Annotated in this window: 57 protein-coding genes and 2 pseudogenes (1 of these 59 only partly in view); 38 read left to right on the plus strand and 21 right to left on the minus strand. The window is 47.0% G+C overall.

Annotated features, from left to right (window positions below):
• On the plus strand, positions 1-155 hold the 3' end of the coding sequence (locus BAZ21_RS19425) for an S-ribosylhomocysteine lyase (protein ID WP_068504228.1). The gene continues 307 nt to the left of window position 1, outside the view; the window shows 155 of its 462 coding nt (coding positions 308-462); the start codon falls outside the window, past its left edge; the stop codon is at positions 153-155.
• A gap of 5 nt (positions 156-160) precedes the next feature.
• The gene (locus BAZ21_RS19430; protein WP_068504229.1) at positions 161-373 is read left to right on the plus strand and encodes a hypothetical protein; all 213 of its coding nucleotides are present in this window, start codon (positions 161-163) and stop codon (positions 371-373) included.
• A gap of 19 nt (positions 374-392) precedes the next feature.
• On the opposite strand, the gene BAZ21_RS19435 is transcribed toward BAZ21_RS19430, so the two are convergent.
• The gene (locus BAZ21_RS19435) at positions 393-1,586 is read right to left on the minus strand and encodes an ROK family protein (protein ID WP_068504231.1); all 1,194 of its coding nucleotides are present in this window, start codon (positions 1,584-1,586) and stop codon (positions 393-395) included.
• A 134-nt stretch (positions 1,587-1,720) separates the two neighbouring features.
• On the opposite strand from BAZ21_RS19435, the gene BAZ21_RS19440 reads away from it, so the two are divergent.
• Entirely contained in the window at positions 1,721-2,065 is a 345-nt protein-coding gene (locus tag BAZ21_RS19440; protein WP_256021945.1) for an alpha/beta fold hydrolase, read from the plus strand.
• A gap of 335 nt (positions 2,066-2,400) precedes the next feature.
• Here BAZ21_RS19440 and BAZ21_RS19445 read toward each other — a convergent pair whose 3' ends face one another.
• The 4 genes from BAZ21_RS19445 to BAZ21_RS19460 all read right to left on the minus strand — a co-directional run bounded on the left by BAZ21_RS19445 (position 2,401) and on the right by BAZ21_RS19460 (position 7,807).
• Positions 2,401-3,255, minus strand: a complete 855-nt coding sequence (locus tag BAZ21_RS19445) for an SDR family oxidoreductase (RefSeq protein ID WP_068504233.1) — start codon at positions 3,253-3,255, stop codon at positions 2,401-2,403.
• Entirely contained in the window at positions 3,252-4,346 is a 1,095-nt protein-coding gene (gene uxuA / locus BAZ21_RS19450; protein ID WP_068504235.1) for a mannonate dehydratase, read from the minus strand. The genes BAZ21_RS19445 and uxuA overlap by 4 nt, the downstream gene beginning before the upstream one ends.
• A 100-nt stretch (positions 4,347-4,446) precedes the next feature.
• A complete protein-coding gene (locus BAZ21_RS19455; protein ID WP_068504237.1) occupies positions 4,447-5,124 on the minus strand; it encodes a GntR family transcriptional regulator in 678 nt (225 codons plus the stop codon).
• Between the two features lie 253 nt (positions 5,125-5,377).
• Positions 5,378-7,807, minus strand: a complete 2,430-nt coding sequence (locus BAZ21_RS19460) for a UvrD-helicase domain-containing protein (RefSeq protein WP_068504242.1) — start codon at positions 7,805-7,807, stop codon at positions 5,378-5,380.
• 266 nt (positions 7,808-8,073) lie between these two features.
• Between BAZ21_RS19460 and BAZ21_RS19465 the strand changes: the two genes are divergently transcribed.
• Together BAZ21_RS19465 and BAZ21_RS19470 are read left to right on the plus strand one after the other, a co-directional pair.
• Entirely contained in the window at positions 8,074-8,913 is an 840-nt protein-coding gene (locus tag BAZ21_RS19465; protein ID WP_068504244.1) for a zinc ribbon domain-containing protein, read from the plus strand.
• Between the two features lie 65 nt (positions 8,914-8,978).
• Entirely contained in the window at positions 8,979-9,767 is a 789-nt protein-coding gene (locus BAZ21_RS19470; RefSeq protein WP_068504246.1) for a TrmB family transcriptional regulator, read from the plus strand.
• An 8-nt stretch (positions 9,768-9,775) separates the two neighbouring features.
• Here BAZ21_RS19470 and BAZ21_RS19475 read toward each other — a convergent pair whose 3' ends face one another.
• A complete protein-coding gene (locus tag BAZ21_RS19475; RefSeq protein WP_068504248.1) occupies positions 9,776-10,408 on the minus strand; it encodes an NUDIX hydrolase in 633 nt (210 codons plus the stop codon).
• 174 nt (positions 10,409-10,582) lie between these two features.
• Between BAZ21_RS19475 and BAZ21_RS19480 the strand changes: the two genes are divergently transcribed.
• Together BAZ21_RS19480 and BAZ21_RS19485 are read left to right on the plus strand one after the other, a co-directional pair.
• Positions 10,583-10,876, plus strand: coding sequence for a hypothetical protein (locus BAZ21_RS19480; RefSeq protein ID WP_068504250.1), 294 nt, complete (start codon positions 10,583-10,585; stop codon positions 10,874-10,876).
• Positions 10,877-10,947: 71 nt separating this feature from the next.
• Positions 10,948-11,649: a histidine phosphatase family protein gene (locus BAZ21_RS19485; RefSeq protein WP_068504252.1), complete on the plus strand. Its 702-nt coding sequence runs from the start codon at positions 10,948-10,950 to the stop codon at positions 11,647-11,649.
• Between the two features lie 113 nt (positions 11,650-11,762).
• On the opposite strand, the gene mscL is transcribed toward BAZ21_RS19485, so the two are convergent.
• A complete protein-coding gene (gene mscL / locus BAZ21_RS19490) occupies positions 11,763-12,260 on the minus strand; it encodes a large conductance mechanosensitive channel protein MscL (RefSeq protein ID WP_068504253.1) in 498 nt (165 codons plus the stop codon).
• Positions 12,261-12,410: 150 nt separating this feature from the next.
• Here mscL and BAZ21_RS19495 point away from each other — a divergent pair, with 150 nt between their 5' ends.
• Positions 12,411-12,854, plus strand: coding sequence for a carboxymuconolactone decarboxylase family protein (locus tag BAZ21_RS19495; RefSeq protein ID WP_068504344.1), 444 nt, complete (start codon positions 12,411-12,413; stop codon positions 12,852-12,854).
• A 19-nt stretch (positions 12,855-12,873) separates the two neighbouring features.
• Positions 12,874-13,827 carry a sigma-70 family RNA polymerase sigma factor gene (locus BAZ21_RS19500; protein WP_068504255.1) on the plus strand — a complete coding sequence of 318 codons (954 nt, stop codon included), beginning with the start codon at positions 12,874-12,876 and terminating at the stop codon, positions 13,825-13,827.
• Positions 13,828-13,960: 133 nt separating this feature from the next.
• Here the strand turns inward: BAZ21_RS19500 and BAZ21_RS19505 are convergent, their stop codons facing one another.
• The 4 genes from BAZ21_RS19505 to BAZ21_RS19520 form a co-directional block, all read right to left on the minus strand.
• Complete coding sequence (locus BAZ21_RS19505) at positions 13,961-14,299, minus strand: DUF4870 domain-containing protein (RefSeq protein WP_068504257.1); 339 nt, start codon at positions 14,297-14,299, stop codon at positions 13,961-13,963.
• 477 nt (positions 14,300-14,776) lie between these two features.
• Positions 14,777-15,058, minus strand: coding sequence for a hypothetical protein (locus BAZ21_RS19510; RefSeq protein WP_007428349.1), 282 nt, complete (start codon positions 15,056-15,058; stop codon positions 14,777-14,779).
• 29 nt (positions 15,059-15,087) lie between these two features.
• Entirely contained in the window at positions 15,088-16,239 is a 1,152-nt protein-coding gene (locus BAZ21_RS19515; RefSeq protein WP_068504259.1) for an MGDG synthase family glycosyltransferase, read from the minus strand.
• Positions 16,240-16,282: 43 nt separating this feature from the next.
• Positions 16,283-17,320, minus strand: a complete 1,038-nt coding sequence (locus BAZ21_RS19520) for a serine hydrolase domain-containing protein (RefSeq protein ID WP_068504261.1) — start codon at positions 17,318-17,320, stop codon at positions 16,283-16,285.
• A gap of 363 nt (positions 17,321-17,683) precedes the next feature.
• On the opposite strand from BAZ21_RS19520, the gene BAZ21_RS19525 reads away from it, so the two are divergent.
• Both BAZ21_RS19525 and map read left to right on the plus strand, forming a co-directional pair.
• Positions 17,684-17,872 carry a hypothetical protein gene (locus BAZ21_RS19525; protein WP_007428354.1) on the plus strand — a complete coding sequence of 63 codons (189 nt, stop codon included), beginning with the start codon at positions 17,684-17,686 and terminating at the stop codon, positions 17,870-17,872.
• A 138-nt stretch (positions 17,873-18,010) separates the two neighbouring features.
• Positions 18,011-18,760: a type I methionyl aminopeptidase gene (gene map, locus BAZ21_RS19530; RefSeq protein WP_068504263.1), complete on the plus strand. Its 750-nt coding sequence runs from the start codon at positions 18,011-18,013 to the stop codon at positions 18,758-18,760.
• Positions 18,761-18,828: 68 nt separating this feature from the next.
• On the opposite strand, the gene BAZ21_RS19535 is transcribed toward map, so the two are convergent.
• Positions 18,829-20,136, minus strand: coding sequence for a hypothetical protein (locus BAZ21_RS19535; RefSeq protein WP_068504265.1), 1,308 nt, complete (start codon positions 20,134-20,136; stop codon positions 18,829-18,831).
• Positions 20,137-20,281: 145 nt separating this feature from the next.
• On the opposite strand from BAZ21_RS19535, the gene BAZ21_RS19540 reads away from it, so the two are divergent.
• Complete coding sequence (locus BAZ21_RS19540) at positions 20,282-20,827, plus strand: GNAT family N-acetyltransferase (RefSeq protein ID WP_068504267.1); 546 nt, start codon at positions 20,282-20,284, stop codon at positions 20,825-20,827.
• Here the strand turns inward: BAZ21_RS19540 and BAZ21_RS19545 are convergent.
• Positions 20,784-22,043, minus strand: coding sequence for a DUF438 domain-containing protein (locus BAZ21_RS19545; protein WP_068504269.1), 1,260 nt, complete (start codon positions 22,041-22,043; stop codon positions 20,784-20,786). The two genes, BAZ21_RS19540 and BAZ21_RS19545, sit on opposite strands and share 44 nt — an antisense overlap.
• Before the next feature lie 14 nt (positions 22,044-22,057).
• Positions 22,058-22,285, minus strand: a complete 228-nt coding sequence (locus BAZ21_RS19550) for a DUF1858 domain-containing protein (RefSeq protein ID WP_068504271.1) — start codon at positions 22,283-22,285, stop codon at positions 22,058-22,060.
• Positions 22,286-22,521: 236 nt separating this feature from the next.
• Between BAZ21_RS19550 and BAZ21_RS19555 the strand changes: the two genes are divergently transcribed.
• The 5 genes from BAZ21_RS19555 to BAZ21_RS19575 are packed head-to-tail and all read left to right on the plus strand — an operon-like array spanning position 22,522 to position 26,897.
• On the plus strand, positions 22,522-23,241 hold the full coding sequence (locus BAZ21_RS19555; protein ID WP_068504273.1) for a hypothetical protein: 720 nt from the start codon (positions 22,522-22,524) through the stop codon (positions 23,239-23,241).
• Between the two features lie 39 nt (positions 23,242-23,280).
• The gene (locus BAZ21_RS19560; protein ID WP_068504276.1) at positions 23,281-23,682 is read left to right on the plus strand and encodes a GntR family transcriptional regulator; all 402 of its coding nucleotides are present in this window, start codon (positions 23,281-23,283) and stop codon (positions 23,680-23,682) included.
• A 53-nt stretch (positions 23,683-23,735) separates the two neighbouring features.
• On the plus strand, positions 23,736-24,677 hold the full coding sequence (locus tag BAZ21_RS19565; RefSeq protein ID WP_084011760.1) for an ATP-binding cassette domain-containing protein: 942 nt from the start codon (positions 23,736-23,738) through the stop codon (positions 24,675-24,677).
• The gene (locus tag BAZ21_RS19570) at positions 24,674-25,576 is read left to right on the plus strand and encodes an ABC transporter ATP-binding protein (RefSeq protein WP_068504278.1); all 903 of its coding nucleotides are present in this window, start codon (positions 24,674-24,676) and stop codon (positions 25,574-25,576) included. Before BAZ21_RS19565 ends, BAZ21_RS19570 begins: the two co-directional genes overlap by 4 nt.
• Positions 25,569-26,897, plus strand: a complete 1,329-nt coding sequence (locus BAZ21_RS19575) for an ABC transporter permease (RefSeq protein WP_068504281.1) — start codon at positions 25,569-25,571, stop codon at positions 26,895-26,897. The genes BAZ21_RS19570 and BAZ21_RS19575 overlap by 8 nt, the downstream gene beginning before the upstream one ends.
• Positions 26,898-27,196: 299 nt before the next feature.
• Here BAZ21_RS19575 and BAZ21_RS19580 read toward each other — a convergent pair whose 3' ends face one another.
• Entirely contained in the window at positions 27,197-27,613 is a 417-nt protein-coding gene (locus BAZ21_RS19580; RefSeq protein WP_068504283.1) for a MerR family transcriptional regulator, read from the minus strand.
• Positions 27,614-28,005: 392 nt separating this feature from the next.
• Between BAZ21_RS19580 and BAZ21_RS19585 the strand changes: the two genes are divergently transcribed.
• The 5 genes from BAZ21_RS19585 (at position 28,006) to iolI (ending at position 33,863) form a co-directional block, all read left to right on the plus strand.
• Positions 28,006-29,046, plus strand: a complete 1,041-nt coding sequence (locus BAZ21_RS19585) for an NAD(P)-dependent alcohol dehydrogenase (protein ID WP_068504285.1) — start codon at positions 28,006-28,008, stop codon at positions 29,044-29,046.
• 483 nt (positions 29,047-29,529) lie between these two features.
• Positions 29,530-30,465, plus strand: a complete 936-nt coding sequence (gene iolE, locus BAZ21_RS19590) for a myo-inosose-2 dehydratase (RefSeq protein ID WP_068504287.1) — start codon at positions 29,530-29,532, stop codon at positions 30,463-30,465.
• The gene (locus BAZ21_RS19595; RefSeq protein ID WP_068504289.1) at positions 30,446-31,879 is read left to right on the plus strand and encodes a sugar porter family MFS transporter; all 1,434 of its coding nucleotides are present in this window, start codon (positions 30,446-30,448) and stop codon (positions 31,877-31,879) included. The genes iolE and BAZ21_RS19595 overlap by 20 nt, the downstream gene beginning before the upstream one ends.
• Positions 31,880-31,932: 53 nt before the next feature.
• Complete coding sequence (locus BAZ21_RS19600) at positions 31,933-32,946, plus strand: Gfo/Idh/MocA family protein (RefSeq protein ID WP_068504294.1); 1,014 nt, start codon at positions 31,933-31,935, stop codon at positions 32,944-32,946.
• 71 nt (positions 32,947-33,017) lie between these two features.
• A complete protein-coding gene (gene iolI / locus BAZ21_RS19605) occupies positions 33,018-33,863 on the plus strand; it encodes a 2-keto-myo-inositol isomerase (RefSeq protein ID WP_068504296.1) in 846 nt (281 codons plus the stop codon).
• A gap of 196 nt (positions 33,864-34,059) precedes the next feature.
• Here iolI and BAZ21_RS19610 read toward each other — a convergent pair whose 3' ends face one another.
• Positions 34,060-34,449 carry a tautomerase family protein gene (locus tag BAZ21_RS19610; RefSeq protein WP_068504298.1) on the minus strand — a complete coding sequence of 130 codons (390 nt, stop codon included), beginning with the start codon at positions 34,447-34,449 and terminating at the stop codon, positions 34,060-34,062.
• Positions 34,450-34,477: 28 nt separating this feature from the next.
• Positions 34,478-35,227, minus strand: coding sequence for a DeoR/GlpR family DNA-binding transcription regulator (locus tag BAZ21_RS19615; protein ID WP_068504301.1), 750 nt, complete (start codon positions 35,225-35,227; stop codon positions 34,478-34,480).
• 139 nt (positions 35,228-35,366) lie between these two features.
• Between BAZ21_RS19615 and BAZ21_RS19620 the strand changes: the two genes are divergently transcribed.
• The 7 genes from BAZ21_RS19620 to fba all read left to right on the plus strand — a co-directional run bounded on the left by BAZ21_RS19620 (position 35,367) and on the right by fba (position 43,547).
• Positions 35,367-36,281: an AEC family transporter gene (locus BAZ21_RS19620; protein WP_068504303.1), complete on the plus strand. Its 915-nt coding sequence runs from the start codon at positions 35,367-35,369 to the stop codon at positions 36,279-36,281.
• Positions 36,282-36,479: 198 nt separating this feature from the next.
• Entirely contained in the window at positions 36,480-37,946 is a 1,467-nt protein-coding gene (gene iolA / locus BAZ21_RS19625; RefSeq protein WP_176718180.1) for a methylmalonate-semialdehyde dehydrogenase, read from the plus strand.
• Between the two features lie 21 nt (positions 37,947-37,967).
• Positions 37,968-38,783 carry a 5-deoxy-glucuronate isomerase gene (iolB, locus tag BAZ21_RS19630; protein ID WP_068504346.1) on the plus strand — a complete coding sequence of 272 codons (816 nt, stop codon included), beginning with the start codon at positions 37,968-37,970 and terminating at the stop codon, positions 38,781-38,783.
• Between the two features lie 19 nt (positions 38,784-38,802).
• Positions 38,803-39,792, plus strand: coding sequence for a 5-dehydro-2-deoxygluconokinase (gene iolC, locus BAZ21_RS19635; protein WP_068504307.1), 990 nt, complete (start codon positions 38,803-38,805; stop codon positions 39,790-39,792).
• Positions 39,793-39,829: 37 nt separating this feature from the next.
• Complete coding sequence (iolD, locus tag BAZ21_RS19640) at positions 39,830-41,743, plus strand: 3D-(3,5/4)-trihydroxycyclohexane-1,2-dione acylhydrolase (decyclizing) (RefSeq protein WP_068504309.1); 1,914 nt, start codon at positions 39,830-39,832, stop codon at positions 41,741-41,743.
• 34 nt (positions 41,744-41,777) lie between these two features.
• Positions 41,778-42,644, plus strand: coding sequence for a sugar phosphate isomerase/epimerase family protein (locus tag BAZ21_RS19645; RefSeq protein ID WP_068504311.1), 867 nt, complete (start codon positions 41,778-41,780; stop codon positions 42,642-42,644).
• Positions 42,645-42,674: 30 nt separating this feature from the next.
• Positions 42,675-43,547: a class II fructose-1,6-bisphosphate aldolase gene (gene fba / locus BAZ21_RS19650; protein ID WP_068504314.1), complete on the plus strand. Its 873-nt coding sequence runs from the start codon at positions 42,675-42,677 to the stop codon at positions 43,545-43,547.
• A gap of 73 nt (positions 43,548-43,620) precedes the next feature.
• On the opposite strand, the gene BAZ21_RS19655 is transcribed toward fba, so the two are convergent.
• Entirely contained in the window at positions 43,621-44,373 is a 753-nt protein-coding gene (locus BAZ21_RS19655) for a DeoR/GlpR family DNA-binding transcription regulator (protein WP_068504316.1), read from the minus strand.
• A 120-nt stretch (positions 44,374-44,493) separates the two neighbouring features.
• Between BAZ21_RS19655 and BAZ21_RS19660 the strand changes: the two genes are divergently transcribed.
• Together BAZ21_RS19660 and BAZ21_RS29820 are read left to right on the plus strand one after the other, a co-directional pair.
• Positions 44,494-44,751, plus strand: a complete 258-nt coding sequence (locus tag BAZ21_RS19660) for a hypothetical protein (protein WP_176718178.1) — start codon at positions 44,494-44,496, stop codon at positions 44,749-44,751.
• Positions 44,752-44,765: 14 nt separating this feature from the next.
• Positions 44,766-44,923: pseudogene (locus BAZ21_RS29820) on the plus strand (thioredoxin); the annotation flags it as partial.
• 65 nt (positions 44,924-44,988) lie between these two features.
• Here BAZ21_RS29820 and BAZ21_RS19665 read toward each other — a convergent pair.
• Positions 44,989-45,402, minus strand: coding sequence for a MerR family transcriptional regulator (locus BAZ21_RS19665; RefSeq protein WP_068504318.1), 414 nt, complete (start codon positions 45,400-45,402; stop codon positions 44,989-44,991).
• 151 nt (positions 45,403-45,553) lie between these two features.
• On the opposite strand from BAZ21_RS19665, the gene BAZ21_RS19670 reads away from it, so the two are divergent.
• Positions 45,554-46,534, plus strand: a complete 981-nt coding sequence (locus BAZ21_RS19670) for an aldo/keto reductase (protein ID WP_068504320.1) — start codon at positions 45,554-45,556, stop codon at positions 46,532-46,534.
• Between the two features lie 87 nt (positions 46,535-46,621).
• Positions 46,622-47,473, plus strand: coding sequence for an aldo/keto reductase (locus BAZ21_RS19675; RefSeq protein ID WP_068504322.1), 852 nt, complete (start codon positions 46,622-46,624; stop codon positions 47,471-47,473).
• 129 nt (positions 47,474-47,602) lie between these two features.
• Here BAZ21_RS19675 and BAZ21_RS19680 read toward each other — a convergent pair whose 3' ends face one another.
• A complete protein-coding gene (locus tag BAZ21_RS19680; RefSeq protein WP_068504324.1) occupies positions 47,603-47,998 on the minus strand; it encodes a cupin domain-containing protein in 396 nt (131 codons plus the stop codon).
• Between the two features lie 20 nt (positions 47,999-48,018).
• Positions 48,019-48,339 carry a carboxymuconolactone decarboxylase family protein gene (locus BAZ21_RS19685; protein ID WP_068504326.1) on the minus strand — a complete coding sequence of 107 codons (321 nt, stop codon included), beginning with the start codon at positions 48,337-48,339 and terminating at the stop codon, positions 48,019-48,021.
• A gap of 186 nt (positions 48,340-48,525) precedes the next feature.
• On the opposite strand from BAZ21_RS19685, the gene BAZ21_RS19690 reads away from it, so the two are divergent.
• From BAZ21_RS19690 to BAZ21_RS19705, 5 genes and pseudogenes are all read left to right on the plus strand, one after another.
• Complete coding sequence (locus tag BAZ21_RS19690) at positions 48,526-49,731, plus strand: MFS transporter (RefSeq protein ID WP_068504328.1); 1,206 nt, start codon at positions 48,526-48,528, stop codon at positions 49,729-49,731.
• The gene (locus BAZ21_RS28080; RefSeq protein ID WP_256021976.1) at positions 49,728-49,859 is read left to right on the plus strand and encodes a hypothetical protein; all 132 of its coding nucleotides are present in this window, start codon (positions 49,728-49,730) and stop codon (positions 49,857-49,859) included. The genes BAZ21_RS19690 and BAZ21_RS28080 overlap by 4 nt, the downstream gene beginning before the upstream one ends.
• A 44-nt stretch (positions 49,860-49,903) precedes the next feature.
• Entirely contained in the window at positions 49,904-50,308 is a 405-nt protein-coding gene (locus BAZ21_RS19695; RefSeq protein ID WP_068504330.1) for a MerR family transcriptional regulator, read from the plus strand.
• A gap of 361 nt (positions 50,309-50,669) precedes the next feature.
• Positions 50,670-50,879: a hypothetical protein gene (locus tag BAZ21_RS19700; protein ID WP_068504332.1), complete on the plus strand. Its 210-nt coding sequence runs from the start codon at positions 50,670-50,672 to the stop codon at positions 50,877-50,879.
• A 217-nt stretch (positions 50,880-51,096) separates the two neighbouring features.
• Positions 51,097-51,646: pseudogene (locus BAZ21_RS19705) on the plus strand (NTTRR-F1 domain); the annotation flags it as partial.

Here is a 51,646-nt window from a genome sequence, read left to right on the forward strand (position 1 = left end):
CCTTGGAAAGAATTCTGGAAACGACTGAGGTTCCAGCTGTTACTGCTTTGGAATGCGGAAATTACAAGGATCATTCTCTTTTTTCCGCGCAGGAATATGTGAAGATTGTATTGGAGGCTGGCATTAGCCGCGATCCTTTTGAAAGAGTGTTTTAAAATCTATGATTTTGATTGATCTATCTAATCAGACAGCGGTAGTAACAGGCGGCAAATTAGGTAGCAATCCCAAATACCTGAAATTCGAGTTGATCGACGATAAAACAGGGCCGCGTGTCATTCAAGATATGGGCTTGGAAAGCTGTGAGTTGAACAAACCAAGGAGCAGTTTGCCGGTGGCAACTGCTCAATTTTTTCAAACGGACAGGATCGTTTAATTATGGTGCTAAATATTTACTATTTTTTTGTAAGCTCGGTAGATGATTTTTCAAAATTATGAGACAAGTTTAATACAGGCACATCAAGAAAATATTGAATAGCCAATGCGCATGCTCCGAGAATGGTGGATTTCTCTCCAATAGAGGAAATGAGCAGGTTTTTATAATGGCTTGTTTTTGAAGTCAGCTTCTGTTTAATTTTGTCAATGGAGTCTGGATAAATACGCAAAAGCTCGCTATCTACAAGGATCGTCTCAGGATTAAAAATATTTATTATGTTGTTAATCCCGATAGAGAGATAATTAATAAATTGTTCCATCGTTCCCAGAACCTCTTCATCCTCACTATTAATCCAGTTACGAACCTGCTCATAAGTAACATGAGGCAGCTTCTTTTGCTTTGCCAAAGTGGACAGCACAGAGGCCTCCGAAGCGTACTTTTCCCAGCAACCTTTATTGCCGCATTCACAAGGTCTGCCATCCGGCGCAACGATCATGTGGCCTATCTCACCGGCAAATCCATCATGGCCACGATAAAATTTGTTGTTTATGATCATTCCAAGTCCTATGCCTGAATAGAGTGTGAGGGAAAGAAGACTGTCTGTTTCCTGATGCCAAAATACACTTTCAGCAAAAGAGCTTAGGTTTGCATTGTTTTCGATATGAATCTGAACACCCACGGCCTTTTCCAAATCGGTTTTTAACGATACGCTGCTCCAGCCCAAACGAGGAATATAATGAATTTCTTCATTCGAGGAGACCAGGCCGTGGACTGCAATAACGATACCTACAATTCCGTATCGGTTATCGGAGTATTTTGTAATATACTCCGCAATTTGCTGGGTCAGAAGAGATAGAATTTCATTATAACTGTTAGATTCAACATGTATTGTCGCAGATGACAGCGAATTGCCTAACAGATCGGTTACAAGAAAAGAAATATGCCCTGCATCCAGATCAATCCCCAATGTATATCCAGCCTTTGCGTTAATCGAGAGCATAATCGGTCTCCGTCCGACCGAATTATGTTCTAGCTGTTTTTCCACAACAAGTTCTTCTTCTAACAAATCGGAAACCTGTACGGATATAGTAGCACGTGTTAAGGCTGTCAGTTTTGAAAGGTCTGCTCTTGAGATCATTCCTTCCTTTACAATTTCTCTTATGATAAGTGATCGGTTAATTTTCTTTATGTAAGAAGCATCGCCTGTAATCATCTAAAGCCTCCAATTTGTAAACGATATACATATTCTATTTCTCAGTATAACATTTAAAGCATTTAAAAACTTGTCCTATGAAATATAAGATTGACATGGGAGAAATAACTTGATAATGTGATCTTATCATTAATTTGTTTAATAAACTAATTAATTTTTATCCGTTTGAAGAGGACGCTTATCGGGCGCTCATTCTGGAGGAAGTCCAGCGAGCCTACGATCCAGGCAGTGTCGGACGACAAATTGCTGCGATCGCTGTCTCCGGTGACCGTCGTCCGCGGCTGGCGACCATAAAAGTACCAGCACTTGTCATTCATGGGGTGGACGATCCCCTGTTCGTCCCGGCGTGTGGCGAGGACACGGCTTCTGCCATCCCGGGCGCCGAGCTAATGTTGGTTGACGGCATGGGACACGACTTGCCGCACCAACTGTACAAAGTAATCGCTGATGGCATAGAGCGAACGGCTCGTCGCAATTGACACGCGCTTCCTGAATAGCAACCAGCCGGAGTCCTGTGGTGCCCAATGGGGCTGAGTAGGCCCAGGGGCGCAGCGCCGATCAATTTGCAACCTTGGCGCATACGACCCGGGTGGAAGCGGCGGTGCTCTTGGAACGGTTGTTAAAGCAGCTCCATATCATCAATTAACGGGGCTTCCTAACAGAATGCAATTGGTACATTTATATCCATCTACATTGCCCCTAATGACAGCTACGCTGGATTACCCCAATCTGGATAGAAAAGGGGAAAGATGTTATTGACACAATAATGCCCTTGCCACTTCATATGGAAGGACAAGGGCTGAAAATGAAGGGCTTATACCCCTGAATAGGCCATGAATCCACCATCTACCGGAACGACCGTACCGGTAACGAAACCGGAGGCGGTTTCATCGGCCAGCCACAGCAGTGTGCCAAGCAGGTCTTCAGGCTCGCCAAACCGACGCATCGGGGTATGGGCAATAATCTTGGCCGAGCGCTCGGTAAGCGAGCCGTCCGCGTTGGTGAGCAGTTGCCGGTTCTGCTCTGTCAGGAAAAATCCGGGGGCAATGGCATTCACCCGAATGCCGGATTCGGCCAGATGTACGGCCAGCCACTGGGTGAAGTTGTTGATGGCGGCTTTGGCAGCGCTGTAGGCGGGAACCTTGGTCATCGGACTGGGAGCGCTCATGGAGGATATGTTAAGGACCACGGCGCCAGGTCGCCCGATCATGCCTTTGGTAAAAACCTGTGTCGGGATTAAAGTCCCGATAAAATTTAAATCAAGCACATTGCGGAAACCGGGCACACTGAGATCGAAAAAGGTAGTGATTCCAGACTGGTCCAGATCTTCAGGATGAAACGTCTCTAGACTCGTATTAGCGCTGGGATGGTTGCCGCCTGCTCCATTGATTAGAATATCGCACGGACCGAGCAGGCGCCGGACCGTTTCCTCGGCCTGCTTCATGCTTTCGGCATCGGTCACGTCGCAGGCAACCGCGATGGATTCTCCGCCGCTCTCACGGATTTCCTTTGCTGTCAAATCGCCCTTTTCAGCAGTACGGTTCAAAATGGCGACCCTGACACCCTGGCGGGCAAGCTCCTTGGCCATGACGCTGCACAGCACGCCGGAGCCGCCGGTTACCACAGCTGTTTTTCCGGACAAGGCCGGATGCAGGGGAAGAGTAGTCAATTTACATCCCTCTTTTCGTTGGAAGATAAGCCCGCATTTCGCTCATACGCGTCCCACAAGCCCCATAAATACATGATGCCGAGCGCTCTGTCATATAGCCCGTAGCCCGGTCTGCATTGCTCATCCCAGATATGGCGGCCGTGATCCGGTCTGGCGTAACCGGTAAATCCTACATCGTGGTATGCTTTGACAATACCAGTGATATCAACGCTCCCGTCCTGCGTCCGGTGGGAGGTTTCGATGAAGTCACCATTTTCGAATACCCTTACGTTGCGGATATGGGCGAACGGAATGCGGTGGGCAAATTCGCGAATCATAGCAACGATGTCGTTATCTGGATTGGCGCCAAGCGAGCCGCTGCATAAAGTGATGCCGTTTGCCGGACTGTCGTGCAGAGCCAGAAATTTGCGCAGATTGTCCTGGCTCGTAATGATGCGTGGCAGTCCGAAGATGGACCACGGCGGGTCGTCGGGATGAATGGCCATCCGGATTCCGTTTTGTTCCGCAACAGGGATGATGGCGTCCAGGAAGTACTGCAGGTTTTCCCATAGATCCTTTTCAGTAACATCTTTATAGGCTTCAAACAGCGCTGTCAAATGTTCGAGGCGCTCCGGCTCCCATCCGGGCATTGTAAGTGCGCTGTTCTCATTGATCTGGCGTACCAGCTCAAACGGGTCAATGCCATGAATTTTGGCCTTTTCAAAAAAAAGCGCGGTCGCCCCGTCCTCGGTCGTTTTATGCAGATCAGTCCGCAACCAATCGAATATCGGCATAAAATTGTAACAGATGACCTTAACGCCAACCTGGGCCAGCTTCTCAATGGTCCGAATGTAATTCCCGATATAGAGATCGCGTGTAGGTCTCCCCAGTTTGATATCTTCATGTACATTGACGCTTTCCACCACATCAAGATGAAGTCGGGCCTGATCGGCCTGTTTCTGCATATCCAAAATGCGCGCCAAAGGCCATTCCTCTCCTGCTGGAACATCATGCAGCGCCCACACAATGCCCTCTACACCCGGGATCTGTTTGATTTGTTTCAGAGAAATCGTATCATTGCCTTCTCCGAACCAGCGGAATGTCATTCGCATTACCGCACCGCCTTTCCTTTTTCAAGATAATGGATAACGCTTACATAATAAACCCACTCAGTAAAAAGCAGATGTCCACCGCCCTTTCCTTATCTGAAACCTACTTAAAATATTCAGGGTACTGCTCCCGGAGGACATTTAAATCCGCTATACCCAGATTCAAATGCTCATGCATGATGCGTTCCGCCTCGTCCGCTGCCTTATCGTGTATGACTTCCACCATCCGGCTGTGTTGATCATAAAGATGGTTCCAATGAGGATTCGTATCGAGCCGCAGCATGCGTACCCGGTTAAAATGGACATTCAACTGTTGCATAACGCCCCACGTTGCGAGCTTCCCGCAGCCTTCGAACAGGATTCGGTGGAACGCCTCATCCAGGTCGAACATTCGCCGTCCTTCATGCCGCTCAATGCTTTCCCGCTGCTGTACGAGGTTTGCTTCCAATTTAGCAAGCCACCCGGCAGAAAAGTCCGTGCAGGCAAGACGGATCACAGCGCATTCAAGCTGCTCGCGCATAAAACGAGCTTCCTCAACAAGCTTGGTATCGATCAGAGATACTCTTGTACCTCGTTGCGGGAAAACCAGCACTAACCCTTCCTGGGCAAGCCTGACAAAGCTTTCGCGGACCGGAGTCCGGCTGACCTGAAAGCGGACGGAAGTCTCTTTCTCGGACAGGGCGGTTCCGGGCGGAAGCTCAAGGCTAATAATCTGCTCTTTCAGCAGGGCATAGACGGAATTTCCGGCTGATCCGCTGTGGCGATACATACTTTCATCCATATATTCACCTCCTTATAACCATACTACCATACTTGTATGGTAGTATGGTGTATTTTATTTGGTAAGCTCTGTGGATTTTTATATCTATCCAGTATATTACAGGCAAGTCATTAAACTCCCTAACGGACATGATCGTTAAATAGCAGGTTGAAACAGAAAGCAGCAGACTAGGGCTTTATTTTCACGTCCTAGTCTGCCGCTTTTTCTTTTATTAGTCTGTCTAACACCCGGCTATACGCCTCATGCCTATCGCCTATCTGGCCGGGATGCTGCGTGTCCCCTCTGTCATCGGGGAGGAGCAGAGCGGGCACACTGGCGGCGTGCCTGCGCCAGCCGCAGCTGTACGGCGTCCGCCCGTTGTGTCACGCCGCATCCACGCCTTGCAGGCGTCGTCAGTGCATTTCCACACGGGCACGCTGATGCGTGGCTCTGTGCGTGAGCCTGCCACTGACGAGGTCGTTCGCGCCGTAGCACTGTCCGGCCCGGACCTGCTGCTCACGTGGGGCGCTACACCGGATGTGGGCGCTCCACCGCTGGCACGGCTGCCGTACCCGGAAGCACCCTTCGGTTGCCCGAAGCTGGTACGGCGCGTTTCCGGCTTGGAAGCCTCGGGAGGTGTGACTCCATAGGCTTCCAGCAGGAAGCGCGACACGGCGGCAGGCTTGCCGTGATTGGAGGCTGGCGAGGTGATGTACAGCAGCTCCTTCGCCCGGGTGACGGCCACGTAAGCGAGACGGCGCTCCTCCTCCAGAGCCGCGTCGTTATCCACGGCCGCTGTAGGCGCTGCGCCTGCCCGCCGATCCTCCGGCAGCTCGCTGTGCAACGCCGAGCTGTGGGGCAGGATGCCTTCGCTTGCGCCGATCCAGTAGACGCAAGGGAACTCCAGTCCCTTGGCGCGGTGGATCGTCATGAGCCGAACGGCATCGCTGTCTTCCTCTCTGCGCAGCGATTCCATCTGACGGTGGCGCTCGGAAAGCTCGTCCGCAAAGCTGACGAACGCCTCCACCGTATCAAACCGCTTCGCCGCGGTTTCTAACTCCTCCAGGCTTTCCTGCATCGTTTCCTTATAATGAGTCCACGCGCCTGTATCTCCGCTTTCCAAATATTTGTCATAAAAGACACGGCGCATTTCTTGAATGGCATAGGCCGGTTTCATGGTCGATAGGCTGCGAATCAGACGGATACGCTCCTTCACTTGCTCACGCTGAAAATCGCGTAGCCGATCCCAGCGACTGAGATGAATCAGCGGATATTTTTTGGCCTGCTGTTTTTCCTCGCGCGTAATCCATTCCATTCCCGCTTCGCGGGAAACATACAGCGGCCCAAGGGTGCTCGGAATGGATTCCATCCGCCGGGGGTTCAGCGACAGCCGCAGGTGATCCATTAAAGGACGAATCAGGGTCTGGTCATAAAACACAGCTCCTGCTCCATATTGAATAAACGGTACATCCCGCATAATTAATTGTTCAAAAATAGATCGGCTCCCGCTGGCTGTCCGGTGCAAAATAGCGATATCCCGGTAGTGAAGCTGACCCTCCTCCACCTGTCCGAGCAGATGAGTGACGATATGCGCCGCTTCTTCCTCGGGCCCGGATGGGGTGGCAAACTGCGGCGGCAAGCCCTCATGTCCGGCAGCCGACAGGCGTTTGGAGCGTCGATGAACATTTTTGGCGACAATGTTGGAGCCAAGTCCCAAAATCCGCGCATCGCTTCGATAATTAATATCGAGGGTGATCACCTTCGCATCCTTGTAGACCTTGTCGAACTCGAGAATGGATTCCTGACGCGCCCCATTAAAGGTATAGATCGTCTGGTCATCATCACCGACGACCATCAGATTGCGGTGCCTCGCAGCCAATCGCTGCACCATTTCGTATTGCAGGGCATTCGTATCCTGAAACTCATCGACCATGATGTGGGAAAAACGCCGCTGAAGCGGCTGGAGCACGTCCGGGTCACGCAGCAGAACGGAGGCACGTAGCAAAATATCGTCAAAATCCATTTTGCCCCGTTCCTGCTTCCACGCTTCATAAGCGAGCATGGCACGCTTGGCATCCGACTCTTCGCGCACGGTTTCCGGCAGCTCGTCCGCGCTGCGGCCTTCTGCTTTCCAGGCAGAGAGGGCAGACAGCAGACTTTCCGGCTGAAAAGCCTCGCTGAGTCCAAGCTGGCGCAGCATCATTTTCATAACGGTGTGCTGGGCTTGTGTTTCACCGAACACTTCGTCCTGGACGCCGTGATGACGCAGCATCGCCAAAGCGAATGAGTGAAAGGTGCGTGCCTGAATGGCACGCGCAGCGGCAGGGCGCACACCGGGCAGTCCTGCGATGCGCAGCTTCATTTCGCCAGCCGCCTTGCTGGTGAAGGTCACCAGCAAAATGGACGCCGCGGGAACATCCCGCATCGCCATCAGGTAGCCAGCACGGGCAGCCAGCACCGTGGTTTTACCACAGCCCGCTCCGGCTAGTGTCAGAAGAGGGCCTTTGCCGTGGCGGACAGCCTGGATTTGCGGGCGGTTCAGATGAATACCCGCGTCTTCCAAAGCACGAAAATAGGCCGAGTCCTGGTCGGTGTCGGGTACCAGTGTCGTACTGGTATCTATGGAAGCACGGCGAGCTTGTGGGCTCGGTGTTGAATAAGAAACCCCGATAGGTCGGGGATAAAAAGCAGGATTTGGGTCCATGATCCTGAAACCCCTTTCGATCATAAAATCTTCCATTTTCACAAATGGGGGTAGTTTTTGGTATGATAGAGTTCTAGTAGCTGAAATTCATGCGGATCTTGCTAAAGTGTCAGCGCGTCATAAGGTTGTCGCTGATGTCGTAGCCTGTAAATAGGCGATATGACCGCATTCCATTATACAGGAGTTCGAGGTTTGCCAACAGAAAAAAACTTTGGGATATGCGGACGGTATGGGGAAATCCGGCTGGATATAGGGAGGAAATAACGATGAAGCTGATTCAACGTATCAAGGAAAGCGCTAATCGCGCTACAGAGAAGGCACAGCATGCTGTCGAGATTAGTAAAATAAATTCACAAATTACCGCGATTCAACAGGAAATGGATGTTCATTTCCTGCGGATGGGTCAGATCTTCTATGAGGGCTACCGGGCATCTGATATGTCGGTGGCAGAAACGGAGATGACACAGCTATCCACCGCCTGTGATGAGCTTCAGGATGAAATTGACGAGCTGCGCAGCAGAATTGCACAATTGAAAAACGCTCATCTATGCACCTGTGGAGCAGTTGTACCGCTGGATGCGAATTTTTGTCCAAAATGCGGACGCAAGCTAAATGAAGGGCAGGCTGCTTCCAGGCAAGTGGCTGCTGTGCGTGAAGAGATACCGACAGACGTCTACTCTTTTGATCTGCGCAAGCCAGAGACAGCCAAGGATGCTGCACCTGCTTACACGGAGTATACAGAACATGAAGTAGTAGACCGGCATGAACAGGAGCAGGATGGGCTGCATGAAATACACGAACCAGCCGGATCAGACCGCAATTATGTGTCTGATTTTACACCGGAGGAAAAAGCGGCATTCGATGAGGAATGGGAGCGCCGTCGTCAGGAAGAGATTGAGCAAGAGCACCTCCGTCTTGAAGAGCTGGAACGTGAGCGTGAGCGTCAGGAGGAGCTGGACGAGCGCATTCGATATTGGAAGGCGAATAACTCCGGGGCAGAGAAGCCGGCTACGCAAATACGTGAACATGTAAAATGCCAAATTTGCACAGCAGAGCTGCCTAAAGGCTCCAAGTGGTGCCCGCGTTGCGGAGCTGAACAGATTTGACGCAGCCGAACAGGCTGTCGCAGGACACAGACAGAACGCCGGGCAGCATAGGGGGAACAGAACATATGGAGCGTTTGCTGCATCATCTGCGGAATCTGGGCTTTACGGAAATGGAAGCCAAGGTTATGGTCGAGCTATCGAGGCAAAATGCAGCTTCCGGCTATGAGGTGGCTAAGCGTCTGGGCGCATCGCGCTCCAACGTATACGCAGCTTTGCAGCGTCTGGCCGGACAGGGGTATCTCAGAACCAGCACGGGAGAGCCTGTGCGCTATAGCATGCTGCCATCGGGCGAACTGACCCGAATGATCGAGGGGCAGATGCAGGAGTCTCTGCGTGCAGTGGAGAAGGAAATGCCAAGAGCCGAGCCGGCCAAGCCGACCTTTTATAACGCGGAAGGCGACCGGAATGTGCTGGAGAGCCTGACACGTGAGTTGGAACGGGCGGAGCATGAGATTGTACTCGATTTGTGGCGTGAAGAAGCTGAACTGTTGCGGGCCGAATTGGAAAAAGCCGAAAAACGGGGTGTGCGCCTGCTATGGTCCTATAATAACGGCGAAAGCGTGCTGGGACCATGGCTGCCGCGTGCGGCTGGCAAAAATGAGCAGGAAGTGGAAGGACGCAAGTTTTCTTTTGTCGTTGATCGGCGCTGGTGCATGCTTGGGATGCGGGGAGAGAATTGCCCGACACAGGCGCTTATTACCGAGCATCCGGTGATGACAGGACTGCTGCTGAATCATTTTGCCCAGGATCTTATTCTGTATGAGCTGGAGCATGATATGGGCAGAGAGCTTTCGACCCGGTATGGCTGGCGGTATGAGGGCATTATCGGCCAATATATGACAGGTGGAGAATAACATAAGGATTACCGGCTGGAAAGTCCCAGCAGCGCCCGGCATATTGATGTAATGTATCCCTCTTTATGAGGCACAAATTGATCCGATGTGATCAGGCGGCGAGTTTTTTCCGGATTCGGTCCTGAAGTTATGCCGTGGGCTTCGAGAAAAGGAATATGTCCTTCAAAAAGGGCCAGCGCTTGCTCAAGGTCTGCTTCGTACAGTCCGGCCACTTCTTCCTGCTGGAGACGATAAGCCTCCAATGGCTGATTCCACAGCAGTCCAAACACCGAGCTGAATTCACGATCCCAAAAGGATGTGCCCTGTGCAGTTCCCTTGCTTTCATACCGAACGGTCATCAGCGGTGTCAGTGAGGTAAAAGGGACGTGAATGCCCAGTTCTTCCTCCAGTTCACGGGCGGCTTGAGATATATCTTCGCCTGCCGTCAGATGACCGGCAGCCGTAATATCGTAGTATCCGGGGAAGGTGTCCTTCGAATCCTGACGCTGTTGAAAGAGCAACCGACGGCCTGTAGAGGTGTCTCGTGCCAGCCAGCAGTGAAAAGTATGGTGCCAGTATCCTTTGGCATGTGCTTCTTGTCGGGAAGCAATGCCAAGGGGCTTGTCTTCATCATCGTAGATATCCAGAAGCTCGCTAGTCATTGTGGTTCCTCCTATAATCAGCTCAGATGTAAAAGGTCTATTTTACAGTATAACGTGTTTTCTGTTCTGAGGATATGAAGAGGGCTGTGGAATGTGCAGCGGCATTTGGGGTATGCTGGAAACATGGGGATTTGCGCCATAAATTAGGTTTATGATCGAAAGGAGCGATTTTACATGGAATGTATTGTACATTTTCGAGTCATGCATCCGGAGGAGCCCAAGGAGCTGCGCGGGCTGATTATGCTGGAAAGCGGAGGCAAACCGGGGATCGACCAAATCACAGATATGTTCAAAAATATGGGCTATGATGTACGTCCGGATAATCCGGAGGAATTGATTTTCAAGCCAATTGATGCCAGAGCAGACTATACATATATCCGGGTTATTGAGCTGGATACGGGTGAGGAAGTCTATCATGAAGACCGGAACTTACGTGCGATCCTGGAAAATTTGCTGAACAAGCATTAAGGATCAGGAGAGCTATAGGATAAATGAGATAAAGCGATCCTGTTGTAATTCATAGGAACGGAGTAAAAAATATGAGATTGTATATCATCCGCCATGCAGATCCGGATTACCCGAACAACACCATCACCCCGGAGGGACATCTGGAAGCCCAGGCACTGGCCAAACGGCTTTCCGGTCACGGACTGGACCGTATTTATGCTTCACCGATGGGGCGGGCTCTGGATACGATGCGCTACACTGCTGATGCTCTCGGTATGACTCATGAAGTGGAGCACTGGACGCAGGAACTGGCCCTGAAGCTGGAGGAGACTCCATACGGTCGTCTATCCCATTGGGATCTGCCCGGTGAAGTGATCCGCTCTGAGCAGCCCCTTCCGACGCATGATACTTGGAAGGATATTTCTTATTATCAGGGAACGCAAAGTCCCGAAACCTTCGAGCGGCTGAAGTTTCATTCCGATGAATTTCTAAAGCGCCAGGGATTTGAGCGAATCGGGGGCAGATACCGGGTTCTCAATCATACCGAGGATCAGGTGGCTGTATTCTGTCATGGCGGCTTTGGACTGACCTGGCTGGCCCATCTGCTGGAGCTGCCTCTGGCCTTGGTCTGGTCCGGCTTTTGGATGCCGCCCAGCTCCGTAACTACGGTCTTGTTTGATGAGCGCTCCAAGGACTGGGCTGTCCCGCGCTGCATCGGCTTCGGTGACGTCTCCCATCTGTATGCAGAGGGCTTGCCCGTCAGACCCCGGGGTATTATCACCAATTTTAATTAATCAGGCTTCGATATCAATATGAAAGCGGCTTAGGACGATGTATCGTCTTAAGCCGCTTATTTATAGCCGTATGAGTTCGATTGGACTAAAAATACGCTTAGCTGAAAATGGAGTTAGCTACGTGCTTCCACGTACCCTTCCAGCTTGGAGGTGCAATGTGCGCAACGGGTAGCAGCTACAGGAATTTCCGACAGGCAATGCGGGCATTCCTTGATCGTTTTTTCCTGAGGAGGTTTTTCTTCCTCTTTACGCTTCAACATATTAATCCCTTTGACCAGCAGGAACACGCAGAAGGCCACGATCAGGAAGTCGAGCAGGACGTTAATGAACTGACCATAGGCAAGAACCGCGATCCCTGCTTCTTTGGCCTGTGCCAAAGTCATGCGTGTACCGTCATTATTTAGAGGTTCGGCAGTTCTTAAAGCTACATACAAGTCCGGGAAATTCATGCCGCCCAGAAGCTTGCCAATCGGAGGCATAATAATATCGTTGACTACAGAAGTGACAATCTTGCCAAACGCTCCACCGATGATTACACCGACCGCGAGGTCGATCACGTTACCCCGTACAGCGAATTCTTTAAACTCTTTAATGAAACCTTTTCCGCTCATGCGAGTGCTCACCTTCTTTACATAAAATCAATTATTTATAATACATGCTATGTCGACCAAGGGCAATTCCAAATTGATGTATTGCATGTTGTCACAAAATCACATGTTCACTTGTCTTCTAGGTGTAAACCAATAATGGAGGCGATGATCGTGAGTTTAAGATTCAATCACAGAGCAGTGAGTCCAAGTACATTCAAGGCGATGATGGAGATGGAAAAATATATTTCCAGCCGTTTTGCGGACAAGGTACTGTATGAGCTGCTGAAAATTAGAGTATCCCAAATCAATGGATGTTCCTATTGTCTGGACATGCATGCCAAAGATTTGCTCAAGCTGGGGGATTATGCGGACCACATTTTACAGCTTGCCTTATGGCGCGAGGTTCCTTTGTTCACGGAAAAAGAACGTGCTATGCTTGAATTAGCAGAAGCCGTTACCCGTATCTCAAAACAAGGGGTACCTACAGATTTGTATAATCGGGTCAGAGAGCATTTTAGTGAGGAAGAATATGTGGATTTAATCATGGCGGTTAACGTTATTAACAGTTGGAACCGGATTGCCATTGCGACGGGGATGTATCCGGGTAGTCTTTAATGGAACAGGGGGCCACGCTTTGACTGGCAAAGAACAAGGGATTGAACAGGAATCGGTGGATTTAAGTCTGGAGGAGCTGTATCAAAAATATCGCAAATATTCGTTTGCCATTGCTTATCGCATGCTTGGAACGGTTACAGATGCCGAGGATGTAGTTCAAGACTGCTTTGTCGAGCTGGAGAATAAGCCCCTGAATGACATACAGAATCCCAAAGCCTATGTAGCCAAAATGACGATGAATCGGTGTCTGAATCTGCTGAACTCTGCACGTAAGCAAAGAGAGACGTATGTTGGAGAATGGCTGCCGGAGCCGCTTGGCGAAAGCACAAATCTGCCTGCGGAATGGCTGGAGCGTAAGGATATGATTTCTTACGCTTTTCTCGTTCTGCTGGAGCAGCTCAAGCCAATCGAACGTGCTGTCTTCGTGCTGAGGGAAGCTTTTCAATACGATTATAAAGACATTGCAGAATTACTGGGAAAGACCGAGAGTAACTGTCGTCAGCTGTTCAGTCGCTCTCGTCGTATTCTGTCTTCCGGGGAATCTGTCCTTGCCGCTCCGCCAAGCAATCCCCAAAATAATGCAACCAGAATAAAGCTGCTGGAGCGTTTTACCTCGGCCTTTCTCGCCTACGACGTGACTGCTATGCTGGAACTGCTGGCTGAACAGCCTGCTTTTGTGGCGGACGGCGGAGGCAACGTGCATACGGTGATGAGACCGATGGTGGTACGCAAAGGCGTTCTCGCCCTGCTAACATCTCGCCGGGTGCTAACTGCATTGCGGGAGAGAGAACTTGTCCACACCGTTATCAATGGTGAATTACAACTGGCATTTCTGAAAGAAGGCAAAGTGAAAGAAGCCTTATGTATCAGACTGACACCGGACGGGGAGCATATTCAGGATTTTTATTTAATGATCAATCCGGATAAACTGGGACATATTCATGTAAGACAAGAAGGAGCCAATAAGCTATAAAAATAGCCTCTCCTCACGTAGCTGCTTTAGGTGAGTATTTACATGAACCTAACTAATCCACAAGGCCATCAGATTATTCTGATGGCCTTGTGGATTTTGCTTTGAAACGGGTAGATTCAAGCACAAATTTCTTTCACAACTGCCGAGCCTGATGTAGAGCCAGATCGCCTACCCAAGGGAGTTTAAGCCATTTGCCTTGTCCCGCACGGATTAAGAGGATGATCCACAAGGCAAGGCCTGCCAGCGTCAGCAGGGAAGCGAGTAAAGGACCCAGTAGCGGAATGAATCCGGCAAGCACATGACCGATCATGAAAGCTACAAACAAAAATATGGATTGCAGGGCGTGAAATAATACGAAGCGACTTTTCTTCTCCAGCATGACAAAGGCCAGTGCGCCAAGGAATGCAAACAGGTAGCACAGGACAGCTGCTATATTTTCATCCAATCCCGTGGAAGACTTATAGACTGACATATCAAAGTGATCCCCCTTTATAAGTTATTCAAGCTCAGGCTCTGTACTATACAAACTATGAGGTCGGGAATGTAGGATATGCTAACCCTCGGCAGAAAAGTTCAAACGCTATAAGCCGTACTCGAAAAATGAACATAAAAACGGAGTAGGCGGAATGGTGCTGTACAAGCGAAGCACCATCCGTCTGCGCAGTGACACGATAGAAACTTTTAAGTTCGATTTAGGTAAGATGTGTATGAAATATGAAAAGGCCGAACGAAAGTGAATTCGCTCAGCCATTTACACAGTTATACACAAGTTTTACACATGTTGTACGCAATTTATCCACTGTATCACCACGCTTATCCACAAAATAAACATGGTTTATACACAAATTGTGCACAAACTGTAGACAATACGATATTTACTCACATGTTGCGCACATTTTGTCCACAAACTATCAACAAGTTGGTCTTAATAGTGGATATCTTGTAGTATTTATCGGTCTCCACGTTGTAAACGACGGCGTGGATGCGTGATTTTACCCTTTTTATTCTCGTCATCCTCTTTGGGGATAAGTCGTTCATCAGTGCGTCCGTCATGATGATTATCAAAGGCGTATTCGGTCATTTTCCACTCGGAAGTACCTAAAACAACATCAGCGGGAAAATGCTGACCTCTGTGCAAATGCTGCTCATGTCCATCCTCATCCACATAAATCCCATCCACTTCTACCTTTTCGCCCGTTAGCGGGAGTAAATCCTTTCCTTTGTGTTCCATTGTATCCCCTCCGTCTGGCTTATTCTTCATTAAGTTGTCCGGATGGAGGGGCTTTTATCCACAAGCTGGTGCAAAATATCCTCGGCAATCCGGTCTGCGGGATGGGGCTTGCGAAGCAGCTCAATCGACTGCTTCATCTCCTCAGCGAGAGAAGGGCTGGAAATCAGCTCGATACAATGCTGGATGAGCTTCTCCGTCGTGCGAGCAATGCGGGCGGCTCCTTTTTGCTCCAAATACAGGGCGTTATTTAGCTCCTGACCGGGTACGGGCTTGAACACAAGAATGGGCAGACCGGATGCGATGCTTTCCGAGAGTGTGATGCCGCCGGGCTTCGTAATCACCATATGGCTTGCTCGCATGAGTGCGGGAACATAGTCCACGAATCCATAGGTGTATATATTGGGATGGCCCGCATACAGCGCATCCAGTTCTGCTTTCAATTGCTGGTTGCGCCCGCAGACGATCAATAGTCTTAGCTGTGGAAGCTGGCTTAATTGCCGACAGATGTCCAGTATGCCAGATAGTACACCATAGGCTCCTGCCATAATCAGCAGCGTTGTAGTCCCTGAGATTGGCTGCGGGATCGTATGCTGCTGATTAGCTGCTTCTTCCGTGGACATAGGATAAAAAGAAGCATGGATGGGTATTCCCGTAGCGACAATGCGCTCAATGGGTATTCCCCGCTGCGCTGCCTCCTGCTGGATATCCTCTGTGGCTACATAGTAGCGGTCAATATCGGGATGTAGCCAACGCCCATGCAGGTCGAAATCCGTAACCACGTTGACAATCGGCAGCTTCATTCCCAATTTGCGACGCAACACCGGGAGAGCCAGCTGCGGGAACGTATGTATAACCAGGTCGGGTTTTTCTTTGTCGAGTGTAAGCGCCAGTTGTCGCATTCCAAAGGAATGCAGCACACTACCAAAGGCTGATTTGGCCTGCATCCCTCGTGTGATGTTATATACCCAGCCGTAAAGCTGAGGAATCGTCTTGAAGCTTTGCATATATACAAATTTGGTCAGATCATTCAACCAGGGATGGGATTCAGCCATCAAGTCGAGTAGTTGTACCTCACAGCGTCCGATTCTTCGCAAGCTATCCATGATTGCCCGGGCGGCCTGCACGTGGCCTTCTCCGTAGCTTGCGTATAAGATTAATATTTTTGGTGCTGCGGCTTCCATGATGTTTAGCCCCCTATTATTCAATAAGCGCAAAAAGCTCATTTCAGGAACGTTCCAGGCTGAGGGAGGATACGGCTGGCAAAATGTAGCGCTCCAGTAGTGAGCGCGGATTTTTCCAACGGCTGACCTTGCTGTCTGCTGTAAATACCACGACTGCATCGGCTTCAGGCACAAGATAAATTTGCTGTCCTCCATGTCCATGCGCACATGCGTAGTCGATGCCATGAAGTCGTCCAGTCCACCATTGGAATCCGTAGTCTCCGAATTCTGGATAACCTTCAACCTGTCGCTGCGTCGCTTGACGCAGCCAATCGGCCGGAATCAGCTTCTGTCCATTCCAGAAGCCTTGATGAAGGCAGCAATCGCCAAATTTAGCCATGTCACGTGATGTGAGATACAGACCGATGTGCCCCATAGTATAACCCTCAGGATCTTGAGCCCATCCGCTTCTCCCGAAACCTAACGGCTCGAAGAGATGCTGTAGAGCGTACGTATAGGCGTCAGCTCCGCAGCATTGGGTTAGCAGCACGGACAACAAATGCGAATCCACACTGCGATATTGGAAAACGCCAAATTGATCTGCCCGCACTGGCAGGCGCAGGGCAAAGGACGGCCAGCTTTTGCTGCGATGAAAACGGCGGATAAAAGCCTCGCCAAGCTTTTTGCCCGTCTGCCAGTACAGACCGGATGTCATCGTCAGCAAATGGCGAATCGTAATCCGCTCCAGCAGCGGGTCCTCCCGCCGTGGCAGATACTCAGGCAACAACTTATGCACAGCCGTCTCCGGCCCGGGCATATCGCCACGTGCCATGGCAATACCGATGAGCGTGGAAGTGAAGCTTTTGGTCACGGATCGCAGATCGTTCAGAGCGCTTGCTTTGTGTCCGTTGTAATAGCGTTCCCAGATCAGCTTGCCGCGGCGAAGCAGCAGGAAGCTGCGCATTTTAGTAAACTTTTTCTCAATTTCACGGTCAGCCTGATTGAGCAGGGAGGCATTGACGCCCTCCTCCTCACAAGTTCCGGTGTTCAGGACAGATAGACGGGCGACCGGGGCGGTGAACAACGGAGCATAGCGGCGCATCCTTTTCCCTCCTTGTTATGTTTATTTATTTTACCCCAAACACATACACTCCAAAAGCCGATAAATAAGGTATACCTCTGTGAGCCAGCTAGATTGTTACTCCAAATAACATGAAGCGTAAAAGATAGGTAAAATCAATGTAAATTTACTGGAAAGCTGAAAGCAGTATCTGAATATGTTATAATGGGGTAGTGATTCAGCCAAACGAAGATCGGTTAATAATAGTGTCAGGTACATGCCTTGCATAAGGTGTTCCCGACCTAAGCTGCATTAGACATACTACTTCACTGCATAAGGACATCTATACTTTTCGGCATTCTCTTCAACGGAGCACTTATTTTCAACGTTTTGGGAGGGAGTTACATGGCAACGAAAGGTCACAATGAAGTTAAGGAAAGTCTGCGGGAAATGACTCGAATTTTCCGGCCTAAGGATCCCAAAAAATTTGTAAAGGAATATGTGCGAAAATACCGGATTACAGGAGGGTATGAGGAAGAGTTAACCATGGTGGTGGAAAACGAACTCGGTCGCATAAATTCTTCAGTATCTTAAAGGGTACGATTACCCGCAAAACTAGAAATACGCCTTTTATAAACCGTCTATCCACAGAGGAGACGGTTTTTTTGTGTTCGTCTTGCATACAATGGGATAGGTTTAGTAAAAATGGTGTGACAAAGGAGGCGGATTCCAATAGAGATAGCGATACGAACACCGGAGGAAATCGGCTACATGAGAGAAGCCGGACGCATTTTGGCTGATTGCCATCGTGCCCTGGAGAGCCGTATTCTTCCGGGAATCACAACGCTTGAAATTGATGCATGGGTGGAACAGTTTTTGAGCAAGCGCGGTGCCACGCCAGAACAAAAGGGCTATAAAGGCTTTCCTTATGCCACCTGCGCTTCGGTCAACGAGGTCGTATGTCATGGCTTCCCCTCGGAGCGGGTGCTGCATGATGGGGATATTGTGACCATCGACATCGTGGTCAACAAGGACGGCTGGTTGGCCGACCGGGGATGGACCTATGCGGTAGGTGACGTCAGTCGTCCGGTCGCGCGGCTGTTGCGACAGACTCATAAGGCGCTGGTGCGCGGAATCGAGGTTGCCCGTCCGGGGAGAACGTTGGGGGATATCGGGCACGCGGTGGAAAAAACGGCAGGCTGGCGACGCTTTGGCATCGTCAAGCCTTTGATCGGGCACGGGATTGGCCGCCAGATGCATGAGCCGCCGGATGTTCTGCACTACGGCCGTGCCAGAACGGGATTACCGCTGCGTGAAGGAATGGTGATTACCATCGAGCCGGTATTTACCCTCGGAACCGAAGGAGCCGTGCTGTGGGACGATGATGGGTGGACCATCAGCACGGCCGACGGCAGTTGGGGCGCACAATACGAGCATACGATTGCAATCACGAAGAACGGCCCATACATTTTGACCTCGTAAAGGATAGTGTGCCTTAGGGAGTCCAATGTGCTTTTCCTTTGCATTAGACTCTCTAGGTGAATTTTTTCTCAGGATGATTCTTCATGGTGTACATAGATATTTTGCATGGTGTTCATAGATATTTTTCGATAGAGCAACAGATAGATACTCAGCTCAATGGGAGAGGATACGGCCATCACAATTCCAGCCACTTTGCCGTCCAGCCCAGGAAAAAAACAGATACACAGGATCAGCGCAAGAATCGCAAAGCCCACAGAAAACAACCTGCCAATAAAGATGGGTTTGGTATTGCCGATTAATATCGACCGCCCAATAAAATATTCTACCCACGGATAAAATGCGACATAGACAGCCAATATGCGCAGCAGTCCTCTTGTTTCCAGCAAAAGCTCTCCATTCAATCCCAATACATTCCGCAACACAGGGTCACCTGCAAATCCGAAGGATAACAACAACAGCAGCAATGGCGACAGGATCGACAAAAAGCTTAAAAATATCAGAACCTCCCGGCGCTTGGACGTATAAAATTGAATGACGATCTGATGTAATGAGCTGCAAAACCAGACAAACAAATTCAAAATTTGCAGGGCTACGGAGAAGGAGGCCACGGCCAAAAGCGGGTCCGATGTATTGTTCAGCGCAGCTTGTATGGAAGGATTCAGAATGACCAGCACCAGCGCCGAATACAGCAAAGGAAGGTAAAAAGGGAGCAAATGTTTTGCATGCTGGATGGTTTGCTCTCCGTTGTCAGTCGGCAGCTTTCTTTTCAGAACCCGCCCTTCTAAAAAGGTGACGACCAGCTCAATGAGAATGCCTGCAATAAAAATGGCGGCCCCGATTCGTCCGTCATTAGTCCAGCCTGCACGGATTAAAAACCAGGACGCGATCAGCATCACGACAATACGTATGGACGAGCTGAATGTCATCCATGCGGTTCGATGCTTGTTAATGATAAGGCCCTGATAAATGTTACGGACAGCGACCAATATGTATAGTAAAGTAAGAACCTGAAATACGTTCTTGGTAGGTTCGATCAATGCCGGGGATACGCCGAATACATACTGAAAGACCAGATTACCTACGGGTGTCAGCCCGATACTCCAGCCAACGATCAGTACAGCCGACGCTACGAATGCACATAAAATGCCGATAGAATGAACCGACTTGCGGTCATAGCCGAATTTGGTGGTCATCTGCCGCACGGCGGTTAACGGCGTTTCCAGAAGCAGGCACAGGCTGACGGCGACCGCATAGCTGCTTAATGTAAATGAAGGATGCTCTGAACGCGCGAGCACGGCATTCACGATGACATGCGTTAGTGCGGCAATCAAAGATGAAATGCCAAGCGGAACATAAAATAAAACGATTTTATTCAAGTTGAATCCTCCAATAACAACTGAGTAGTGTGAGAGCTGCTGCAATATCGAACTTCATGAAACAATGAACATTCTTATTATAGATCAAGATTCGGCTCGTCGATAGAATAAAAAGCATAATATTGGAAATAGGAGTGGGAATCAAATGATGATCAGGGAAGCGACGATAACAGATGCCACGGATATCGCCAAGGTGCATGTGGATTGCTGGAGAACGACATACAAAAATATAATGCCTGACGAGGTTCTGGAACAGCTTTCCTATGGGCAGAGAACAGAGCTGTGGAATGCGAATCTTTGCAGTGAAGATGGTCGTCTGGTATTTGTAGCGGAAAATGAGAAGGGGGAAATCATCGGATTTGTAAGTGGAGGTCCGGAAAAGTCAGGAGAATACCCCCCGTATGGGGGGGAAATAACGGCTATTTATGTTCTAAAAGAATACCATAGTTTGGGATTGGGGAGGGGCTTATTGATGCGTCTACTACAGCATTTCAGCAGTATGCAGATTCACTCCGCGATCGTGTGGGTGTTAGCGGATAATCCAGCATGTACATTTTATGAAAGGCTGGGGGCCAAGCTGGTAGTAGAACAGCATCTTATTCATATAGGTGGCAAAAACCTGAATATGTTAGCCTACGGCTGGGAAACTATTCCGATAGAATCCGCTTTTGTCCTTCAAGAGCACGAATAGGCGCGATATTTTGCGTGAATTCCAGTGTTCCCAGATAGCGGCCTTCGGCATCACGAATGGCAAAATAACGGATGTAGACAAATTTGTCCTTGATCGGAATCCAAAAGTCTTCAACATCCTTGCGGCCGGCCTTAAAATCCTCCAGCAGCTTCTCAACGACATGCATGCTTTGCGGCGGGTGGCAATTTTGTACGGTACGACCAATGACGGCTTTTGTGCGGGCAAAGATCCGTTCTTTGCCATGAGAGAAATAGCGAACAATATCATTTTCATCGATAAAGGTCAAATCAACGGGGAGGTGGTTCATCAGCAGTTCCAATTGTTGCACGGATAGAATCCCCGTCTCGAATCGCACGAAGCCTTGCGGCGTTCCTGATGCATCTTCCTTTTGCTCAAGCGCTTCTACAGGCTCCTCTGCCCGCGCGGGTATCCATTCCCGTTCGGGAGCGGTCAGACAGAACCCGATTTCCGCGCTTTCCCGAGCTATTTTCAGCCATTCATCCTCAGTTAGCTTGCCAAGTGCCATCGGCAGTAAAATATTCTCTTCCTTGAATATCATTTCGTTAACTTCGCTTATGATATGGGCAAGTGCCTTTCCGATCAGCTCACGATCTCCGTTATATTGGGTGAGCAGATTCTTGGCCTCCTTGATCGCATTACGGATGCCGTCGTCCACTCCCCACATCACTTTGGTAGGACCGAATATGCCGTAGCGCTCCAGATAAGGAAAGACCAGATTTTCTTTACGGCTATAGTGCTTGTCGAGATCCATCAGGAGACTTAAATCCTCCAGCAGCTTGTAAATAATCTTGGGGCTGTCGTCCTTTTGAAATTGGTCTGCGTGCAATGACAGCTTGAAGTTGACCAGCCGTTCGATCTCGCGGTTTTCCAGTTTAAATGTGTGGACAGGATGCCCCGGCTGTTCCTCCGGTCCTGAAGGGCGGTGAATATCCTCAATAGAGCCCTTGAATATCGACGTATGCACAGAACAGAGACGTTGAACTTCCGACACGGGGATTCCCTCCTCGGTCATCAATGCATGCTCCATGGCTGAAATTTCTGCCACACTTACTCCGCCTACGGCCTCAGCGAAGCGCGCTTTAACTTCCTCCACGCTTTTTCCGGCATGTAATTCTTTTATAATTTCCTTCAGGATTCGTTGACGTTCCGTTAATTCCTGTGGTGTATGTTCACGGTTGTTAATTAGCTCGCTCATGATCTGTAGCTCCTTTATTTTTGAATGGTAAAACCATGTTGCAAAAACGTCTGCTGCACGGTCTCCATACTCATTTTTTTCAATGTAATTCCTTTGGACAATGTCATAAAACGTCCCGCGGTCTGCAGCATGCCAGGCTTGGCGATATCGTGAAAACCTAGCTCTACCATAATGCTCTGCACTTCGGGATACCGATTAACAAGGTTAAATATCGGCTCATCCCAATGCAGTATCTTATCCATTTGACTCATCCCCTTAGTGAGAACGTTTATCAGTTACAGAGTAGCATAGGTTCGGGCGAGTCCTTGTGATTGTACGCACAGTTTCATTTTCAGTATTGACAGGTGTGCTTTAAGGTTTATATACTGTATATAAAGATATATACAGTAATAACACTGATCAATGTGATGATCCTCAGGAGACATGAGAGGCTGAGTTTGTCATTACAGACGGTGCAAGAAGGGATCAGGATGAGAAAATGAAAATCATGAAGCAGGCATGGGCAATCACCCGTCAGGATTTTCGCAATAATCCATATGCACTATTGTGGACGTTACTTTTTATTATGTATCTGGGTTTTACCATGAGCTTTGTTGTAAGTATGGAGTTGGGTGAGAGTGGAGCTTTAAATCCGGCAGCTGATTTTGTCGTGCTGGTGCTGACGCCGTTTCTTGGATTCATTTATAACCGTCGTACATTTAAATATTTGCAGGAAGACTCCTATACACATATGCTGGCTTTCCTTCGCACATTGCCTATCCCGGTGAGCGCGGTCATTATGAGTCGAATTCAACAAGCGATTTTCGCGTTTATCGGGAACAGTGTGATATTTTTTATTCTTCTATTTACGCTGTCAGGGACGCTTCGGGCATATGCCGGTCCGGGTTTCTTTGTATCGTTTGCTCTGACCTGGATAGGCTACGGGATGCTGATTCAAGCCATCTATATGTATTTGGAATTTCTTAAAAGGGGAAAAGCCTACTTTTGGCTATCCCTTGTCATCATGCTGATTTGCGGAATGATTTCGATTATGGTTCGAATATATGGAGCTAATCTGGTATCCATAACGGCATTTTACAGCAAGGAATGGCAGCTATTGTCCCCCGTGATGTGGGGAGCGCTGGCGGCAGGAGTTTTTGGAATTTTTGTATCCTATCGAATGACACTGCGCAGGCTTATCAAGCGTGATCTGGCATAGCTGCATGTGTAGGAGGATACAGAGAGGGGAGAGACGCAGGTGAATATACCGGTGCAAATTGATGAGAATAGCGCTGAACCGCTGTATGCGCAGATTGAAAAGCAGCTTCGTTCACTCATCGTAACCGGACAGATTGCAGCGGGAACGCTGCTTCCCTCCATTCGGGAGTTTGCAGGGACGCTCCGTTGCAGCGTGATCACCGTCCGGCGGGTCTATCAGGATTTGGAGAACGAGGGCTTGCTTCGTACCCGCCAGGGAACGGGAACCTTCGTCGCGCTGGTCGAGGAAGATATGCGTTCAGGCTACCGACTCAAAGCGGTGACCGAGGCACTGGACACAGCGATTGCTACGGGCATCGCTGTACAGATGACAGAACAGGAATTGTTGGAGCTTTTCGCAGAGATGGTGAAGAAAAGGTATGAAGCCCAAGCAAAGGAGTGACGCCCGTGAAAATCCATGTAAACAACCGTGTGGAGGTATCAGTGGGAACACCGATGGAAATACAGGTGAAAGCACCGATTATTGAGATGAACCAGGTCTATAAAACCCGGAGAGACCGTCAGATTGGACCGATTAATCTGACCATTGATCCGGGATACGTGGTTGCTTTGGCCGGACATAACGGATCAGGAAAAAGTACATTGATTCATTTACTGACCCAGCTTGTTCACCCGGATTCCGGTGAAATTCGATGGTTCGGTCAAGCGTATCCGGAAGGCATGCCTGTAGATACGCGGCAATGGGTCGGATATGTGCCAGAGCATCCGACCCGCGAGGAAGATCGTCTCACGGCGGAAGCCGCGGCCGCTTTTCGAGCGATGTGGTATCCGGGCTGGGATGAAACGCGTTTTCAGCGTATGATGAAACGATTTCAGGTTCCTACGCATACCAAATTATCGCGTATGTCCAAAGGAGAGCGGCGTAAGTTTGAGCTGGCTGCTGCCTTGGCGCCTCATCCTCGTTTATTGCTGCTGGATGAGCCTTCGTCGGGTCTGGACCCTTTTGCATGGAAGATTATGCTGGAGGAACTGCGGGATTGTATGGAAAACGGCAAAACGACGGTCATTATCGCCACTCATATCATAGATGAAATCAAACGCTTGGCAGATTATATTGTCCTGATGCATGAAGGCAGGCTGCTCGGCAAGCTGGAAAAGGATTATCTGCTCGAAAATAGCAAGGAAATGTGGTTTGAGGGCACGCCGGAGGAAGCATCGGAGCTTCCGGGGGTTATAGAGACAGAGAGCGAAGGAAGATTGCAGCGAATTGTAACGTTGGAGGCAATAGAAGCCAGCGCCATTTTGGAGCAAGCAGGTATTCGTCCCATCCGTGTGCGGCGTCTGGAACTGGATGATATTTTAATACATTGGGCTGCGGGACAATTACCAGGCAATGAAGGGACTTTCGCGCAGAAGAAAGGAGATGAGCATTCATGAGTATGCTGCAATTGGAAAAGGTCGTGAAGCAGTATGGAAATTATACGGCGGTAAACGGAATTTCGCTGAATGTGAACGGCGGGGAGATTTACGGACTGCTGGGAGGTAATGGTGCAGGTAAAACGACAACCATGCGAATGGTGCTCGGCTTGATTTACCCTGACGGGGGAAGCATTCAATATGAGGGCAAGCCGTATAGCAAGGAGCTTCAGCGGACAATGGGCTATTTGCCCGAGGAGCGAGGGCTATACCCCAAGGTGAAGGTGAGCGAGCAAATAAACTATTTGGGCAGGCTGCGCGGCATGTCGGCCAAGGAGGCGGACCAAAGCCTGCGCTACTGGCTGGAGCGCTTTGGCGTACCGGAATATTACGATAAACGGATTGAAGAGCTATCCAAAGGGAACCAGCAGAAAATGGGCTTTATTGCAGCCGTCGTGCATCGCCCCACGTTGCTTATATTGGACGAGGCCTTCAGCGGGCTTGATCCTGTGAACGTCGAGCTGCTTAAGGAGACAGTGAAGGAGCTGCGGGACGATGGGGCTGCGATTTTATTCTCGACCCACCGCATGGAGCATGTGGAAGAACTGTGCCGCCATATTACGATTTTGCATCGTTCGAATACAGTTGTGCAAGGAAGTGTGCAGGAAATCAAGAACCGCTACCCGCGTGAAAAAGTTCGGCTCATCACCACAGGTGAAGTGAACGGACTGGAGCAATTGCCCGGTGTGCGTCGTGTAGAGACTATGGACCGCGGCTGGCTGCTGCATATTGAGCAGTCGGATGCGGCAAAGTTGATTTTGCAAACGGCCCTGGGGCAAACAGATGTGGAGCATTTTGAGATCAAAGAACCTACACTGAACGAAATTTTCATCCGAGAGGTGGGCGATTCTCATGAATAGACTGGGTACGGTGATCGGTTTTACGTTTCGTCAGAAGGCGAAAACCAAATCTTTTATCATTACGACGCTGATATTGGCCTTGCTCATTACCCTGGGCATGAACCTGCCGTATTTGATTTCTTTGTTTAAAGGAGAAGGGGCAGGTGTTGCAGGCGTCTTCGGGAAAACAGCAGCCGAGCAACATCGTCTGGCACTGATTGCTGGCAGCCGAACAGAGGTTGCCGATCAATTGGAGAAATTCACCAAGGAACAGTCCAATCCGGTAGCCACTTGGGTGCGTTATGACAACGCACAGACTTCAGCCATGCAGCAAGCCTTGAAGGACGGGAAACTGCAGGGTTATGTGGAGCTCAAGGAGCCTGCCGCCAAGGGAGAAGCGTTTCCCCAAGTGGAGTACGTATCTGTACAAAAAGAACCATCCCCGGCTGTCATTACATTGCTGCAAACGGGATTACAGGCAGCAAAGGTTCAAGCCATCATTGGCGACAATACGTTGACCAGTGCTCAAGTTCGTGAAGTTAGCACGCCTGTAGTCGTGGATAGCAGGAAAGTGGACAGTCCGTCTGAGGCAGGGGGAGCTGTGGGGACAAAGGATAAAGCGGCCTCTATGATTAACTATGGCTTGGTCTATATACTGATGATCCTGTTCTTCACCTCATCGATGATGACGGGCAATATGATTGCTTCGGAGGTGACTTCGGAAAAAAGCTCGCGTATTATGGAGATTCTCATCACGAGCGTATCGCCGTTGACCCAGATGTTCGGGAAAATTATCGGTATCTTTCTGGTCGGATTGATGCAGATCGCTGTTTTCGCCATCGTTATATGTGCCAACCTGATGCTGCCGCATAACGGTGCCATCCTCAGCTCAGCCGGGCTGGACCTGTCACAGTTGAACACTGCGGTGCTCAGCTATGGCTTGATTTTTTACATCCTGGGCTACTTTCTGTACGCCGTATTGTTCGCGGCTGTCGGCTCCATCGTTAGCCGCACGGAGGAACTGGGACAGGCGATCATGCCGATTACCGTACTGTCCTTGGCGGCCTTTTATATCGGTATCTTCAATATCGCTGCACCTGACACGATGTTCGTCAAGGTCGCTGGATACATTCCATTCTTTTCTCCGACCGTCATGCTGCTGCGCATTGGTTTGGAACGGGCAAGCCTGCTGGAAATATGGCTGTCACTTGCCATTCTGGTCGCCTCCATCCTGTTCTTCGGCTGGCTGGCCGCCAAGATTTATCGGACAGGCGTCTTAATGTACGGGAAACGCCCTACTTTCAAAGAGCTAAGAAAGGCTATGAAGGCCTATAAAATTTAGATTTTTTTAAGTGTTGTGAGTAACCATTATAAATGAGACTGCTTTAAGTAATAACCGAGACAGGTTTACAATACATGTGTGAGACAATCTGAACCCTTGGTACACCGCAAATGCTGTTGTATCGAGGGTTTGTTTTTTTAAGTATAAATCGGACAAATCGGTCACAATCAATATATGGAGTGGGAATATTGGATAAACACTAAATCGTTTGGCTTATACTGTTTTGTTACCAATTGATCGATTACCATCTTTGAAGGATTTCCCGTTCGGTCTGTTTCTGTTAGTTAGTTCTGTTTCTGTTAGTTAGTAATGAGACTCCCTATTTTATTGTTTTTATGAATATTTTCCGTTCCGGCATCCAATGCAGTTTTGTAATATAAGCATTTATGTTCAATGACTTCCATTGTTTTTTTTAGTTCTTCCATTTGTGCTTCTACAGTAGCTTTTCGTTCCATAAACATGTCATATCTTTGTTGTAATGTGGAATCCCCACCAGAACACCAATCAATGAAATTTTTAATTTCTTTGATTGGCATCCCGGTGGATTTTAGACATTCAATTATTTTTAAAGCGTCGATATCGGATTCTTTAAATAATCTTGTTCCGCTAGATGTCCGTTCTACAAAAGGCATAAGTCCCTCCTTGTCGTAGTAACGCAAGGCGTATGCTGTAAGATTCAATTCTTTTGCAACTTCGCTGATAGAATATGTCTTCATCATGTATCTCCTATTCTTGATTGGATAGACTTCGAGTTAACTCGAGGGTATAAGGGGGATTCTATCAAGTTATTTGTTGAATGTCAAAGTCCCCTTAATAGGAAAAGTAGAATCAGGTTCTATCTAACAGAAATATATTAACAAGAAAATAATATAACTAGATAGAGGCTATATTAATAGATGAAATGAACCTGTATGAGCGGAAATCTTCAAAAGGAATATAAACTAGTCGCTTGACTTAGAGTTAACTATAAGGATTAACATTGATTTACAAGAGAAAAAAGTATGAATGGAAATGAATGATGGGAACTTCAACCGATTTTTAGCTAATTTTCAATTTATACTGGTACAACTGCGTTCTCTTGAAAAATATAAATTATAGGAGGCTATTTATGATAACTGCTAAAGCACGAGCTGTAGACGGTCCAGACAAACCGTTTCGATCGGCTGAAATTAAACGACGGGATCTTGATTCACATGATGTTCTGATTGAAATTAAATATGCCGGCATATGCCATTCTGACATCCACACAGCTCACGGCGAATGGGGGCCAGTGAACTACCCTCTCGTACCTGGACATGAGATTGCAGGGATTGTCACGGATGTAGGATCTGAAGTTACAAAGTACAGAGTTGGTGACCGGGTAGGGGTTGGCTGCATGGTTGATTCCTGTGGCGAATGTGAGAACTGTCGTAAAGGAGAGGAACAATACTGCCTTAAAGGAAATATCCCTACCTACGCTGGCGTTGACAAATACGGCGAGCCTACACAAGGTGGATATTCTACTCACATTGTCGTAACTGAGGATTTTGTAGTAAGAATTCCAAATAATATTGAGCTTGACGTGGCTGCTCCATTACTTTGCGCAGGTATTACGACTTATTCGCCGTTAAACCTCTGGGGAGCTGGTCCAGATAAGAAAGTAGCGGTTGTGGGAATGGGAGGTCTTGGTCATATGGCTGTCAAGATTGCACATGCTATGGGTGCTGAGGTAACCGTTTTATCACAAACATTAAAGAAAAAGGATGATGGCTTGCAATTTGGCGCGGATCACTATTATGCCACAAGCGAACCAGAAACATTCGAAAAACTTGCTGGGTACTTTGATTTGATTATTAACACGGTAAGTGCCAATATCGATATGGATGCTTATTTTGCACTACTCACTCTTGATGGAACTTTGGTGAACGTCGGTGCCCCTGGGGAGCCGTTGTCACTAAATGTGATGTCTCTCATCGGACGTCGCCGTTCATTTGCAGGTTCAATGATAGGAGGCATCCGTGAGACACAGGAAATGTTGGATTTCTGTGCAAAACATAATATTGTTCCTAAGATTGAAGTAATATCGGCCGACCAGATTGACGAAGCCTACAAACGAGTGTTAGCTTCTGATGTGAAGTATAGATTCGTGATTGACATTAGTACAATGTGAGCTATGTAAATAATAATTTATAAAAGTGATTTTTAATTGTGAAGGTGTCCCCAAAGCATTGCTTGGGACACCTTCACTTTTTTCTGTCTACAATCTTATTAAATCTTTGATGCTCTTTGTAAGACGACTCCTTTCAATATTATCGATAAAACCAGAATCTAGGACCTATTTTTATATGTTTTTTCAGATACTGTTGCGTATATATACATTGATATTGATGAGAATTAACGAAAAATGATAATATATAACCAAAATATGATCATTTCTTTATCGTTAAAAACAATAAACAATGAATAAATGAGCGGATTTAGATAGAAAATTAAAAAAATAAGAAAATAAAAGAAAAAACATTGACTGAAAGCGCTTTTAATATTACTATATAATCACACAATGATCAAAAGTTAATCATTATATTATCATTCCAATGGAGGGAATTGATTCCTGAGCAATACCTCATTTATTTTGATCTGAAGGAGAGTGCTTATGAGACATCAAGATATCATGTGGGGGATTGCACCCATAGGTTGGCGCAATGATGACATCCCGGAGATAGGGGCAGGAAACACGCTTCAGCATTTACTTAGCGATATCGTTGTAGCCGGGTTTCAGGGAACTGAAGTCGGCGGTTTTTTTCCAGAAGCGAGCGTGCTGAATAAGGAACTTCAGCTACGCAAGCTGAAGATTGCCGCTCAATGGTTCAGTAGTTTTATTATTCGTGACGGTATTGAAGATGTGATTGGGCTTTTCCGTAAGCAATGCAGTTACCTGAATACAGTTCAAGCGAGTGCGATCGTTGTATCTGAGCAAACTTATAGTGTTCAGGGTTTAGAGAAAAATGTGTTTGCCGATAAGCCGTATTTCTCGGATCAGGAATGGGAAAGATTGTGTCAGGGATTGAACCTTTTGGGTGAGGTTGCCGAGGAGTATGGCTTAAAGCTGGTGTATCATCACCATATGGGTACAGGTGTTCAGACAGGCAGCGAGATCGAGAGGCTTATGGCAGGAACTGATCCGCAGCATGTACATTTGCTGTATGATACAGGCCATATCTTCGTCTCGGATGGTGATTATATGACCACATTGAACCGGCATATTGACCGTATCAAACATGTGCACTTCAAGGATGTCAGACTTCAGGTGATGAGTGAAAGCAAAAATGCAGGAAAATCCTTTTTGCAATCCTTCCTTAGCGGAATGTTCACAGTACCTGGAGATGGGGGTATCGATTTTACCCAGGTGTACGGCAAGTTGGTAGCTGAAGGATATACAGGTTGGATTGTCGTTGAAGCCGAGCAAGATCCGAGTATTGCTAATCCTCTTGAATACGCTTTAATAGCACGTAAATATATTGACGAAAAACTCCTTGATCAGAATTTGAATCAGGAAAGAGGTGGCCTTTATGAGAGTCGAAGCAGCTAAAAATTCTTTTCTGACCAAAGTTATTTTGATTTCAACACTGGGAGGATTGCTGTTCGGTTATGACACAGGCGTTATTAACGGGGCACTTCCTTTTATGTCTGGCAAAGACCAGCTTAATCTTACCTCCTTTACGGGGGGGCTTGTCGCCAGTTCGTTGCTGTTCGGTGCCGCTCTGGGAGCCGTTTTTGGAGGGCGCTTGTCCGACTACAATGGACGTAGAAAGAACATCATGTTGTTGTCCGTGGTGTTCTTCGTTTCAACGATTGGTTGTGCGCTCGCACCGAATGTGACAATTATGATTATATCGCGCTTTTTGCTGGGCTTGGCCGTTGGTGGCGCTTCCGTAACAGTCCCGTCTTATTTGGCCGAGGTTGCCCCGGCGGATCGACGCGGAGGCATTGTAACTATGAATGAACTGATGATTGTAAGTGGTCAACTGTTTGCTTTTGTCATCAATGCGATCTTGGGTACAGCATTCGGTGATACCAGCCATGTATGGAGATATATGCTTGCTATTGCGGCCCTACCTGCGCTATTCCTGTTCATCGGAATGTTTCGGGTGCCTGAAAGTCCACGTTGGCTTGTAAGCAAGAAGAGAAACGACGAGGCTCTTACTGTGCTTGCCAAAATTTTCAGTAAAGAGAAAGCCACAGAAGAGCTTGCAGAGATCCAGGCAACAGTCAATCAGGAGAAAGAGGTAAAGAAAGCAGGATTCAAGGATTTGGCGACTCCATGGGTTCGTCGTATAATGTTCCTTGGAATAGGGATTGCTGTTGTTCAACAGATTACAGGTGTAAATTCGATTATGTACTATGGAACTCAGATCCTGAAAGACGCAGGTTTTACAACAAATGCTGCTTTAATTGGTAATATTGCAAACGGTGTCATTTCAGTTCTGGCTACTTTTGTAGGCATCTGGTTACTAGGCAAAGTTGGTCGTCGTCCGATGCTGATCACCGGCCTGACTGGAACAACTGCCGCACTGCTGTTGATTGCAATCTTTTCGTCTACAATGCATGGATCAGCCGCACTGCCTTACGTCGTTTTGGCTTTGACCGTTACATTTCTTGCCTTTCAGCAGGGAGCAATTTCACCTGTAACTTGGCTCATGCTATCAGAAATTTTTCCGCTTCGCTTGCGTGGTTTCGGGATGGGGGTGACGGTCTTCTTCCTTTGGATTGTTAACTTTGTCATCGGGTTATTGTTCCCGGTACTTCTTGGAAGCTTGGGACTGTCCACAACTTTTTATGTTTTCGTTATATTGGGCGTTTTGGCGATCATGTTCGTAAAAATTTTCTTGCCGGAAACCAAAGGTTTGTCTCTGGAACAGTTAGAGCAAAATTTTCGTAACCACGGAAAGAATACTAGAGGTTTGCAGGATAGTTATAGCGCAAAAGCAGCATCTACCGATTAAAACTTAAATTGAAAGCGCTATATTTAATTTAGAATATCAGGAGGAATAATAATATGACTTTGAAAATTGGCGTTATCGGAACAGGTGCAATCGGTCGAGAACATATTCGCAGAATTACAAATAACTTGTCAGGAGCCACAATTGTTGCCGTAACTGACGTTAATGCAGAAGCAGCCAAGGCGGCTGTAGATAATTACAAGCTGAATGCACAGGTATTTCCGGATGACAAAACATTGATTGAATCCGGCGGCGTTGATGCCATTTTGGTGACTAGCTGGGGTCCTGCTCATCAGCAAAGTGTTATGGCAGGTATCGAAGCAGGCAAATACGTATTCTGCGAGAAGCCACTCGCAACTACGGCTCAAGGATGTATGGAAATTGTTCAGGCTGAAGTCAGACATGGAAAAAAGCTTGTTCAAGTTGGTTTCATGCGCCGTTATGATCAAGGCTACCAGCAACTTAAACAAGCGATCGACTCCAAGTTCATTGGTGAACCTTTGATGATTCGCTGTGCACACCGCAACCCGGAAGTGGATGATAAATATACAACGGATATGGCGGTTACAGATACGCTCGTTCATGAGATTGATGTGTTGCACTGGCTGGTGAATGATGATTACAAATCGGTGCAAGTCGCTTATCCCAAAAAAACAAGACACGCTTCCAGCCATCTGCGCGATCCGCAAGTCGTTACGCTTGAAACTCAGGGAGGTATCCTGATCAACGCAGAAATTTTCGTGAACTGCAAATACGGCTACGATATTCAATGCGAAGTTATCGGTGAGGAAGGCGTTGTCAAACTGCCTGAGGTGCCTAGCATCACATTCCGTAAAGAAGCTCAGCTCGGAACACATATTTTGATGGACTGGAAGCAGCGTTTCCTTGATGCGTATGACCGTGAATTGCAAGATTTTATTGATTCTATCCGCCTGTCAGGTGAGCCACAAGGTCCTACTGCATGGGATGGTTACATTGCTTCTGTTACGGCAGACGCATGTGTCAGAGCTCAGGAATCCGGCCGTCAGGAACCTGTTGAAATGGGAGAGAAACCGAGCTTATACAATTAAGGAAGTAAAAAGCGGCGTTTATGTTTAACAAACCAGACAAAATCATAAAAAGATGGGGATGAGAATGAACGATGAAACTATGTTTTAATCAAGCAACAACCCTGAACAACTCGAACCTCGTTAATGACCTGAAATATTGTGAAAAGTACGGATATGATTATATCGAAATTCGGACTATGGACAAATTGCCAGAGTATTTGAAGGATCATTCTATTGACGATCTGGTACAATATTTCCAGTCCAATCATATCAAGCCACTGGCATTCAATGCCTTGGTGTTCTTTAACAACAGGGATGAGGCCGAATATCAGGCACTTTTGGATGAATATCGCCAAATGCTGGACATCGGCTCACGGTTAGGTGTGGAATATATTGTTGCAGTCCCCCTTGTTACCGAGAAAAAAATTACACATGCTGATATCAAGGCAAGCTCTGTCAAGGTGCTGAGAGAACTATCGGACCTGGCGAAGCCCTATGGTATTAAAATAGCTGTGGAATTCGTCGGACATCCGCAGTGTACGGTTAACACCTTCGGTCAGGCTTACGACATTGTTGAGGAAGTCGCATGTGACAATGTTGGCCTTGTGCTGGATTGTTTCCACTTTCATGCAATGGGATCGAAGCGTGAAGACCTGTTGCGGTCCGATGTCTCTAAAATTTTCATCGTGCATATTGACGATACCGAAGATTTTCCGATCGGCTTCCTGACCGACGAAGACCGCGTATGGCCGGGGCTTGGAGCCATTGATCTTGACTTTATTTTTGCTACTCTTAAGGAAAAAGGTTATGATCACGTCGTTTCGGTCGAACTGTTCCGTCCGGAATACTATGAACTGGATGCGGAAGAAGCAATACGAACAGCCAAGGAAACAACGTTGCAGGTTGTCTCCAGACACTATAACTTTCAACTGTCCTGAATTGAATATTAAGCTTAATGCATTCATCTAATAGCACCAAATATTCGGAGGCTGCCTGTCTTAACAGGTGGCCTCCGAACTTTGCTGCGATGAAGGGTCCAAAAAACGGAATGGACTGGCTCTGACGAAAACAGTATGGCCTCCGTCAGAGGGACGAAGGCCATACACCAAATAATGACTTATGAATCTATAAAGTCTATAGTTCCCCGGTTAAAAATTGTGCTCGTCCATATCCGAAGCTCCAGTCACCAATGCCGTTCTCGACGATGGATATCATCACGTCGCTAGGGGCAATACCGCATTCCCGCTCTAGACGCTCGACCAGAAGTTTGTACAGCAACTCCTTTTGTTCCGGTGTTCGCTCTTTGCTCACGACACTAATGATAACGACCTCAGGGGTGCGCTCAAAGCCCAGACCGGTATCTTCGATAATCATCTCGTGTGGAGCGTGCTGGTGTACGATCTGGTACCGGTCTCTGACAGGAACGCCAAAGGCTTCAACCATTGCAATGTGAGCAGCATCCAGAAGTTTTTTTAGTTCCTCGGGGCTACGTCCTTCGATAACATCAAACCGCAATAATGGCATATTGTTTTCCTCCTATAATGAGTGGGATTTAGGGTGTTTTGACTTCAATATTATGCGCTCTGCAAAAAGCCTGGAACTGATTTACAAGCGGATTAGAAGAGATAATTATGTCTACATCCTCAAGCGATGCGTAGGTCAGTAATGTTGATTTACCGAACTTGCTCGGGTCTGCGAGCAAAATCAATTTTTCCGCCTTTTGAGCAATAATCTTCTTAATCTCGAACTCCAGTAAATCCGAGTTGGTAAGTCCGTGGGTTATGCTGACTCCTGTTGCCGCCATAAACGCTTTGTTCACATTATATTTGTCCAGCATGCGAGGTTCGTCAATACCAACAAACGATTTGGTCTTTTGTTTGAATGTATTGCCGATAACCAGTAGATTGACTAAGGGGAGTTCAGCAGCACCGTTAATGATATCCAGACTGTTTGTCAGTATCGTGAAAGAAATGTTGGTGGGAAAGTATTTGGCCATATGGCAAGTCGTTGTACCGGAATCTATAAAGATCAGGTCATTTTCCTCAATGCAAGAGGAAGCCAAATGCGAAATGCCATTTTTTTCGAACGAATGCTTGCTTCCCCGGTTTTCAAACGGAATAGGATCTGTGGTAGCGGCAACTCCTCCATACACTTTTTCAATAGAGCCTTTGCGAACAATCTGGCTTATATCCCTCCTTATCGTATTTTTGGAAACTTCGAATTTTTGGCACAGCTCATCCAGGGTGACATTTTTATGAGAGTGAACGTACTCTTCAATATCTTGTAAGCGTCTGGCTTTCATGGCATTCTCCTGTTAAATAAATTGATATAATTAATATAAAATAATACCAACATATAATCAACACATTATTAATAATAGACAAAAACATTACAATCAACTTATGATATTTACGTTATAATTTATGGAGGGAGCTGCCACAATGCTGGAGATTTTGATTCATGAAAATATGATCTTGTTGACTTACATGGCGATTGGATTTCTTGCCTCCAGGTTAAAGTTGCTGCATACGTCCCACATGGAGGGGTTGTCCAGAGTGTTGCTAGGCATTTCACTGCCAAGTGCCATTCTGTATAGTCTTCAAGTTCCTTTTTCTAGAGAAATGTTGCGTGATATCGGTATCACCTTAATCGTTGCTGTGGCTATATTGTTCTCAACCCTCGCTATCGGCAGCCTGTCAGCGAGGCTGCTCGGAATAAAGACTGGGGAGCGAGAAGTATGGGTGGGCTGCTGCGTATTCTCCAGTATCTTGTTTATTGGAATGCCGATTGTGGAGGCGATGTACGGAGAGCGAGGGCTGGCTCTACTCGTAACCTACAATGCGATATTCAATGTTGCACTGTTCAGCATGGGGGTACGCATTTTCTCGGCGGATAAGGCCAGTACGGTGTCGCTTGCAGGATTGCTGCGTAATCCGGCAATTATAGCGACCGCTGTAGGATTTGGCATGTTTCTTCTAAACGTCAGGCTGCCCGATCCTCTGCTTGATGCAAGCAAATCGCTTGGAGGATTGACTGTGCCGATTGCAATGATGATGACAGGCTCAATGATCGCCGGCAGCAAGCTAGGAACACTGCTGCGCAGCAAGCGGGCGTATCTCTTCAGTCTGGTGCGCCAGGTTGTTGTCCCTGTTGTGCTTCTGGTGATGTTCAAGCCAATACTGGAGGAAGGAACACTGCTGGGCATCGCCTTTTTGGTCAGCGCCATGCCTTCCGGTGCCTCTAACTCTGTATTTGCTGAAACGTATGGAGGTAGAGGTGGCGAAGCTTCACAATATGTTGTGATGTCAACTTTAATTTCAATTTTCACCATACCACTGTTGTTCTTGTTGGTGTAATAATTTGTAAATAGGTACGCATCGAATCAAAAAAATGATCACATTTAGTTTTTTAATTAGGTTGACGGTTACTTTTTTATCGGATATCATAAAAACATAACCAAGATATAATCAAAAAGTGAGTTTAAGTGATGAACTGCCCTTACAATTAGTAAATCATATTCAACATGAGAGAGGAGCTTGACGATGTCCACAACAATGAACACAACGGCAAGAAAATTAAAGAACTATATTGGTGGTAAATGGGTAGAAAGCCGGGCGACCAAATATGAAGGCGTTTACAACCCGGCTACCAAAGAATTGATTTGTGAAGTTCCATTGTCAACGAGAGAAGATATGGAGTATGCGGTGCAAGTTGCGAAGGAAGCGTTCGAGAAATGGAAAAAAGTCGCAGTCCCAAGACGCGCACGGGTTCTGTTCAATTACCAGCAGCTTCTTCTGAAGCACAAAGACGAACTGGCTCGCCTGATTACGATTGAGAACGGCAAAAGCCTTCAGGAAGCACTCGGCGAGGTGCAGCGCGGAATTGAGAACGTCGAGTTCGCCGCAGGAACGCCTTCCCTGATGATGGGTGATTCACTGGCAACCATTGCAACGGATGTCGAGGCAACCAACTATCGCTATCCAATCGGAGTCGTAGGCGGAATCGCGCCGTTCAACTTCCCAATGATGGTACCATGCTGGATGTTTCCGATGGCGATCTCGCTGGGTAATGCATTTATTTTGAAGCCTTCCGAGCGTACTCCGCTCCTTACCGAGAAGATTGCTGAACTGTTCACTGAAGCGGGATTACCTGCCGGTGTGTTCAACATTGTATACGGAGCTCATGATGTCGTAAACGGCATTCTGGAGAATCCCGAAATTAAAGCGATTTCATTTGTTGGCTCCAAGCCGGTCGGCGAGTATGTGTACAAGAAAGGCAGCGAGCACCTGAAACGGGTGCAGGCGCTGACAGGAGCGAAGAACCATACGATTGTCCTGAGTGATGCCAACCTGGAAGATACAGTAACGAACGTTGTGAGTGCTGCTTTCGGCTCCGCCGGAGAACGCTGCATGGCCTGCGCGGTTGTTACTGTGGAAGAGGGAATCGCTGATGAGTTTATTGCTTTGCTCAAGGAAAAAACGCAAAACGTGAAAATGGGTAACGGTCTGGATGACGGTGTATTCCTCGGTCCGGTAATCCGTGAAGAGAACAAAGAGCGCACCATCCGTTACATTGAGAAAGGCGTCGAAGAAGGAGCACAACTGCTGATTGACGGTCGTGACCGCTTGCTTGAGGATGGCTATTTCGTTGGACCAACCATTTTTGAAGGCGTAACAACCGATATGACGATCTGGAAAGAAGAAATTTTCGCTCCGGTATTGTCTGTAATCCGGGTGAAGAACCTGAAGGAAGCTGTGGAAATCGCGAATCAATCGGAATTTGCCAATGGAGCATGTCTTTTCACAACGAACGCTCACTCCATTCGCTACTTCCGTGAAAATATTGATGCAGGGATGCTGGGTATAAACCTTGGCGTACCGGCTCCGATGGCATTTTTCCCGTTCTCGGGCTGGAAATCTTCCTTCTATGGCACACTTCATGCCAACGGTAAAGACAGCGTGGACTTCTACACTCGGAAAAAAGTCGTAACTGCACGTTATACAGAACCTGAATTTGAGTAATACTGGAGGGATTCAGTCGTGATCAGTCATTTGTTGCGCAAGCCCAATCAAGTTCAACCAAACGATGTTACAGTGGTTCATCAATTAACGACGCAAGACACGGAGCTGGAATATGTCGGCTTCAAAATGATTGATTTCAAAGTGAACGGACGCTATGAAGAAGTGCTGACGGATCAGGAATGCTGTATTGTTGCCGTTACAGGCAAGATCACCGTTACCGAAGGCGAGCATGTTTTCGAAGGAATCGGAACGAGACAGAGTGTTTTTGAGAAAAAACCGACAGACAGCGTGTTCGTATCCGGCGGAAAAAGCTTCACGATTGAAGCGGTAACGAACGCAACCGTCGCACTGTGCTACGCTCCTGCTCTGGTGTCGCTCCAGACAAGGTGGATCAAGGCCGAAGACGTCGGCGTTGAGCACCGCGGGAAATATCAGAATAAACGCATGGTTCACAATATTTTGCCGGATAACGACCCATCCGCAAGCAGCCTGCTTGTCGTGGAAGTATATACGGAGGGGGGCAATTTCTCCAGCTATCCGCCGCACAAGCACGATCAGGACCGTCTGCCGGATGAATCGTTCCTGGAAGAAACCTACTACCATGAAGTTGAGCCGCATGCCGGATTTTTGTTCCAGCGGGTATACACGGATGACCGGAGTCTGGATGAGACAATGGCTGTCGAACATCGGGATGTGGTTATTGTACCGGCCGGATATCATCCTGTAGGCGTACCAGACGGGTATACGTCCTACTATTTGAACGTTATGGCAGGCCCTAGGCGCATTTGGAAATTCCATAATGACCCGGATCATGAATGGATTCTGGATCGGAAATAAATGAAAGGAGTGGAAGAGTATGAGCAATGGAGCAAACAGTGCAAAAAAGTTCGATTTGATTGCGATTGGAAGGGCTTGTATTGATCTAAATGCCGCCGAATACAATCGGCCGATGGAAGAAACGATGACATTCGTCAAGTATGTTGGAGGTTCCCCTGCAAATATTGCAATCGGGGGAGCACGGTTGGGACTGAAAGCAGGGTTTATCGGCAAAATCGCTGATGACCAGCATGGGCGTTTTATCCAGAAATATATGAGTGATGCCGGAATCGACACTTCCCAGCTTGTTGTAGATCAGGAAGGTCACAAGACAGGACTTGCCTTCACGGAAATCAAAAGTCCCGAAGAGTGCAGCATTCTGATGTACCGCGACGATGTGGCTGACTTGTACCTACGTACAGATGAAGTGGAGGAGGAATACATCCAACAGGCAGGCATGCTGCTTGTCTCGGGCACGGCTCTTGCACAAAGCCCTTCCCGCGAGGCGGTTCTCAAAGCGGTTCAACTGGCTAAACGCAACGGTGTAAAAATTGTATTCGAACTGGATTATCGTCCGTATACGTGGAAAAACAAAGAAGAAACGGCAGTATATTATTCGATAGTAGCGGAGCAGGCAGATATTGTCATCGGGACCCGAGACGAATATGACGTGATGGAGAACAGCGAAGGCGGCTCCAATGATAATACCATCAGCTACCTGTTCGGACATCGTCCGGAAATTATCGTTATTAAGCATGGTGTTGAAGGGTCCTATGCATATACCAAATCCGGCGAGGTATTCCGGGCGCAGGCGTACAAAACGAAAGTGCTCAAAACGTTCGGCGCCGGCGACTCGTATGCCTCAGCATTTCTGTATGCTCTGATTACCGGCAAGGATATTGGGACTGCGTTGAAATACGGCAGCGCCTCCGCTTCCATTGTAGTCAGCAAGCACAGCTCATCGGAAGCTATGCCGACGGTGGAAGAGATTGAGGAATTAATTTCCAATCAGCCTGTCATCCATTCCTGATATCGTGATAACACTTCAATAAAGGTGGAGTTGTACAATGGGCAACAAAATCAGAATGACCACAGCGCAAGCACTGATCAAGTTTCTTAACCAGCAGTATATTCATATCGACGGTCGTGAGACGCCGTTCGTTGAAGGGATCTTCACGATTTTCGGCCACGGCAACGTGCTTGGGATCGGTCAGGCGCTGGAACAGGATGCCGGCCATCTGAAAGTGTTTCAAGGCAAGAACGAGCAGGGCATGGCTCATGCCGCAATCGCGTATGCCAAAGAAAATTTGCGGCAAAAAATTTATGCGGTGTCCACGTCGTCCGGCCCGGGGTCTGCCAATCTGGTAACAGCGGCCGGAACGGCGCTCGCAAATAACCTGCCTGTGCTTTTCCTGCCCGCGGATACTTTTGCAACTAGACAGCCTGACCCGGTATTACAGCAGATTGAACAGGAGTACAGCATGGCTGTCACAACCAATGATGCGCTTCAGCCGGTGTCCCGCTATTGGGATCGCGTGACGCGCCCGGAGCAGTTAATGAGCACCTTGATTCGCGGCTTCGAAGTCCTGACCGATCCCGTCAAGAGCGGACCTGTCACCATCTGCATTTCCCAGGATGTTGAAGGGGAAGCGTTTGACTTCGATGAGGCCTTCTTTCACAAGCGCGTTCACTATGTAGACCGGCTGCAGCCGAGCGAACGGGAGCTGGAAGCGGCAGAACGTCTGATTCGCAGCAGCCGTAAGCCTCTGATTCTGGTCGGCGGGGGCGTGAAATATTCGGAAGCGCGGGATGAGGTTATCGCTTTCTCGAAGAAGTACGATATTCCGCTGGTGGAGACGCAAGCCGGTAAATCGGCTGTCGAAAGTACCTTTGAGAACAATCTGGGCGGTATGGGGATTACAGGAACGCTGGCAGCGAACAAAGCCGCTCGTTTAGCGGATCTGGTCATCGGTATCGGGACCCGATATACTGACTTCGCCACTTCCTCGAAGACGGCGTTCGACTTTGACCGTACGAAGTTTCTAAACATTAACGTTAGCCGGATGCAAGCTTACAAGTTGGACGGTCTGCAAGTGGTGGCCGATGCTAAATCTGCGTTAAGCAAGCTGTACGACCGTCTGGATGGATACACCAGCGAATTCGGCACGATTATTCCGGAACTGCAAAAAGAATGGGATGAAGAGCGTTCGCGTCTCGCTAAGGTTGAATTCAAACGCTCGGGCTTTGTGCCAGAAGTCAAGCAGCACTTTACCCAGGAGACGATGAACGAATATGCAGATGCCCTTGAATCGGATATGGCACAGACGACTGCATTGATTGCTGTCAACGACACCATTGACAAGGACAGCATTATCGTATCTTCCGCCGGTTCACTACCGGGAGATTTGCAGCGTCTCTGGAAATCCGAAGTGAGCAACACGTACCATTTGGAGTATGGATATTCCTGTATGGGGTACGAAATATCAGGCGCTTTGGGCATCAAGCTTGCGAACCCGGACCGCGAGGTTTACTCCATCGTCGGCGACGGCAGTTTCCTGATGCTGCACTCCGAGTTGATTACAGCGATTCAGTATCATCAAAAAATCAACGTTCTGCTGTTCGACAACTCGGGCTTCGGATGTATTAACAACTTACAGATGGATCACGGCTCTGGCAGCTATTACTGCGAGTTCAGAACACAGGACAACCAGATTATGAACATTGATTACGCCAAAGTCGCAGAAGCATACGGAGCGAAAGTGTATCGCGCCAACACCGTTGAAGAAGTGAAGGCGGCGCTGGAGGATGCGAAGAAGCAGAAGAACTCCACTCTGATCGAAATGAAAGTGCTGCCTAAGACGATGACGGACGGCTATAACAGTTGGTGGCATGTCGGTGTGGCTGAAGTATCGGACAGAGAGGGCATCCAGCGTGCGTATCAACGTAAGGTGGATATGTTGAAAAAATCGAAACAGTATTAATATCCCGACCATATAGGCAAGAGGAGGAACAAGCATGAAGCTGGCATATGATCCGACACATTTTAGAGATTCGCTATCTATGGAGGAAATGATTTTCAAGGTAGCAGATATGGGCTATGAATACATCGAGCTATCTCCACGTGAAGATTTCTGTCCATTTTACAAGTATCCTAAAGTTGATAAAACCAAGATCAAGCAGGTCAAAAAATGGATGAGCGAAGCGGGTGTGAAATTTTCTTCCCTGCTGCCTCTCTACCACTGGGCAGGTCCGGATGAAGAAAGGAGACAGGCGGCTGTCCGTAACTGGAAGCGTGCCATTGAAGTCGCAGTGGAACTCGATATTGATCTGATGAACAGTGAATTCAGCGGTTCCAAGTATGAACCGTTCGTTTGCGAAGAGAAGTTCGTCAAGTCGATGGATGAACTGATCCCGGTATTCGAGAAGGAGGGAATTCGCCTAAATCTGCAAGCGCATCCGTATGATTTTATCGAGACGAATACCGGAGCGATTAATATGATCCGTGCACTTGACCGTTCTTGGATCAAGCTAGTATACTCCGTCGCCCATACATTCTTCTATGATGATGGGGTAGGTGATATCGCCAAAATGCTGGACGAAGCGGGTGATCTGCTCGATCATGTGCTGTTTGCCGATACCTTTAATCATAAAGCGGCTTATGGACTGCGTTACATCGTCAATCCGCCTGATGCCCAAGTAACGGTTCACCAGCACTTGAACATCGGTGAAGGCGATATTGATTTTGACACCTTGTTTCGTAAGCTGCGCGAGATGAAGTTCGACGGTATTGCCACGAATGCAGTGTTCGCTTACAGCGACAAGCCGGAAGAATCAAGTGCAATCATGTTGAAAAAAATGAAAGAAGGACTGGGCCTCAGTTAGAAGAGTGACTGGAAAGGAGATGATGAGCGCGTGCCCTTGGTTTCCATGAAGGAAATGCTACAGCAAGCAAAACAGGAACATTATGGTGTTGGCCAGTTTAATATTAACGGCTTATCTTGGGTTCACGCCATACTTGATGCGGCCCAGGAGGAAGAAGCGCCTGTCATTGTGGCGGCTTCAGACCGTCTGATTGACTTTCTGGGTGGTTACCGGACTGTTACGGCTATGGTAAGTACGCTTGTTGAAGAAAAGAACATTAAAGTCCCTGTAGCTCTGCACCTGGATCACGGCAAGACGGTTGACAATTGCCTGCGTGCGATTGATGCGGGCTTCACCTCTGTCATGTTCGATGGCTCCCATGGCCCGATTGAGGACAATATCCGGGATACGAGAAAGGTCACAGCATATGCAACTGCTTCCGGTGTATCCGTAGAAGCGGAAGTCGGTACGGTAGGCGGTATGGAAGATGGCCTGATCGGCGGTATTCAGTATGCAGATCTGAATGAGTGCATACGGATCGTAGAAGAAACAGGTATTGATGCACTGGCAGCGGCACTGGGTTCCGTACACGGCAAATATGCTGGAGAACCGAAGCTCGGCTTTGACGAGATGGATGCCATCTCGCGAGCGGTTGGCATTCCGCTAGTTTTGCACGGTGCTTCGGGGATACCGAAGCATCAACTCGACCGGGCGATCAAGCTAGGTCATGCTAAAGTGAATATCAACACCGAATGTGTGACGGCCTGGTCACTTCAGTTGCGTAACACGCTAGCGGTGGATTTGGAAACGACCGAACCGAGAAAAATATTAACTCCGGCGAGAGACGCGATTCGGGAAACGGTGCGTGCCAAAATTCGTGAATTTGGCTCAAGTCGTAAGGCAGTCAGTTTAAAAAATAAATAATAGCATTCTATACAAAAGCAGCATGTTCTTCACTGTAACCAGGACGGAACGTGCTGCTTTTTTGGCTTCGAGCTTATGGCGTCACGATTTTGATACCATGTTCTGATGCATATTGCTGGTAGCTTACGTTTGGTATACTGTTGGTGATCAAATAGTCAATATCGCTAAGAGAACAGTACGTAGTGAGGGCATATTTGTCAAATTTGCTGTCATCAATCATTAAATACACGTTCAGGCTTTTTTCCACAACTGTACTTTTAAGGTCGGTCTCTAGCGGAGATGAATTAGTTACTCCATTCGTAATCGAAATGCCCGTTGAAGCGACAAAAGCTTTGTTAATGTTATATTTTTTTAGCAGCTCAATACTTTGGAAGCCAACAAAGGAATTCGTTTTACGCTCAAGCATGCCGCCCGTAGAGAAGATAGATAGGGAAGGGAAGGGCTTAGCTTCATGAATAAAATCAAAATTGTTCGTTACAATCGTAAGCTGCCTGTGCTGAATGTAAGGTAGAAGCTCCAAGGTCGTCGTCCCCGAATCAACAAAAATAACATCCCCGTCCTCCACGAACTGGGAAGCCAGCCTGCCAATCTCCTGCTTCTTGGTAAAATTCTGATCACGTCGTTCGTTGAAGACAACAAGGGTAGAATGATTGACAGAAACCCCACCATATACTTTTTTTATGATCCCGGAATCGACAAGAGACTGAATATCTCTACGGATTGTATTCTTGGATACTCCAAAATGCTCTACCAGTTCTTCCAATGATACCGATTCATGCTCAAAAACGTATTCCTTAATCTGATTAATTCGTTTCGATTTGATCATTTGTTGATTCTCCTAATGACATTTTTAGTTAAAGTTCTGATCACAATGGTTAAATTCATTGTAAGCGACGTGAAATGAAAAATCCACATAAATGAACAGATCTCAACTTCCGGATTCTTCATGGATACAGAGGGTACTGTCTCCAAAGGAGACCAACTGAGCATTACACACCATCCACATGTTGTTTTGGCTTCGGATGCTTCAAAAGAAGATGTTGTTACAACTCAAGCCTTGATTTTGCAAGCTGAAAAAGATGGTCATATTGGTCAACTGCTCATAAAAGCGGGGGTGCTAATAGGTACAGAAGGCAAGGTATCAATCGGTTCTGGAGAGGATACAACCAGCACTTATATTGAAAAACATGGATTGGAATGGTAAACTCTATCACCTTTACTGTGAGTGAGGAACAGAACATTCTCGACATTCCAGCTTTGTCGCTTACACCGATGGCGGTGAGCTTGTCCGTTTTGTGAACAAGTTGCGCAAGTCGAGGGAAGAGATTGAACAGTTCCTACAGCGTGCAGTTGAGGTACATAACACCCGTTCATAAGCATTTTGGAGCGCCATTCCTCTGAAAAGGGAATGGCGCTTGTATTTTGTCTTTTTTCCCAAGAACTATACGCCAAAGTTATCTTTCTCCCAAACAGCAGGGTTGGTATCATCCGGGATCACTTGATTGATGATATCAAGATAATGCTTTTCTTTTTCAATTATGAATTCGGCTCTTAACTTCGCTTCCTCTAATTGAGCTAAAGCCGCCTCCTTTTGTTTGCGAATAATTTCATAGCGCTCATGAATCCTGGACTCTCCTTCCAGACACAATTCTACATAGGTCTTGATTTCTTCTACAGACATCCCGCATTTTTTTAAATTTTTCGCCCCAATCAGCCAATTGATTGATTCATCGGTAAAAACACGATTATTGTTTTTGTCACGCTTAAGGTTGGGAACTAAGCCCTTATCTGTATAAAAGCGTATCGTATGTTCGGTTATATTAAGTCGTTTGGCTACATCTTTCACTGAATACATGTAAAGTCCTCCTGATAAGAATTTTAAAGAACTTGGATTAAAGGCATTGACTTCGAGTTACACGAAGGTGATAGGCTATGACTTGGAAACAGCATACTACACTCATTCAATCATTGAGAACACCATTTTATTGTAAAGCGAGGTCAATCCAATGGAATTTGTGAAGCTTGGAAATACCGGTTTGGATGTATCACGGCTGTGTCTCGGCTGTATGGGCTTTGGCGATGCGGAACATTGGATTCATCAATGGGTACTTGATGAAGAGAGCAGTCGTTCGATCATTAAAAAAGCACTTGAGCTTGGCATCAATTTTTTTGACACGGCTAATGTATATTCTCTTGGAGTAAGCGAGGAGATTCTGGGACGTGCGCTTAAGGATTATGCCAGCCGGGATGAGATTGTAATTGCAACCAAAGTTCATGGACGTATGCATCAAGGACCCAATGGCGCCGGCAATTCTCGCAAGGCAATCATGAGCGAAATCGATAAAAGCCTGAAACGGCTAGGTACCGATTATGTAGACCTATATCAAATCCACCGTTGGGATTACAATACGCCTATTGAGGAAACGATGGAAGCCTTGCACGATGTAGTGAAGGCAGGAAAGGCCAGATACATTGGGGCATCCGCTATGTATGCATGGCAATTTCAGAAGGCTTTGCATGTTGCCGAGAAAAATGGATGGACCCGGTTTGTATCCATGCAGAATCACTTGAATCTCATGTACCGTGAAGAGGAGAGGGAAATGCTTCCATTGTGCAGGGAAGAAAAAATCGGTGTCATTCCATATAGCCCGCTTGCATCAGGAAGATTGACGCGTGACCCGGAGGAAACAACCTTTCGATCTGAAACCGATCAAATACAAAAATCGAAATATGATGCAACAGCAAATGCCGATCGACGGATTGTGGAGAGGGTTGCGAAAATTGCAGAAAAACACGGTGTTCCCCGCGTTCAAATCGCACTTGCCTGGTTGCTGCAAAAAGAACCAGTAACTGCTCCAATTATCGGTGCTACAAAAATGTCTCATCTCGAAGAGGCTGTGGCTGCACTTGCTGTGAAATTAACACCGGAAGAAGTCACATTCCTGGAAGAGCCGTATGTGCCGCACTCTATTGTTGGTTTTAATTAACTGACATAGGGTAATTACTGTTTCGAAATAATAAAATGTAAATACCTGATAGAAATTATGACAAACTACTCTATGTGGAGGATTTATATGCAAAAAGTAATTCTGAACAATGGTGTTGAAATGCCTATCATCGGTTTTGGAGTTTATCAGATTAAAGATGCGAATGAATGTGAACAAAGCGTTTATGACGCTCTCATGGCAGGCTATCGTCTAATCGACACCGCTGCCGCTTATCAAAATGAAGAATCAGTTGGCAGAGCTATCAAGCGGAGCGGCGTACCGAGAGAAGAATTGTTTATTACTACAAAACTCTGGATCCAGGATGCGGGCTATGAGAGTGCAAAGAAGGCATTTTCAAAGTCACTGGAAAAATTGCAATTGGATTATTTGGATCTGTATCTGATTCACCAGCCATTTGGTGATGTGTATGGTTCCTGGCGTGCGATGGAGGAGCTGTATCATGAAGGAAAAATCAGAGCGATCGGTGTGAGCAACTTCCAGATGGACCGTCTCGTTGATTTGATTCTTCATAACGAAGTCACTCCGGCTGTTAACCAGGTCGAAACGCATCCTTTCTGCCAGCAAATTGAAGGCGCCAAACTTATGAAGGAATACAATGTACAGATTGAGTCTTGGGGACCTTTTGCAGAAGGCAGAAATAATATGTTCCATAATGAAGTTTTGGTATCATTGGCTGAAAAGTATAAGAAATCCGTGGCTCAGGTGATTTTACGCTGGTTGACACAAAGAGAAGTTGTCGTAATTCCAAAGTCCGTCCATAAAGAAAGAATTATCGAAAATTTCAATATTTTTGACTTTGATTTAAGCCAAGAGGATATGGAGACGATTGCTGCGTTAGATATGAAACAAAGTAGCTTCTTCTCACACAATGATCCGGAAATCGTAAAAACGCTCGGTACGATCCGATTTGAGATTTAATGCTATAACATTCAATCAAAACATTTGAGCAGGAATAATGGCCTGTTTCTTTAAAGGGAGATCACTGAAAAAGTCCATGTTTTCGTTGTTTTATTCCAACAGAACATGGACTTTTAGGTTTTTCCGCTTTTATAATTTATTATACATTTCATCATTGACAGGCTCTAACCAATCGGTTTCACCTGGGGTGAGGGCTAAGTGTACAAACCAACTGTTTTTTGTTGCCCCATGCCAGTGCTTTACATTCGGTGAAATATTCACCACATCCCCGGTTTTAAGCAGTTGAGCTGGTTTTCCTTCTTCCTGGTACCAGCCCTCACCACCTGTAACCAATAAAACTTGCCCAACTTTATGAGAGTGCCAGTTATTATGGGCTCCTGGGGCAAAGGTTACATTCCCGATGGCTGTATTCAGTGGCGTTGGATCAGTAAACACCATGTGTAAGTAAGCATCTCCGATAAAGTTTCCTTCTACTTTATTTCCCAAAGGGAAGATGGTGCTGTTGCTTAATTCTTCATATGCCATATGTTTGTTCCTGCTTTCTTTTAGTTTTTATAGATTTCTTTTGCAATGTTAAATGCCGACCAAGCTTTGGGCCATCCTGCATAGAACGAAAGATGCGTAATCATTTCCGCAATTTCATCTTTTGTTATGCCGTTGGCCTTCGCCTTTTGCAGATGTGGAGTTAGCTGTTCAAAATTGCCACCGGCGATCAATGCAGAAACGGTAATCATGCTGCGATCTCGAGGAGAGAGTTCGACCTCCCTGGACCAAACTTCACCGAATAACACATCGTCGTTTAATTCAGCAAATTTGGGCGCAAAATCTCCTAACAAGTCTCGTCCTGCTGTTTGTTTTTCTGCCATTTTAGTTCCCTCCATTCAATCTTTTATTTTGTTCAGGACTCAGTATAGTCCTTAAAGTCGGCTTTAATGCAAGTAATAAAAGCGTCGAAATTAGTCTTGCAAGTTAGGAATTAATTTTCGCTTGACTTAAAGTTAACTTTAAGCTTTAGAGTTGATACATAGACGAAAGGAGGATGCATATTCTCTATGACTTGGGAAAAATTAAAGACAGGCTCACTGTTATCTGTTGCGCTGTTAATTTCCTCCGGTCCAGCTATTGCCGCCAATATTCCGGCCATCGCGAGTAAATTTCCTGCCATAAATCCAACCCATATTGGCCTGCTTACAACCATTCCTTCATTATTTGTCGTACTTGCGGTTTTAATAGGGAATCGGCTGGAAAGCTGGATTGGAAAGAAAAACACCATATTGATTGGTATTGGACTGGTATTCATTGCAGGCATATTTCCAGTACTGAAGCATGATAGCTTTTCGCTATTGTTTCTTTCTCGGTGTATTTTTGGTTTAGGGATCGGTCTGTTCAATCGCTTAATTATCCAAATGATCAGTGATTCCTACCCAAATGATTCAGATAAACAAGCTACCATCATTGGATTGGAAAGTTCCTTTGAAGGTTTAGGCGGCATCTGTTTGACACTATTAGTGGGGCAGCTGCTGAAGATCAACTGGTATACATCTTTTCTTGTTTATGCCATAGCCCTTCCTATTTTTGTAGCCTTCTTTTTATTCGTTCCGAATGACAGGAGCCGAATTGAAGATAAAAAAAATGAACAGGAAGACACGATGTCAGACGGGTCTAGCGAAAGAAGAGCCTATCAGTTGATGAATGGTTTTGGTTTGTTGCTTTTTATCATTGTCACCATTTTTATCAATTACAATATTGAGATTACCCCACTGATCTTGGAAAAAAATATCGGTAACGCAACCATTGGCAGCAATATGATTGCCTTTATTGGTGCAGGTGCTTTTATTGCAGGTTTTTCATTTGGGAAACTTTTTAAAGTATTAAAGGGATATATACTGCCTGTTTCACTTCTCCTGCTTGGCCTTTTTATGTATGTGGCGACGATTTCACATAGCATCTTGCTCACTACTTTTTGTTCAATGGTTATCGGTTTTTCTTTTCGGTGTATCATGCCCTATCTGCTTCATTCATTTACACAACAAACCGCAAAAATGGCTAGATTCGGGACTACTGTGGTTTTGATTGCTTACAACATAGGGGCAACACTTTCCCCATATGAAAGTTTACTGTTTTCATATGTATTAAAGACAAATTCGGTACAAACGTTAATTTTAGCAAACTCAATTTTGATTTTATTGATTTCTATAGTTGGTTTTGGAGTTGTTTGGAGTAGAGAGAGCAGAAAAAGTCCAAAGAAATTAGCATGAACGCAAAAATAGAAGGTATGGGATTAAAACCAAGCGACATTGCCGATGCCGTGGCCTATGCAATTAATACACCTGATACGGTAGCAGTTAGTGAAATTCTGATTCGTTCGACAAAACAGGTGATCTAATCATTGCTAAATAATCAGAAATACATAGAAAGAGGTGAAGTTACATGTCGTACTCCATTGGAGAATTTGCACAAATGGTCGGTGTATCAACGAGTATGCTTCGTTATTATGAAACAGAGGGATTACTTGCACCTCACCGAAATGAACATAATATACGCGAATATTCTGATTATGACGTCGGCTGGTTTCAATTTTTGCTTCATTTGAAAAATACCGGTATGTCGTTAGCAGAGCTAAAACAATATACCGACTGGCGTTCCCAGGGTGATGATACCATTCCTGAACGGCTGGACTTACTTGAACAGCGTAAGCATCTTTTGGAACTGGAGATTCAAGCATTACAGCAAAACATGGATGTTTTAAATCGTAAGATTGTATTCTACAAAGATCAGTTAAAGGGAAACAAGTACGCATTTGTTCTTTATCCAAAAGAGAAAGCAGAATCCTAAAATAAAGATTCGATGCTATAAAAAAATTATGGTCAGACAACAGTTCTGCCGTCAAAATAAAATAAAGTTAAAATCTGTGTGTGAGTAACGGTTATAGTTGAGACAGAATGAGGGGCCTTGATTCGTCAGAAACATTGATGAATCAAGGTTTTTCTACTTTATGTAGTAATTGACACCGCATAGGCATTTTGTACATTCCGGATAGTAGTTAGACTTAAAAAGAAAATTTTTAGAACCAAATTAGGCTAAATGCCGTGGAGATAGTAGCCTCCCCACCATAATCTATTGTGATACATGTGAATTCAGGGACGGTGTACGTTTTAGGGAAAACGAAAATTCGTCACGATAGGGGGAAAGATCGATGACTATCCAACGGAGTTCCAACCTTTTGTTAAATAATGCTAGTCGGCGTTTAAAAAAGGTACAGCGCTTTTTGGTAAAAGGAAAATATAAACGAGCAAAAAAGAATATTATCCGCTCAGTTGCCATACTCAGTCGTGTGCTCGTGAGATTAAACAATTTCAGAGAAGCCAAACATAGAAAAAATAGAGGAAGATCTAAAAATGAATAATCATAAACGATCAAGATATAGGAGTGTAAGAAAAGTAAAAACAACAATGAAGGCATTGCGAGCAGCTAAGAAATTTATAAAACAGAGAAGAATAAATTCAGCCAGAATGGGAGTTGCAGAATCCCTTCTTTATCTTAATCAAGCACTAAATTGCATCGATAAACTTGATGTTACAAGACGAAGGGATCGAACCAGGAAAACCAGAGTAACTGAAGTTATGGATGCAACCGGGATAAAAGATCGTTCAACGGGCTATACCGATGCGGCTGGGACGATAAGGCCAATTGGGCTTATAGGGGTTACTGAAGTTACAGAAGCTATTGGTGATCCGATCGGCGCCACGGGAGCCACCGACCCGCCGGGAGTTACTGGTGCAACTGACCCAACAGGTGCCACGGGAGCCACCGACCCGCCGGGAGTTACTGGTGCAATTGGCCCAACAGGTGCCACGGGAGCCATCGGCTCGCCGGGAGTTACTGGTGCAACTGGCCCGTCGGGAGCTACAGGCGATACCGGTCCGACCGGAGCCACGGGAACGACCGGCTCGCCAGGAGTAGCCGGAGCAACTGGCCCAACGGGGTCCACAGGCGATATCGGTCCTACCGGAGCCATGGGATCGACCGGCTCACCGGGAGCAGCTGGAGCACCTGGCACAACGGGAGCTACAGGTGATACTGGCTCGACCGGAGCCACGGGAACGACCGGCTCGCCGGGAGCAGCTGGAGCACCTGGCACAACGGGAGCTACAGGTGATACTGGCTCGACCG

Source organism: Paenibacillus kribbensis (assembly GCF_001705305.1).
Classification (GTDB): Bacteria; Bacillota; Bacilli; order Paenibacillales; family Paenibacillaceae; genus Paenibacillus; species Paenibacillus kribbensis_B.

Coding starts and splice junctions, on each gene's coding strand:
- BAZ21_RS19430 (WP_068504229.1), top strand. CDS start 161: ATGATTTTGATTGATCTATCTAATCAGACAGCGGTAGTAACAGGCGGC.
- BAZ21_RS19435 (WP_068504231.1), bottom strand. CDS start 1,586: ATGATTACAGGCGATGCTTCTTACATAAAGAAAATTAACCGATCACTT.
- uxuA (WP_068504235.1), bottom strand. CDS start 4,346: ATGCGAATGACATTCCGCTGGTTCGGAGAAGGCAATGATACGATTTCT.
- BAZ21_RS19455 (WP_068504237.1), bottom strand. CDS start 5,124: ATGGATGAAAGTATGTATCGCCACAGCGGATCAGCCGGAAATTCCGTC.
- BAZ21_RS19460 (WP_068504242.1), bottom strand. CDS start 7,807: ATGGACCCAAATCCTGCTTTTTATCCCCGACCTATCGGGGTTTCTTAT.
- BAZ21_RS19465 (WP_068504244.1), top strand. CDS start 8,074: ATGAAGCTGATTCAACGTATCAAGGAAAGCGCTAATCGCGCTACAGAG.
- BAZ21_RS19470 (WP_068504246.1), top strand. CDS start 8,979: ATGGAGCGTTTGCTGCATCATCTGCGGAATCTGGGCTTTACGGAAATG.
- BAZ21_RS19475 (WP_068504248.1), bottom strand. CDS start 10,408: ATGACTAGCGAGCTTCTGGATATCTACGATGATGAAGACAAGCCCCTT.
- BAZ21_RS19480 (WP_068504250.1), top strand. CDS start 10,583: ATGGAATGTATTGTACATTTTCGAGTCATGCATCCGGAGGAGCCCAAG.
- BAZ21_RS19485 (WP_068504252.1), top strand. CDS start 10,948: ATGAGATTGTATATCATCCGCCATGCAGATCCGGATTACCCGAACAAC.
- mscL (WP_068504253.1), bottom strand. CDS start 12,260: ATGAGCGGAAAAGGTTTCATTAAAGAGTTTAAAGAATTCGCTGTACGG.
- BAZ21_RS19505 (WP_068504257.1), bottom strand. CDS start 14,299: ATGTCAGTCTATAAGTCTTCCACGGGATTGGATGAAAATATAGCAGCT.
- BAZ21_RS19510 (WP_007428349.1), bottom strand. CDS start 15,058: ATGGAACACAAAGGAAAGGATTTACTCCCGCTAACGGGCGAAAAGGTA.
- BAZ21_RS19515 (WP_068504259.1), bottom strand. CDS start 16,239: ATGGAAGCCGCAGCACCAAAAATATTAATCTTATACGCAAGCTACGGA.
- BAZ21_RS19520 (WP_068504261.1), bottom strand. CDS start 17,320: ATGCGCCGCTATGCTCCGTTGTTCACCGCCCCGGTCGCCCGTCTATCT.
- BAZ21_RS19525 (WP_007428354.1), top strand. CDS start 17,684: ATGGCAACGAAAGGTCACAATGAAGTTAAGGAAAGTCTGCGGGAAATG.
- BAZ21_RS19540 (WP_068504267.1), top strand. CDS start 20,282: ATGATGATCAGGGAAGCGACGATAACAGATGCCACGGATATCGCCAAG.
- BAZ21_RS19545 (WP_068504269.1), bottom strand. CDS start 22,043: ATGAGCGAGCTAATTAACAACCGTGAACATACACCACAGGAATTAACG.
- BAZ21_RS19550 (WP_068504271.1), bottom strand. CDS start 22,285: ATGGATAAGATACTGCATTGGGATGAGCCGATATTTAACCTTGTTAAT.
- BAZ21_RS19555 (WP_068504273.1), top strand. CDS start 22,522: ATGAAAATCATGAAGCAGGCATGGGCAATCACCCGTCAGGATTTTCGC.
- BAZ21_RS19565 (WP_084011760.1), top strand. CDS start 23,736: ATGGAAATACAGGTGAAAGCACCGATTATTGAGATGAACCAGGTCTAT.
- BAZ21_RS19570 (WP_068504278.1), top strand. CDS start 24,674: ATGAGTATGCTGCAATTGGAAAAGGTCGTGAAGCAGTATGGAAATTAT.
- BAZ21_RS19575 (WP_068504281.1), top strand. CDS start 25,569: ATGAATAGACTGGGTACGGTGATCGGTTTTACGTTTCGTCAGAAGGCG.
- BAZ21_RS19580 (WP_068504283.1), bottom strand. CDS start 27,613: ATGAAGACATATTCTATCAGCGAAGTTGCAAAAGAATTGAATCTTACA.
- BAZ21_RS19585 (WP_068504285.1), top strand. CDS start 28,006: ATGATAACTGCTAAAGCACGAGCTGTAGACGGTCCAGACAAACCGTTT.
- iolE (WP_068504287.1), top strand. CDS start 29,530: ATGAGACATCAAGATATCATGTGGGGGATTGCACCCATAGGTTGGCGC.
- BAZ21_RS19595 (WP_068504289.1), top strand. CDS start 30,446: ATGAGAGTCGAAGCAGCTAAAAATTCTTTTCTGACCAAAGTTATTTTG.
- BAZ21_RS19600 (WP_068504294.1), top strand. CDS start 31,933: ATGACTTTGAAAATTGGCGTTATCGGAACAGGTGCAATCGGTCGAGAA.
- iolI (WP_068504296.1), top strand. CDS start 33,018: ATGAAACTATGTTTTAATCAAGCAACAACCCTGAACAACTCGAACCTC.
- BAZ21_RS19610 (WP_068504298.1), bottom strand. CDS start 34,449: ATGCCATTATTGCGGTTTGATGTTATCGAAGGACGTAGCCCCGAGGAA.
- BAZ21_RS19615 (WP_068504301.1), bottom strand. CDS start 35,227: ATGAAAGCCAGACGCTTACAAGATATTGAAGAGTACGTTCACTCTCAT.
- BAZ21_RS19620 (WP_068504303.1), top strand. CDS start 35,367: ATGCTGGAGATTTTGATTCATGAAAATATGATCTTGTTGACTTACATG.
- iolA (WP_176718180.1), top strand. CDS start 36,480: ATGAACACAACGGCAAGAAAATTAAAGAACTATATTGGTGGTAAATGG.
- iolC (WP_068504307.1), top strand. CDS start 38,803: ATGAGCAATGGAGCAAACAGTGCAAAAAAGTTCGATTTGATTGCGATT.
- iolD (WP_068504309.1), top strand. CDS start 39,830: ATGGGCAACAAAATCAGAATGACCACAGCGCAAGCACTGATCAAGTTT.
- BAZ21_RS19645 (WP_068504311.1), top strand. CDS start 41,778: ATGAAGCTGGCATATGATCCGACACATTTTAGAGATTCGCTATCTATG.
- BAZ21_RS19655 (WP_068504316.1), bottom strand. CDS start 44,373: ATGATCAAATCGAAACGAATTAATCAGATTAAGGAATACGTTTTTGAG.
- BAZ21_RS19660 (WP_176718178.1), top strand. CDS start 44,494: ATGGATACAGAGGGTACTGTCTCCAAAGGAGACCAACTGAGCATTACA.
- BAZ21_RS19665 (WP_068504318.1), bottom strand. CDS start 45,402: ATGTATTCAGTGAAAGATGTAGCCAAACGACTTAATATAACCGAACAT.
- BAZ21_RS19670 (WP_068504320.1), top strand. CDS start 45,554: ATGGAATTTGTGAAGCTTGGAAATACCGGTTTGGATGTATCACGGCTG.
- BAZ21_RS19675 (WP_068504322.1), top strand. CDS start 46,622: ATGCAAAAAGTAATTCTGAACAATGGTGTTGAAATGCCTATCATCGGT.
- BAZ21_RS19680 (WP_068504324.1), bottom strand. CDS start 47,998: ATGGCATATGAAGAATTAAGCAACAGCACCATCTTCCCTTTGGGAAAT.
- BAZ21_RS19685 (WP_068504326.1), bottom strand. CDS start 48,339: ATGGCAGAAAAACAAACAGCAGGACGAGACTTGTTAGGAGATTTTGCG.
- BAZ21_RS19690 (WP_068504328.1), top strand. CDS start 48,526: ATGACTTGGGAAAAATTAAAGACAGGCTCACTGTTATCTGTTGCGCTG.
- BAZ21_RS28080 (WP_256021976.1), top strand. CDS start 49,728: ATGAACGCAAAAATAGAAGGTATGGGATTAAAACCAAGCGACATTGCC.
- BAZ21_RS19695 (WP_068504330.1), top strand. CDS start 49,904: ATGTCGTACTCCATTGGAGAATTTGCACAAATGGTCGGTGTATCAACG.
- BAZ21_RS19700 (WP_068504332.1), top strand. CDS start 50,670: ATGACTATCCAACGGAGTTCCAACCTTTTGTTAAATAATGCTAGTCGG.